The sequence below is a fragment of the Aquirufa sp. OSTEICH-129A genome, from assembly GCF_054558355.1.
Map to the genome: position 1 here is coordinate 288,357 of NZ_JBPXKC010000003.1, position 57,671 is coordinate 346,027.

Sequence of the window (57,671 nt, forward strand, 5' to 3'; positions counted from 1 at the left end):
ATTTAATATCTGCTGTCACCCCAAAAAAATTGGTCTTGGGGGTTGCTTTATCTAGAATTCTTGAAAATCCCGTATTCACAGGATCTACATAAACAATGTCCGCAACATCTAATAAAGACTGCGGATTATCCTCAAAACCATAAGGTTGAATGGGATATCCTTCGTCATCTATTTTTAATTTTTTGGGCCCTGTATAACCTAAATGCATCCAAACACTAGCAGTACCAGGTCCCCCATTAAATGAAATGACTAAAGGTCTGGTTTCTTTATTGGTGACATTGATTCTTTCATAATAAACGTAGAATAATCCTGCTATAACCTTTCCATCCTCATCCCAGACAGGTTGGGTGCTAGCAGTAACTTTATAAGGCACCTTCTGCCCTTTGATGATCACCTCATCTATTTTTTCGACTTTCTGCTCTAAGCTCAATGCTCTATTCAATGCATTTGGCTTAGCTAAACCCTCTTCTGCTACTTTTTGTGCCAAGGTACTCCAAGAACACATCAGCAAAAAATAAATAAAAAATTGCTTTTGCATAAAAAACTATTGGTTGAATTATAGGAATTTTTCCTCTTTAAATATACAAGGTATTTACTACTTCTAATTGAATTTTTTGTGATGACAAACTCTTTTTAATTAAAGCTGATACTCTTTTTGTTAAAGGTATTCTAATAAATACGTAACGATTATATGAATACCCACCCTAATAAGACATAAAGTACCCTATTTAAAGAGAATTGATAGGAAATTGACACACAAACCCCAAAAAACAAGCGCTTAAATCCTATAAAGGATACTTTAATTGCTTTTTGGAAGCCTACAACAAATCCGATGATCTTATCAAAATATAAGAACAAAAATTGAACCATTTTCTTTTGGAAAATGACTCCCCCCTCCGCCAACGCTGTCAAGGTTTAAAACCTTGCCAGCGTTAGGTGCAAACCTAACATTTTTCAAGCAAAAAAAGGCTTGATTTCTGCAGATAATCAGTAGTTTGATATATGGAAGCTCCTTTGAAGATGGATGGATTATTCCTATCTTTAATACCTTAAACCATGACTATGAAATCATTTTTTCCATTCGCTTTCTTGGCAATGATTGGCTTTTTTACTCAGGCTCAAGTAAGTAAAGCTCCTGCCTATCCGCTCATTACCCATGACCCATATTTCAGTGTATGGTCGTTTTCCGATCAATTGAATCAATCGGTGACTCGGCATTGGACAGGTTCAGAACAATCATTAGTAGGTTTAGTCGAAGTGGATGGTAAAACCTACCAATTTTTAGGTGCCTTGCAATACCCCTCTACCAATATCGTGGCTCATGCTGAAAACAATGAAGCCATTGAGGTGCAATACACTGAGACTAAACCGGCGGAAGATTGGATGGTCCCTCATTTTAACGACGTTTATTGGAATAAAGGTAAATTACCCTTTGGAAAAGGTTGGGGAAATAAATGGAATACGGCCTGGAATAGCAAACATATTTGGGTTCGTAGGGCCTTTGATCTACAAGATTTAGATATTGACCAATTAGTGCTTCAGTTACGCCACGATGATGACGTGGAAGTCTATTTAAATGGTTATCCCATCTATTCCTGTGAAAATTGCCACGTGAAGCAATTAAAAGAATATCCACTCCATGATTTGATAAAAAGTAAACTCAAAAAAGGGAAAAATATCTTGGCCATACATTGCATGAATCCCGCAGGGAATTCTTGGGTAGATGCCGGCTTTGCCAAACAAACCCGCGCCTCACAATCTAATTTAGCCATTCAAAACTCCGTTCAAATTACGGCCACGCAAACGACTTATCAATTTACTTGTGGACCCATCAAACTGCAGTTGAATTTCCTTTCTCCCCTTTTAGCTTCCAATTTAGACTTACTTTCAAGACCTGTTTCCTATATAAATTTTGACATACAATCACTTGATAATAAAGCACATAAGACAAAAATTACCTTTGGTGTATCTACTGATTTGGCCAAAAATGAAAAACAACAAATAGTGACCGTAAGTGCAGGAAAAAAAGGGAACATGCGCTATTTGAAAACTGGGCTAAGCCAACAAAAGGTGTTGAATAAAGTGGGTGATGATGTAAGAATCGATTGGGGGTATGCCTATTTGGCTACGAATCAGGCCAAACATCAATTAAAAACGATTTCTCAATCCCAATTGATGAGTTTGACCGAAGGCAAAAAGCCTTCCAATGAATCTGGAAATCCGGATTTTATGAGTGCATCGTGGGAAATGAATGCGACGAAAACGAATCAAAGTTCCACGCTTATGTTGGCTTACGATGATTTGTACTCCATCCAATATTTCCAGAAAAATTTACAAGCTTGGTGGAAAAAGAACTTTGCCAGCATGGATGATTTATTAGTTCGTTCAGCTCAAGAGTATCCGAGTATTTTCAGTCAATGTAAAAACTTTGACAAGCAATTATATCAAGAAGCACTTCAAGCCGGTGGTAAAGAATATGCTGAACTCTGTGTGGTAGCCTACCGACAGTCGCTGGCGGCACATAAATTAGTGAGGGGAGAAAAAAATGAAGTATTATTCCCGCAAAAAGAAAACTTTAGCAATGGTTCTATTTGGACGGTAGATGTGACCTATCCCTCCGCTCCATTAAGCCTCATGTATAATACCAAATTACTAAGAGGAATGGTCGAGCCGTTGATGTATTATAGTGAGAGTGGCCAATGGAAAAAACCTTTCCCAGCCCATGATATAGGCACCTATCCCTTGGCCAATGGCCAAACTTACCCAGAGGACATGCCGGTAGAAGAAGCTGGTAATATGATTCTGTTAACTGCCGCCATTTGCAAAGAAGAAAATAGCAATCAAATTGCCAAAGCACATTGGCCTACGCTCACCCGATGGGTGGATTTTCTGGTCAAAGATGGACTAGATCCTGCCAATCAATTGTGCACAGATGATTTTGCTGGACATTTAGACCGTAACGCGAACCTTTCTATCAAAGCTATTGCAGGAATTGGAGCTTATGCCCAAATGGCCCGCCAAATGGGTTTAAAAAGTACGGCTGATTCCATGCAAAGCATTGCCAAAAAATATGCTTTAAAATGGATGGAAATGGCTGATGAAGGCGATCATTATGCCTTGACTTTCAACAAAAATAATACCTGGAGTCAAAAATATAACTTGGTTTGGGACAAATTACTTGGATTAAATTTATTCCCAAGGTATGTATACGAAAAGGAAATGGCCTATTATTTAGGTAAACAAAACACCTATGGATTACCTTTAGATAGTCGAAAAACTTATACCAAGAGCGATTGGATAATTTGGACTGCTACCCTGTCGGATAAAGCCTCAGATTTCAAAGCTTTGGTACATCCTGTTTACCAATTTATGCAGGAAAGTCCTTCTCGTGTCCCTTTAAGCGACTGGCATGAAACAACTAACGGAAAGCAAGTAGGGTTTCAAGCAAGAAGTGTGGTGGGAGGGTATTTTATCAAAATGCTAGAAAAACGTTGGGCTAAATCCAAAATGAAATAAAATGATGCAAGAGCTTGTCTGCGTAACCCCTTTTGAATGGAAATACCAAGAATCCCCAAAGCCTATTTTACAGGAGGGCATGGCCATTCTTAAAATAAAGCAAGTAGGAATATGCGGTACCGATTTACATGCATTTGAAGGAACACAGCCATTTTTCTCCTATCCACGAATCTTGGGGCATGAATTTGTAGGAGAAATTGTAGAAATAAGCGCTGGTTCAAGCTATCCTTTAGGTGCCTTAGTTAGTGTGATTCCCTATTTTTCCTGTGGAAAATGTGTGGCTTGCCGACAAGGTAAGACCAATTGTTGTCAGCAATTAAGTGTCTTAGGCGTTCATGAGGATGGTGCCATGCGTGATTATTTACAAGTTCCCATTGATTCCCTCATTTACGATAAAGATCTCAGCATAGACGAATATACCTTATTGGAACCTTTGTCGATCGGGGCGCATGGTGTTAGAAGGGCTGAAATAAAACAGCATGATTGGGTCTTGGTTGTAGGGGCTGGCCCTATTGGTTTGGGAGTCATGGAAATGGCTAGGATAGCGGGTGGACAAGTCATAGCATTGGATATGAATGCGGGGCGTTTGGCATTTAGTCAACAAATACTTGGTATACAGCATGTTATACAAGTTGGTCAAGAAGATGTTTTAGAACGATTGAAAGAAATTACTCAAGGTGACATGCCTCACGTTGTCATTGATGCCACCGGTAGTAAAAAAGCGATTGATCAAAGTTTTCAATACATGGCACATGGCGGCAAATACGTTTTAGTTGGATTACAATTAGACCATGTTCAGTTCTCTCATCCAGAATTCCATAAGCGAGAAGGGACTTTGATGAGTAGTAGAAATGCAACACGAGGTGATTTTGAATGGGTGATTGATTGCATGAAAAAGGGCCTTATTCATACCCAAGCCTTTATTACCCACCGAACCCATTTTAAGGATGTCGCTGCTCGCTTTGAATCTTTCCTTGATCCAACTCAAGCGGTCATCAAGGCGGTTGTTGAATTTGATTCTTAAAACAATATAAAGGGAATGCTGGTTAGAAAGGCATATACCAACATTCATGCCTAAGTCCATCATATCCATACAACACCTATCCAAAAGCTTTGGCTCCTTTCAAGCAGTCAAAGATGTGAGTTTTCAGGTTTTTCAGGGAGATGTATTTGGGTTTTTAGGCCCCAATGGTGCAGGAAAAAGTACCAGCATGCGTTGTATGCTTTCATTAATCAAAGCAGATGCGGGGGAAATCCGATTATTTGATTTACCAATTCAAAAACATCGTGAAGACATTTTGAGAAGAACTGGTAGCATCATTGAAAAACCTGATTTTTATAAATACCTATCTGCCTATCGAAATCTAGATATTTTTGCTCGAATTTCGGGAACCTATTCCAGCAAAAAAGAAATTTATGCCATGTTGGATTTTGTAGGATTAAATGGCCGGGAGCACGATAAAGTAGGGAGTTTTTCTCATGGAATGAAACAGCGTTTAGGTATAGCTCAAACGCTTTTACATAATCCTGATTTGATTGTTTTGGATGAACCTACCACGGGATTAGACCCTCAAGGTATCATTGATATTAGAAACTTGATTTTGAGACTAAAAGAAGAACATCAAAAAACCATCATTCTTTCCTCTCATGATTTAAGTGAAATCGAAATGATTGCCAACCGCATGGTAATTATCAACCAAGGAAAATCCATTGTAGAGGGTTCTGTGAAGGATTTAATGTCGTCAGAAAACCTCTTTATTCGCTTAGAAGCAGAACCAGTGGAAAAAGCCGTAGAAATTCTTAAAAATGCTTTTCCAGATATTAATATTCAACTGAATGCTGAAAATTTGCTGGAATTCCATTTGAGTAGAAACTTGGTTCCAAGTATAAGTCAACTATTAATTTCTCATGAAGTTGCCATTTATTCCTTAGAGTCTAAACGTAGTTTGGAAGATTACTTCATTAAAATTGTTCAACAAGATGCTATTTAAAAGCGTATATAATGAGTTCATTAAGATTGCAGCTAAACCCAGAAGTTATTTGGGTATTGGAGCCATCACGCTATTGGTGGGTGTCATTTTATTTGCCTTAAAATCAGATGGTTTATCCATTTTATCATTTGTAACCTCTTCTTTTGAGCAAACTTTAAGTTTTGAAGGAAACCTTTTAAATGGAAATCTGATAGCCTTCATCATTTTACAAATGCTTTTGGTTCAAATTCCATTATTGGTTGCCCTGGTCACAGGGGATTTAATTTCAGGAGAATTTGCCATGGGCACCATTCGAATGGTCATGACGAAGCCTATATCTAGGACAACACTTTTATTATCCAAATTTATTGCCGGAGCTGTCTATACCGCTTGCATTATATTATGGTTGGGAATAATGGCTTTGGTATTTGGACAATTATTTTTTGGAACAGGGGATTTGATCGTTTTAAACACGGACGGACTCGTTATTTTACAAGAACAAGATGTATTGTGGCGCTACCTCAGTGGTTTTGCTGTGGCTTTTTTAGCCCTTTTGACGGTCGCATCCTTGTCCATTTGTTTATCCTGCTTCTCGGAAAACTCCATTGGTCCCATAGTGGCTACCATGTCCATCATTATCCTATTTACCATCATAGGCACATTAGAAGTTTCGGTATTTGACTCCATTCGTCCTTATTTGTTCACCACACACATGGCCTCTTGGAGAAACTTTTTTGAAGTACCTTTACTACAAACTGAAATAGTAAAATCAGTTATTATTTTAATTGCCCACATCTTGATATTCTTGGGAATTTCCATTTATACATTCAACAAAAAAGACATCAGCGCTTAATGAGAATCAATTTAACACTCGGTCTTTTATTCTGCTCATTAGCTCAAATATTGGGTCAAGATGCACAAAAAACCATTCAGGCACTTCAACAAAAATGGAGCTTGGTCAAGGATTATTCGGTAGATTTAAATATAAAGTCAAATATCCCATTAATTAAAATCCTTCCGGTAAATGCTACTTTGTTTTTCAAGCAAAAAGATCAATTTCATTTAAAATCTAAGGGAATTGCCATTTTACCTAAAAAGGGCTTTGGTGATTTGGCACAATTATTGGCCCATCAAGATCAATTTAACGCTATTAGTACAGGAAAGGAGACGATAAAAAACAAGGAAACCGAAATTGTAACCTTATTGCCCAATGGAGATAATGGAGATGTTATTTTAGCCAAATTATGGGTAGATAAAACCAATAATTTAGTTTTGAAATCGCAGATTACATCGAGAAGCAATGGCACTGTAAGTACCGAATACAGTTATGGCCAAGATTCCAAATGGGGTTTGCCAGAGCAATTAATTTTCACGGTGGATGTTAAAAAATTCAAAGTGCCCAAAGGGGTAGTTGTAGACATCAATAAAACCCAAACGGTAGATAGCCAAAAACAAGTAGCCAAAACAGGAGATATCACTGTTAAATTTTCCAATTATAAAATCAATCAAGGAATAGCCTCCTCCATTTTCAAAAACTAACTGCATGATAGCTCAGACATTCGACATTGAATCGATGGAGAAATCGTTTCGTACGAATTTAATCAATCATTTATCTGGAGGAAAGGCGGTACATTTAATTGGAACTTTCAATGAACAAGGTCAATCTAATTTGGCCATTTTTAGCAATGTCATCCATGTGGGAGCTAATCCCGCGATGATGGGTATTTTGTTTAGGCCGGTGGGAGCTGATAGTCATACCTACAAAAACATTCAAGCAAATAAAAGATTTACCCTAAATCATATTCCTTTTTCCTTGGCCCAGCAGGCCCACCAGACCTCCGCTCGATACCCTTTGAGTACCTCTGAATTTGAAGCCTGTGGAATCGAAGAAGAGCGTATTCCTGAGTTTGACGCACCTTTTGTCAAGCAAAGTTTAGTTAAAATAGGTTTGATATGGGAAGAGGAACATCTGATTAAATCAAACCAAACCATTTTATTAGTCGGCAAAATCCAATATATTTCCGTCGAAGATTCCATACTTCTGCCAAATGGGAATATAGATTTGGACTTAGCTCAGAGTTTAAGTGCAGGAGGATTGGACAGCTATTACCAATTAAAGAAAGTAGCCCAATTCCCTTATGCCAAGGTTTCGGCAGACCCATCCCATGAACCTAGAAGAAATTCGTGATTTTGCTTTAAGTCTCCCAGAGACGGAAGAAAGTCTTCCTTTTGGTCCGGACAATTTGGTTTTCAAAGTACACCAAAAGATATTTTTGTTACTATCACTAGACGAAATACCCATTCGATTCAATGTCAAATGTGAACCAAATAGGGCCATCGAATTAAGAGAAGAATTTCCCGATAGTGTATTACCTGGATACCACATGAATAAGAAACATTGGAACACCATTGTGGTCAATGGGCAGCTACCTTTTCTGACAATCAAGCAGATGATTGAGGATTCTTATGCCTTAGTGGCTAAAAAATAATCATTCGCTCCGGCCTAACGCTGGCAAGGTTTGGAACCTTGACAGCGTTGCGCGTCACAGAGCGAACGATTTAAAAATTAATTTGTTGTCCAACAATCTGGTAATTATCCCAGTGCTTTTCTAATCAATTCAACACTTTTTCTAACTCCTGAATACGCATTTTCCTTCCCTTCAAATTCAATGGAAATATAGCCTTGGTAATTGACCTTTTTCAAGATATTGATAATCCGTTTATAATCTAAATCCAAAGAATACCATTCTCCTCCACCGTAATAGGTTTTCGCTTGAACAAAACTAGCTTTGGGGGCTATCTTCTCTAATTTATCATAAGGATCTTCTAAGAAATTTCCTGTATCCATCAGTAATCCCAACCAAGGTGAGTTCACCGTATCATGAATACGCAGCATTCCCTCCGGGGTTGAACCCAGTCCCCAGTGATTTTCAAGGGCCAATAAAACGCCACATTCCTCTGCCTTGGCCAAGCACCTTTGTATACCCTCAACGCACCATTTATATCCATCATCTTCGGTATAACCTGGAAGGATGGGCTCTATACCCCTATTTTTCATCAAATCATCAAATGATTTAATAGTATTCCACCTTCCTGTGTTTAAACGCAAACATGGAATTCCCATTTTATAGGCCAATTCAATACAATGTAAGGTATGATCCACATGCTTTTTCAACTCTTCTTTGTCTGGAGTAACAAAACCCTGATGAATGGATAAGCAAGTCAAGGCAATGCCATTCAAAAAGGCATGTTTCTTGATTTTTTGTAAATAAGCATTATCCTCACTTTCCATTTGTCGATGCAAAACATCAATCCCTTCTAATCCTAATGCTGCAGCATCATCTATTACCTTTTCTATAGGAAATTTATCGCCCTTAAAGTGCCAATAAGAATAACTGGAAACACTTAATTTAATTTTCGGCTGTAATTTAGGGCCAGCTATTTTCTCCTGAATTTGGGGAATTCCCCCTACTAAGCCCGTCATTAAGGAGGATTGTAAAAAGTCTCTTCTTTCCATTTATCTTTTAAGGTATGTTTCCCCAATTTAAAATTTTCCTTTGATCAAATGATTGATTTTGTAGGAAATTTATAACAATGGTTATTTGATAGGTCTGCTTAGACACGACCATTCGGTAATAATTTGCCGAAAATTACCTTTTAATATACGTTTCAACTGGCATTTTAGTAAATTTAAATTCTCACAAGTCTACATGAATCTACTCCATAAAATCCCTGCTTTCCTTTTTGCAAGCTCATTTCTTCTTTGCTCACTCATTTCATTGGGGCAAAACAAAAATGTTGAGACCTGGCAAATAAAAAATTTCAGAAAGCTAGATGCCCATAATCCTATCTTAATTCCAGATCTAAGCCAGAAGTTTTTATGCCCCATTCAAGGGAAAAATATTGGTTGGGAAAATAAAAATGTGCTCAATCCTACTGCTTTAATAAAAAATGGTAAAGTCCATTTACTTTATCGTGCCCAAGATTCATTAGGCACTTCTCGCATCGGCTTGGCAATCAGCGAGGATGGAATTCATTTCAAAAAAATGCCGCAGCCCATTCTTTTTCCAGATCAAGATGAATATAAAAAATACGAATGGCCTGGGGGAATAGAAGATCCGCGCATTGTTCAAACTGAAGATGGTAGCTATTTCATTACTTATACCTCCTATAATGGAAAAACAGCCAGATTATGCTCTGCTACCTCCACCGATTTAATACATTGGAATAAAATGGGACCTATGTTGAAAGATCCTAAATACATCAATCTTTGGTCAAAATCCGGCGCTTTGGTTGTTCAACAAGTTGGCACCCAAATGATTGCCAAAAAAATAAAAGGATATTACTGGATGTATTTTGGGGATACTGATTTATTTATGGCTCAATCCCAAGATCTGATTCATTGGACTGTATTGGAAGATGCTGAAAATAAACAAAAGATTTCTGTTTTACAGCCTAGAAAAGGCTATTTTGATAGTAGGTTGGTAGAACCTGGTCCATTTGCTTTGATTCGTAAATCTGGAATTTTACTACTATACAACAGTAGTAATGCCGCCAATTTCAATGATACAAATTATCCCAAATTCACCTACAGCGCAGCGCAGGCTTTATTTAACATCGATAAGCCATTTCAAGTTTTACAGCGTTCCAAGCAACCATTCATTTGGCCCAATAAAGAATATGAAAAAATTGGGGAGGTGAATGAAGTTTGCTTTGTAGAAGGATTAGTACCTTTTAAATCTCGATGGTATTTGTATTACGGTACCGCTGATTCCAAAATTGCTGTAGCAACAAGCCCCCAATAAAAATGCTGAACAAAATTCCACTCATAGGCATTCACCATGTGGCCATCATCTGTTCGGACTATGCTAAGTCCAAACAATTTTATACTGAAATTCTCGGATTTGAAATTATCAGAGAAGTATATCGTCAAGAACGAGATTCCTATAAATTAGATTTAAGCTTTCAAGGAATATATTTTATTGAGTTGTTTTCTTTCCCTGAAACCCCAGCTCGAGTATCAAGACCGGAAGCATGCGGACTGAGGCATATAGCATTTGAAGTATCTAATTTAGATGAAACAGTTCAAATTTTACAGCAAAAAGGACTTACTTGTGAAGCTATCCGTATCGATGAATTTACGGATAAGCGATTTATTTTCACGAGCGACCCTGATTACTTACCCATTGAATTTTACGAGAGATGAATCGAATAGAAAAGAAACCCATTGCGCAGTTAGGCTTCGAATTTGTCCATAAAACCTATTTAAAAGAGGGAGAAAGTGAATTCGACTTACGTAATAAAAATATCCGACTGACGGATTATAGGCCTTTGGCAACTAGGGAAATTGAAATTTTAGAAGCCAATTTCAATGAAGCTGAAAACTGGAAAGACATTCAGGTAAAGCCAGGCTTTAACCCTTATCTCATTAAAAATTGCCGATTTTTTGGCATCATTCGAATCGGAATTCTAGAGCATGTCTACCTAGAATTTAAGAACTTACGAATGCCCGTTGGAATATACAATAGTACTATCATCAGTAGTGATATTGGTGACAATGTCAGTATTGACCGGGTAAATCTATTATCCAATTATCAAATTGGAAATGAGGTCATGATATTGCAGGTAAATGAATTAGCCACTACACCTACCGCCAAATTTGGAAATGGTATGGTGAAGGAAGGTGAAGAGGAACGAATTCGAATCTGGCTTGAACTAGGAAATGAAAATGGGGGCAGAAAAGTCATTCCTTTTGTTGGCATGCGTCCAGCAGATGCCTATTTATGGACTCAAGATCGAGACGATGAAGTACTTCAAGCCCAATATAAAGCGCTGACTCAAGCAGAATTTTCCACTAAAAGAGGTTATTACGGTCAAATTGGGGACCGAACGGTGATTAAAAACACAGGGATCATTAAAGATGTCAATATGGGTTCAGATACCTATATCAAAGGCGCCAATAAATTAAAAAACTTAACTATAATCTCTTTCCCAGAAGCCAACACCCAAATTGGCGAAGGTTGTGAACTCGTCAATGGAATTATCCACGAAGGCTGTCGTATATTTTATGGTGTTAAAGCTGTACGTTTTATATTGGCCTCCCATTCTCAATTGAAATACGGTGCTCGATTAATCAACTCCTTTCTTGGAAGTAATTCAACCATTTCTTGCTGTGAGGTATTGAATGCCCTTATATTTCCTGCGCATGAACAGCACCACAATAATTCTTTCCTATGTGCCGCGATCATTAAAGGCCAAAGTAACATGGCAGCTGGTGCAACTTTAGGTTCCAATCATAATAGTAGAGGTGCCGATGGAGAATTACAAGCGGGTAGAGGATTTTGGCCTGGACTTTCCATTAGCTTAAAGCATAATTCTAAATTTGCCAGTTTCAACCTGATTTCAAAGGGAAATTATCCAGCAGAAATTCACAATCCCCTACCTTTTTCATTGATTGGGAACGATGATGCTTCAGGTGGATTATTAATCATTGCTGCCTATTGGTTTCAATACAATCTGTATGCTTTAGCAAGAAATGCCTGGAAATTTGCCAATCGCGACCAGAGAATAAATAAAAACATGCTCTTGGAATACGATTTTTTAGCGCCAGACACCATAGATGAAATATTAAAAGCCTTAAGCTTATTAGAAACTTGGGTTGGGGATTCGCTTCCAGAAAAGACGCAAGAAGCAGGTAAAAAATGGCTTGAAAATGCAGACAATGAGCATAGCACTTTGGATGTTTGGGCCAGTGGAATAGAGAATTCTAAACGCAAAAGTAAAATCGCTAAGAGTTATAAAGCATACCACATATTTAAAGATTTAATTTATTACCATGCTTTCCAAGAATGGGTTTTAGCCTATGAAAGAAACCAAAAAATTTTAGCCATAGATTTATTAAAAAACAGTTCTAACCATGGAATTGCGTCTTGGGAAAATTTGGGTGGACAATTAGTTCCTACTGAAGCAGTGGAAGGGCTAAAAAAGAATATTAGAAGTGGTAAGATTACCTCTTGGCATCAAGTACATCAGTTTTATCAGGACCAAGCAGATGTATACCCAGAACTTAAATTTCAACATGCTTTGGCCGCTTTGCAAAATATTCAACAAGTGGATTTACAAGATGAAACATTCATCCGTCTTTGGAAAAATAAAGCCATCTATGTATCGGAATTTATCGCCAAAGGAATAGAACGTTCTAGGGCTAAAGATTTCCAAGATCCATTCCGACAAGCCATGTACCACAATCAAAAGGAAATGGAAACGGTAATTGGTGATTGGAAAGAAAATGATTTCATTCTTCAAGCACAAAAAAACCATGAAGTGTTTGTCCAAAGAATTGAAAATTTGAAAATTTAGATCTTGGTATTTTTTCATACAACAAACAAAAAGAGCCTCGAAATTTCGAGGCTCTTTTTGTAGGTACTGAAATAAAAGCAATTAAGGCTTGTTGGAATCAACCAGTAATCGTTGCTCTCTATTGGAGATTTCCCATGCCATGTAGAATACCAAACGACCTACTTTTTGGATTTGGTCAAACTCAATTTTTTCTACATCATCGCCAGGTTGGTGATAATCTTCATGAACGCCATTGAAGAAAAATGCTACTGGGATTTTATGCTTAGCAAAGTTGTAGTGATCTGAACGATAATAGAAACGATTAGGATCATTAGGATCATTGTATTTATAATCCAATTCTAAACCAATATGCTTCTTATTTTGCTCTTCCAACACAGCGCGTAATTGAGACGACAATTTATCCGATCCAATTTCATAGATATAATCTGGCTTACCAATGTGATCATCGTCATAGCGACCCACCATATCAATATTCAAATCACATACCGTATTTTCCAATGGAAATAAGGGGTGATTCGAATAATACTCAGAACCCAATAATCCCTTTTCCTCGCCGGTCACCGTCATAAATAAAATACTTCTACGCGGACGATTTCCTGCGGCTGCCGCTTTACCAAAAGCCTCTGCTAATTCCATCACAGTTACTGTTCCTGAACCATCATCATTAGCTCCATTATTGATGCGACCATCAGCAGATACTCCGATGTGATCGTAGTGGGCGGTGATAACTACAACTTCAGATTTCTTGTCTGTACCTTCCAAATATCCTACTACATTATAGGTATCAACTGGGGATTCTGTATTTTCTATTTTCAGTTCAATGGTACCTGCTTTAAATTTACTTGAGACAGATTTTTTATCTGATGAAACTTTGGCTTTAAAGGCTTCCAAAGCAGCAAGATCCGTTCCAAGTAATTGAGCGGCCATAGCTGACGAGATCAATAAGACAGGAAATTCAGCTTCTTTGTTTTGAGTATCCTCCTTGAAAACCATACGCTCATTTCCGAAACGCTTCATCATTACTTGACGTTGGTTTAATTGAGAACTAAACGTTTTCTCATCTTTGTCGGTAATTACGATCAAACCAGTCGCACCAGCGGCCTTGGCTAATTTCATTTTTTCTCTCCAGCCAGTAGCTTTACCAAATGCGGAAGGATCTTTCGAGCCAGAAAGCACATAATTTCCTGAGGCATCTTTGGCCTCTCCATCAATAACCACCACCATGGATCCTTTGGCTTTCAATTTATCGAAATCCGTAAAGGCTCCTTGTTGTACACCATATCCAGCAAAAACGGTGGAAGCTTTTGTTCCAGCAGCTACCGGAGCTAATGCATAAGCCATAAAATCGGTTAAATACCCATAGGATTTACCTTTGATTTGAACAGCTACATTGGTCCAAGCCCGATTAACCAGATCTACTTTTTGAAAGTAACTTCCTTGAACAGGAGCTAAGCCAACGGCCTTAAAATGGTTAGCTATGTAGTTGGCAGCCACTTTTTGTTCTGGCGAACCCGTGTTTCTACCTTTCAAACTATCAGATGCAATAAAAGTCAAATGTTTTTTCAAATCTTCGGCCTTAATCGTATAGGCATAAGGGACCGGATTTGATTGAGCTAAAAGGCTCAAGGGAAGAAGTTTTGCGACTAAAAAAAGTGCTAAAACCGAATAGTAAGTCTTTTTCATTTTGTTGAGGAAAAAATTGAGTTCGCAAGATAAGAATTGAAAAATAAATCCCATAAAAAGATTAATTTTACAACGTTTTTTCACACTAATTTCGCCTTCATCCTATGATCCCCAATTTCAAATACAGGGAAGATTTTTCATTGCGTCACAACAATTCTAATCCAACTGATATCGCGTCCATGTTAAAAACCATTGGCGTGGATAGTCTGACTACTTTAATTCAACAAACTGTTCCTCAACCTATACGATTAGCACAAGGTTTACGACTGCCAAATCCCAAAACAGAGTTTGAATTCTTACGTGATTTCAAACAAATAATGGGGCAAAATAAAATATTTAAAAGCCATATAGGTTTAGGATATTACGATACAATTGTGCCTTCGGTTATCTTAAGAAATATTCTAGAAAACCCATCTTGGTATACCGCTTACACTCCCTATCAAGCAGAAATTGCTCAAGGTCGTTTGGAAATGTTATTGAATTACCAAACTATGATCATTGATTTGACAGGAATGGAATTAGCCAACGCCTCCCTTCTAGATGAAGGAACGGCAGCAGCGGAGGCCATGACTATGTTGCATGGACAAAGACCTGCAGAAAGAAATCAAGCAGAGGCCATCTTTGTATCTGAACTTTGTTTACCTCAAACCATTGATGTACTCAAAACTAGAGCAGAACCTTTAGGTATCGAAGTGGTAGTAGGTAATCATCAAAATTTTGATGTTACTGATGCTCAATATTATGCGATTGTTTTACAATATCCAGCTAGCAATGGTGAGGTTTTTGATTATTCAGCACTGATTGAATCAGCCAAAGAAAACGGACTTCAAGTTGTGGTAGCTGCTGATTTATTGGCACTTACCATCTTAACCCCTCCGGGTGAAATGGGTGCAGATGTAGTTGTGGGATGTTCACAACGATTTGGTGTACCGATGGGATTTGGTGGACCACATGCTGCCTTTTTTGCTACGAAAGAAAAATACAAAAGAAATATCCCTGGACGTATCATTGGTGTTTCCATCGATGCAGAAGGAAATAGAGCCTTGCGCATGGCGCTTCAAACCCGCGAACAACACATTCGTAGAGAAAAGGCAACTTCCAATATTTGTACCGCTCAAGTTCTTTTGTCTATCATGGCAGCAGCGTATGCCATTTATCACGGACCAGAAGAGCTAAAAAATAAAGCAACCAAGATTTATGGTTTAACGGAGCTGTTGGCTGCGGGACTTCAAAAATTAGGATTCAGCTTAGAAAATACACACCACTTTGATACCCTAACGGTTATTACGGGTGAGTATACCGAAGAAATTAGGGAATTGGCAGAAGCTTCTGAGCGTAATTTCCGCTATTTCAGAAATGATACTAGCAAATTAAGCATTGCCTTGGATGAAACAACGCAAGAGGAAGATGTTGTTGAAATACTAGGTTTCTTCCAACGAGTTAAAATGGAAGGAATTGGAGGAGAGGAGATGAGTATTACGTGGAGAATACCTGCCAAATTAACACGTCAATCTACTTTTTTAAGTCATGATGTTTTTAATCGCTATCATTCCGAACATGGTATGTTGCGTTATTTAAAATCATTGGAATCCAAAGATTTATCCATGGTGCATTCCATGATTTCTTTGGGCTCTTGTACCATGAAATTAAATGCCACGACTGAAATGATCCCTGTAACTTGGCCGGAGCTTGGAAAAATGCATCCATTTGCACCAGCTAGTCAAACACGTGGTTACCAGCGATTAATCATGGAATTAAATGATTGGTTATGTGAAATCACGGGATTTGCAGCTATGTCCATGCAACCCAATTCTGGAGCGCAAGGCGAATATGCAGGTTTAATGGTGATTCGTGCTTACCACGCTTCTCGTGGAGATTCCCATCGTAATGTGGCCTTAATTCCTTCCTCAGCACATGGTACGAATCCTGCCTCAGCAGTCATGGCAGGTATGAAAGTGATTGTGACGGGTTGTGATGCCAATGGAAATATTGATGTGGAAGAATTACGTGCTAAAGCCATTGAGCATAAAGATAATTTAGCTTGCTTAATGGTCACTTACCCAAGTACCCACGGAGTTTTCGAAGAGTCGATCAAGGAAATTTGTAGCATTATTCATGAAAATGGAGGACAAGTCTACATGGATGGTGCCAATATGAACGCTCAAGTGGGTCTAACTTCTCCTGCTACCATTGGTGCAGATGTTTGTCACTTGAATTTACATAAAACCTTCTGTATCCCTCACGGAGGTGGTGGCCCAGGCATGGGACCTATTGGTGTTGCTAAGCAATTAGTGCCATTTTTACCTGGTCACGTGATGACAGATTCTGTAGAGGCAAACAGCCATGGTGCTGTTTCTGCAGCTCCGGTTGGATCGGCTAGTATCTTGGCTATTTCCTATGCCTACATTGCTATGATGGGTGGAGAAGGATTAACTAGGGCAACGGAAACAGCCATTTTAAACGCCAATTACATTAAAGCTCGTTTAGAGACCAAATTCCCTATTCTTTATACGGGTTCACATGGCCGTTGTGCACACGAAATGATTGTGGATTGCCGACCTTTCAAAGCAAGCGTAGGAATAGAAGCTGAAGATATTGCTAAAAGATTAATGGATTACGGTTTTCACGCTCCTACCCTATCTTTCCCGGTTGCTGGAACATTGATGATTGAACCAACCGAATCTGAAAATAAGGAAGAGTTAGACCGTTTCTGTGATGCTTTGTTGAGTATTCGTGCTGAAATCCAAGAAATTGAAGATGGTTTAGCCGATAAGAGCAATAATGTTTTGAAAAATGCACCACATACCCAACATGTGGTTTTGATTGGCGAGTGGAATCGTCCTTACAGTAGAGAAAAGGCTGTTTTCCCATTATCTTACGTTAAAGCAAATAAATTTTGGCCTAGCGTGTCACGCATTGATTCGGCCTATGGTGATCGCAACCTAGTCTGTGCTTGCGAGCCAATTAGCAGTTATATGGAGCAATAATTCTTATTTTTTTCGTTAACCTTGACAGCGTTTTAAACGCTGTCAAGGTTTAGCGGAGAAGTGGAATATTTTATCAAAAAAAATTAGTATGCTTGCATAACATTTCAAAATTTAATTAACTTTACGCGCTTACGTTTTTTAATTAAAAACATAATTCAAATGAATCGTTCGATCAAAAAAGTTGCCATTCTAGGTTCTGGCATCATGGGTTCAAGAATTGCATGTCACTTTGCCAATATCGGAGTGGATGTATTGCTTTTGGACATTGCCCCTAAGGAACTAACGGCTGAAGAAACAGCCAAAGGACTGAGCTTGACACATCCATTGGTAAAAAATAGGATTGTCAATCTAGCATTTCAACAAACGCTTAAGTCAAAGCCAGCTTCTTTATATGTTAGTGATTTTGCCAAACGTATTAAGCTAGGAAACTTTGATGATAACTTACAGGATATCGCTTCGGCAGATTGGATCATGGAGGTTATTGTGGAGAATCTGGACATTAAAAAATCCTTATTTGAAAAAGTAGATGCTATTCGAACTAAGGGTACTTTGATCAGCTCTAATACCTCAGGTATTCCAATTCATTTAATGGCTGAAGGAAGAAGTGAAGATTTTCAAAAACATTTCTGCGGAACACACTTTTTTAACCCGCCGCGGTATTTACGCTTGTTGGAAATCATTCCTACACCGCAAACTTCAGCAGATGTCATTCAATTCCTTTTAGGATTTGGTCAAACTAACTTAGGAAAAACCACTGTTCTTTGTAAAGATACACCTGCCTTCATCGCCAATCGTATCGGGGTTTATTCCATGATGCAAACCATGAAGGTTGTGGAAGAATTAGGTTTAACCGTGGAGCAAGTAGATAAACTAACTTCTAAAGTAGTTGGAAGACCCAAGTCTGGAACCTTCCGTTTGTCTGATGTAGTTGGATTGGATACTACTGTTCATGTAGCCAACAACTTATATAAAGCGGTATCGAACGATGAAAGTAAGGACATTTTCATCTTACCTAAGATGCTCCAAAAACTTATGGAAAATAAGTGGTTAGGAGATAAAACGGGACAAGGTTTTTACAAAAAGACAAAAAATGCACAAGGTAAAACCGAAATTCTAAGTCTTGATTTACAAACCTTTGAATATAGAGCGGCTCAAAAAGTTTCCTTCGAAACCTTAGACCGTTCTAAAGCAATTGATGCTTTACCGAAACGGTTTGAAGTATTATTGGCTGGTAAAGATTTAGCAGGAGAATTTTATCGCAGAACCATTTTGGATGGATTCCGTTATGCTTCTCACCGTATTCCTGAAATTGCCGATGATTTGGTAAAAATAGATCAAGCTATTTGTGCTGGATTTGGCTGGGAAATGGGAATATTTGAAACCTGGGATGCATTAGGTGTTCAGAAAGGGCTAGATTTAATGCATGAAAATGGCATGGAGGCAGCAAGTTGGGTATTAGAAATGCTTCAAAACGGTTTCACCAGTTTTTATAAAAATGAAGGCGGGAAACGACTTTATTATGATTTAACTTCTAAAAATTATCGGGCCATCGAAGGAATTGAAAATCAAATTTTCCTTTCCAGCTTGAAACCAGATAAAATAGTATACCAAAACGATGATGCTAGCATCTTGGATTTAGGGGATGATATCATTTGCCTGGAATTTCATTCGAAAATGAATACCATGGGCCAAGGCGTTCTAGAAGGAATTCAAAAGGCCATCGATTTAGCCGAAAAGAATTACCGTGGACTAGTGATTGGTAATGAGGGAGTAGAAGCTTTCTCAGCAGGTGCCAACTTAGGAATGCTTTTCATGTTTGCGGCCAATCAAGAGTTTGATGAAGTCAATAATATGATTGCGGTATTCCAAAATACCATGATGCGCGTTCGTTATTCATCTATACCGGTGGTTGTAGCCCCTCATACACTTGCCTTGGGTGGAGGCTGTGAAATCAGCTTACATGCAGACAAGTTAGTGGCACATGCAGAAACGTATATGGGCCTAGTAGAAGTTGGTGTTGGATTAATTCCAGCTGGAGGAGGAACGAAAGAAATGGCTATGCGTATGGGAGATTCTCGCCAATCGGGCGATGTGGAGTTAAATCGACTTCAACAAGCATTCATGAATATTGCTACAGCCAAGGTGAGTACTTCGGCATATGAGGCCAAAGAAATGAATTACATTCGTCCATTTGACCGAATCGTTTTGAACCGCAGCCAACTTATTGCTGAGGCAAAAAGAGAAGCTTTAGCTTTGGCGGATGCAGGATATGTTCAGAAACAGCAGCGTTCTGATGTTTGGGTAGAAGGAAAACAAGGATTAGCACTGTTTAAAGCCGGAATTTTCAGTATGAAAATGGGTAATTATATCTCAGAACACGATTCTTTGATTGCTAATAAGCTGGCTTATGCTATTTGTGGAGGAGATTTAGACAGTCCTCAAATGGTAACCGAGCAATACCTATTAGACCTAGAAAGAGAAGCATTTTTATCTCTTTCTGGAGAGAAAAAAACATTGGAACGTATCAGTAGTCTATTAAATGGTGGCAAACCACCAAGAAATTAATCCATTCAAAATCAATTGATTATGAACGCATATATCATTGCTGGTTACAGAACTGCTGTAGCCAAGGCCAATAGAGGAGGTTTTCGTACGGTTCGCCCTGATACCTTAGCTGCCGAAGTTATTAAACATTTGGTCGCTCAAGTTCCTAACTTAGATCCAAGTCGAGTAGACGATTTAATCGTGGGAAATGCTATTCCTGAAGCAGAGCAAGGCATGCAAATGGCGAGATATATTTCACTACTTTCCTTGCCTAAAAACGTCCCAGGTTTTATCATTAACCGCTATTGTGGATCGGGTTTAGAAGCGATTGCACTAGCATCCGCTAAGGTGAGTTCGGGAATGGCAGATTGTGTCATAGCAGGAGGAACCGAATCCATGACCATGTTACCGATGTTAGGACACAAGACGGTCTTGAATTATGACCTAGCATCCGAACATCCAGACTATTATATTGGTATGGGATTAACAGCGGAGGCAGTGAGTAAAAAGTATGAAGTTACTCGTGAGGAACAAGACAACTTCGCTTATCAATCACATTTAAAGGCTCTAAGTGCCATTAAGGAAGGAAAATTTGCTTCTGAAATTGTACCTATATCGGTGACAGAAAATTATTTTGATGCCAAAGAAGGTAAGAAAAAAACACGCACTTCAATCGTCAGTCAAGATGAAGGACCACGTGCAGATACTACACTTGAGGCTTTAGCCAAATTAAAGCCCGTATTTGCAATGGGCGGTACTGTAACAGCAGGTAATGCTTCTCAAACATCGGATGGGGCAGCTTTTGTCATAGTGGTATCAGAGAAATTTTTAAAAGAATTGAATGTTCAGCCAATTGCTCGAATGGTCAGTTATGCCACCGCTGGAGTAGAGCCAAGCCTAATGGGAATTGGGCCAGTGGAAGCTATTCCAATCGCTTTGAAAAAAGCTGGTTTAGTATTAAACAATATTGACCAAATAGAGCTAAATGAGGCTTTTGCTGCTCAATCACTAGCTGTCATTAAAACCTTAGGAATCGACCCTAGTGGGGTAAATGTCAATGGTGGAGCCATAGCATTAGGACATCCGCTAGGTTGTTCGGGCGCTAAATTATCCATTCAATTATTCAATGAAATGCGTCGTAGAAATCAAAAATACGGAATGGTAACTGCCTGTGTGGGCGGTGGTCAAGGCGTAGCTGGAATCTACGAGCTGCTATAATATCAAGGAATTGATTAAGATTATCAAGTATTAGGTTCCATTTTAGCAGATAAAATGGAACCTTTGTTTTTGAAGGGAACAGATTTGAAAGAGATTTGACAACTTTTGAAATAGATTTGACAACTTTTGAAAAGTTGTCAAATCTAAAAGTCCAAGGCCCAAAGCCTTAAGACCAAAGCCCAAAGTCAAAAGCTTAAAACCCAAAGCCTAAAGCCCAAAAACAAAAAAAGTCCAAATACAAACACCATCGTCCAATACCATTGTACATTATGACATCCCAAGAATACATCGACTTAGAATCAACATACGGGGCACATAATTATCATCCCTTGCCTGTAGTTTTAGAAAAAGGCAAAGGTTCTATCGTTTGGGATGTGGAAGGAAATGAATATCTGGATTTTTTATCTGCTTATAGTGCGGTTAATCAAGGCCACTGCCATCCAAGATTAATCGGCGCCATGATGAAACAAGCAGAAAAATTAACTTTGAGTTCAAGAGCTTTCCACAATAATCAATTAGGTTTGGCCGAAAAAAAACTTGCTGAAAAATTTGGTTACGACAAGGTTTTATTCATGAATACGGGCGTAGAGGCCGGAGAATCTGCTCTTAAATTGACAAGAAAATGGGGCTATGAAATAAAAGGGATTCCCATAAATCAAGCTCAAATAATAGTAGCAGAAGGAAATTTTTGGGGTAGAACAATAGCTGCCATCTCTTCCTCCAATGACCCTCAAAGCTATACCAACTTTGGCCCATTTTTACCTGGATTCATTAAAATCCCCTATAATGATATTAATGCCTTAGAAAAAGCCCTAATAAATCCGAATGTTGCAGGGTTTATGATTGAACCTATCCAAGGTGAGGCAGGAGTAATTTTACCGGAAACTAGCTACTTAAAAAAGGCCAAAGAATTGTGTCAAGCAGCTCAAGTACTATTCATTGCTGATGAAATTCAAACCGGTTTAGGAAGAACAGGTGCTTGGTTAGCATGTGATCACGAAGGTGTAAAACCTGATTTATTATTACTAGGCAAAGCTCTTTCCGGCGGATTCATGCCTGTATCCGCTGTGCTATCTTCCAACGAAATCATGCTAACTCTGAGACCGGGTGAACATGGTTCAACCTTTGGCGGAAATCCACTCGCCTGTGCTATTGCTTCAGAAGCCATTGATATTTTAGAGGATGAAAATTTGATAGAAAACGCCCAAATCAGGGGGAATCAGTTAATGAATTTCTTACAATCCTTAAGCCAAAAAAGCCCACTTATTAGAGAAGTTAGGGGCAAAGGCCTCCTCTGTGCCATTGAAATTAATACTGACGAAGATAGCCCTATTGCCTGGAACATTTGTCTTTCCATGATGAAATCAGGTTTATTAGCCAAACCTACGCATGGCAATAAAATACGATTAGCACCTCCTTTATGTATTTCAGAAAATGACATAAAAAAAGCCTGCCAAATCATTGAGCAGACCATATTATCCTATCAATAAATTGATTATTTTATTTCAAAACAACGCATAGAAATACCACCATACACTAATTCATCATAAGTAAAATGAACTTCTTCTCCTTTTCTAGCCAAAGCTAACGAATACAACATAGGAATGTAGTGATCGGGAGTAGGAACTGATTCCATCCCGCCTGGTGCTCCGTCGTAATGAATCAAAGCGCTTAAATCTTTGTCTTGTATTTTTTGACTTGACCAGGCATCAAATTCTTGAGCCCAATCATAAGCAAATGCCTCTCGTCCATTTCCTAAATTAGCTACACTGGCACGCAGATTATGAACAATATTTCCACTTCCTAAAATCAATACCCCTCTTTCACGTAAAAATTGTAATTCTTGAGCTAAGCTTACATGGTATTCCAAAGCTTGTCCATAATCAATAGATACCTCAAAACAAGGAATATTAGCCTTAGGAAATAAATGGCATAAGACTGTCCATGCCCCATGATCTAAGCCCCACTCAGTGGTGGAATGTATCTTGGCACTATGACTGGCTAAAAAATTAGCCTCTGCAGCATCTCCCTTTACTGGGTATTGATATTGATGTAATGCTGGCGGAAATCCTCCAAAATCATAAATAATTTTAGGTTGCTCACTTGCCTGCACAAATGTTCCTCTAGTTAGCCAATGTGCAGATATAATTAAGACCGCTTTGGGCGTGTTTTGCTCCAAAGCGGTCTGTCCTAATACTTGTAAATGCTGCGTAAATGGATTATCGGCTAAGGCATTCATGGGACTCCCATGGCCCACAAACCAAACCGGTTGTAGGTTCGCTGTTTTTTCCAATGAAAATAGCTCCTTAGGAAGAATAGTCATCTATCGATTCATAGATACCAAGAACTCTTCATTCGTCCTTGTACCTTTCATTTGCTGTTGTAAAAACTCCATGGCCTCTACAGAGTTCATGTCGGACATGTGTTTACGTAATATCCAAACTCGCTGTAATACAGCCGGATCCATTAATAAATCCTCGCGACGAGTACCCGATGCCGTTACGTCAATAGAAGGATAAATACGACGGTTAGACAATTTACGATCTAACTGCAATTCCATATTACCCGTTCCTTTGAACTCTTCAAAAATAACCTCATCCATCTTAGAACCTGTCTCGATTAAGGCTGTAGCAATGATGGTCAAAGAACCGCCATTCTCCACATTACGAGCTGCTCCAAAGAAACGCTTGGGTTTATGCAATGCATTCGCATCCACACCACCAGATAAAATTTTACCAGATGAAGGAACTACCGTATTATATGCACGGGCTAGACGTGTGATGGAATCCAATAGAATAACCACATCATGACCACATTCAACCATACGTTTTGCCTTTTCCAAGACAATACTTGCCACTTTTACATGGCGCTCCGCTTGTTCATCAAAGGTCGAAGATATCACCTCCGCACGTACAGAACGTTGCATATCAGTTACTTCTTCAGGACGCTCATCGATCAATAATATAATCAAATATACTTCTGGATGATTACGCGAAATGGCATTGGCAATATCCTTTAATAAAACCGTCTTACCAGTCTTAGGCTGCGCCACAATCATTCCACGCTGGCCTTTACCTATAGGGGCAAAAAGATCCAAAATACGCGTAGAATAATTATCTGCCGATGTAGATAGATTCAACTTTTCCTCTGGAAATAAAGGAGTTAAATATTCAAAGTTGATTCGGTCACGAATCTCGTCGGTAGTTTTACCATTTACCGTCTCAATCTTCAACAGGGCAAAATACTTTTCGCCTTCTTTCGGAGGACGAATCGTACCCTTGATTGTATCCCCCGTTTTCAAACCAAACATTTTGATTTGTGATGGGGAAACATAAATATCATCAGGTGATGCTAAATAATTGTAATCCGAAGAACGCATGAATCCATATCCTCCCTCTTGCATGATTTCCAATACACCTTCATTTTCAATCAGGCCATCCAATTCCTTAATTACTTGATTGTAATTTGAACGTTTGAAATGCGGTTGAGGGGTAACTGCTGCTTCCTCTTTGGGTAATTTCTTCAAATCTTCCGGACTTCCTTGTGTGGAACGAGCTTCCGCACCGTTCTCTTCACCAGTAACAAAAGAAGTATCAACCATAAAATCATCGGCAGGGATGATGGCATCATATTCAATTGGCTCTTCCGTAGTGGCGACAGTATCCGCTGAAGATTGATTAGGCTGAGTATTCACAACAGGTGCTGCATCATCTAGTTGGAAACTAGGTGTTGAAGCATCTTGATCTTCGCCAGTTTTTTTAATTCTTTGCCTTTTGGGGCGCTCAGTAGCAGGTAAATCTTCTTGTACTTTTTTTACTCTCCTGATCGGTTTCTCTTCCATAAAATGGGAAATGATGAATCTTAAATGAATAACAGTCCCGATTCCTTTTCAAAAGGATTTTGTGATATGCAAAAAAGCAGATTATCTACAAAATTTTGAAACAAACAATAGATGGAATGGAATCTGGAATATTGAATAGAGCGCTTACGATATTGAAGCGCAGTGCAATACTACGTCACAACACTGAATTTGTCAAGCCTTTTCTAAGTTTTTTATACGTTTAATCAATATTTTGGATAAAATTGGGGGATAAGCATATTATTTACCCGCTACGGCTCATTATTTTTGTACTTTTATTGCCTGAATATCATGAGCAAGAACCTACCGTTTTTAGTCGATCAATTAGAAATCCGTCAAAAAAATGGCTTATTAAGGAGCCTTCAATTTGTAGATCAATTTATTGATTTTTGCTCCAACGATTACTTGGGCCTAGCCAGAAATCAAGAATTAAATGCATTGATTCGCCAAGATTTTGAACGTTGGTTAGCTGAGAACAAGGGGCTAATTCCAATCAATGGAGCCACAGGTTCTCGATTAATTTCAGGAAATAATTCCTTGACAGAAAATTTTGAAATGGCTTGTGCCCTCATGCACCAAGCAGAATCTGCCTTACTTTTTGGATCAGGATTTGAAGCGAATCTTGGCTTGCTTTCTTCCCTTTGTCAGGAAGATCATGTTATTTTTTGTGATCAACTCCTCCATGCTAGCATCATTGATGGCCTACGCTTGAGTAAAGGTAAAAAGGTGATTTTCAAGCACAACGACTGGCAAAACTTGGACATGGAGCTGGCCAAATACCCTAATCAAATAAAATGGGTCGTGGTAGAATCAGTCTATTCCATGGATGGGGACCTAGCTCCTCTTCAAAAAATAGTTGAACTTAAGCAGATCCACGATTTTGAATTAATTGTAGATGAGGCTCATGCTGGTGGTGTCTATGAACCTCACGGGGCTGGTTTAGTAGCTGAGTTGGACTTGATAGATCATGTATTTGCTCGTGTGATCACCTTTGGAAAAGCTTGGGGAAATGCAGGAGCCGTCGTATTAGGATCACAAACATTGAGACAATACTTAATTAATTTCGCGCGATCCTTTATTTATTCAACCGCCCCCTCCCCTGCCCACGTATCAGCATTATTGACTACCCTTCATTTCATAAAAGGTTGCGATAAGCTCCGAGAAAAATTAAAAGAAAACATCTCCTTCTTTCAAGAACATACGCAACATGCCCATTGGGGAAAAAGCCAAAGTGCCATACAGACCTTACTGGTACCAGGAAATCAAGAAGTCAGACGAATCGCTCAGATAGCACAAGAAAAAGGTTTTGGACTAAAACCAATTGTTTATCCAACAGTTCCTAAAGGAGAAGAACGTATTCGAATCACCTTAAATGCCTTAACCAAACAGCAAGATATCCTTGATTTAATTCAATTATTAGAATCAAACATATGAGTCAGACTTACATAGTAGCAGGAATCGGAACTGAAATTGGGAAAACCGTCATTTCCGCTATTCTTACAAAAGCCTTAAAGGCCGATTATTGGAAACCCATTCAATCGGGTGATTTAGACCAAGGAGATGCTTATTGGATTCAGCAATGGGTCAAGCACCCCGAGCTGACTATTTGGCCTTCTACCTTTCGACTTACTCAACCCTTGTCGCCACATACTGCAGCTGAAATAGATGGGGTTAGCATAAGCTTACATCAATTTCAAAAACCAGCAAGCTCTAAAAACTTGGTGATTGAATTAGCTGGTGGTTTGATGGTTCCTATCAATGATCATGAAACAAATTTAGATCTAATAAAACAGCTTGATGCTCCAGTCATTCTTGTCAGTAAAAACTACCTGGGAAGTATCAACCATACCTTAATGAGCTTTGAAATACTTCAAAAAAGAGGAATCCCTGTTTTGGGCATCATTTTTAATGGGCCTGAAAATCCATCAGGAGAAAAATTCATTCTGAATTATACTCAATTGCCCCTACTTTTACGGGTGCTTGAAGAGCAAAAAATAGATGAAAATGTGATAAATCATTATGCCGAACAAGTCCAATTATAATTCTTACGTTCAAAGGGATGCTGACGTTATATGGCATCCTTTCACTCAGCACCAAATTGAACCTTTCTCTATCCCAATCATAAGGGGGGAAGGTTGCTGGCTTTATGGTGAAAATGATGAGAAATACTTGGATGCCATCAGTTCTTGGTGGGTCAATATTCATGGTCATGGCCACCCCTATTTGGCACAAAAAATTTACGAACAAGCGCTTAAAATTGAGCAAGTGATTTTTGCTGGCTTTACCCATGAACCTGCCATCACATTATCAGAAAGACTATTAAGTCATTTACCTACACACTTTCAGAAAGTCTTTTTCTCTGACAACGGTAGCACCGCGGTGGAGGTCGGCATAAAAATGGCTCTCCAATTTTTCCATAATCAAGGAAATACGAAAAAGAGAAAAATCCTGGCCTTGCAAGGTGCTTATCATGGAGACACCTTTGGTACCATGAGCTTGGGGGCACCTAGTTCATTCAATGCACCATTTCAAGATATGCTTTTTGAGGTGGAATTCATCGCACAGCCTACTAATTCAGAGGCCTGTTTGAATGATATGAAAACCAAATTAGCAACTGCTCCCGAAGAGTATGCTGCCTTTATTTTTGAACCCTTAGTTCAAGGTGCAGGTGGAATGCTCATGTATGAAGCTAGCACTTTGGATGCTTTAATTCAACTCGCACATGAACATGGTTTGTTATGTATTGCAGATGAAATCATGACTGGATTTGGTAGAACCGGAAAATGGTTTGCCATTGATTATCTACAGGAAAAGCCGGATATCGTTTGTTTATCTAAAGGACTTACAGGAGGTATGATGGCTATGGGAGTAACCTGCTGTTCCAATGAAATGTTTGAGCATTTTTTATCCAATGACCGTAAAAAAACCTTATTCCATTCCCATTCTTTTACAGCCAACCCACTAGCCTGTGCAGCCGCCAATGCCAGTATGGATTTAATGGAAAAAGAAGAAACTTGGAGCAACATTGAACGAATTAAACAAGCTCATCAAGAATGGGCTGCATCACAACAAAATCATCCTATTTTACAGAATATCCGTCAACAAGGGACCATTTTAGCTTTGGATTTACAAGTAGGTGAAGCAACGGGCTACATGCATCCCTTACGAGATATCGCCTATCAATATTTCATAAAAAAAGGGATCTTGTTAAGACCCCTTGGAAATACCTTGTACATTTTAGCTCCCTATTGCATCAAAAATGAGGAACTAAAACTCATTTATGAGGCTCTAGAAGCATTTGCAGAAGAGTTACGGCTTACTTATTAATCTTTAAAGACTGCCAAGAAAGCATTTGCCAACGACCATTTTCGAAGATATAAATGTCCGTAAACTTTAAGCGATTGACAGGCATCAAAGCTCCATCCTTTTTGTTGGTGACATTGACAATACCAGTATTGATTCCAATATTACCATATACACGCTGACTGAATTCTTCAGGCTCAATGATGGCATAAATGGTCTTCTGCGAAACGATGGATTCAATGTAGGAAGCCTTGGTATCTTGGGTACCCGATGAGTGAATGTAGACCAAATCTTTGTGCAAAACTTTGTCCAATCCTGCTCCGTCTTGAGCAACCATGATTTTAAATCGATTTAATTCCGCCTCTCTAAGCGTGTTCACATCAGCTTTCTGTGCCATAAGGTAAAATGTTGTGCACATGCACGCAATGGTTAATAATAGGTTTTTCATAATTCGTTTTTTAAACATAAAAACAATATACATCAAATTCTTACTCAAAATCGAAATCCAAAATTAAATCTGCGGCTTTTTCTGCGATTGCCATCACGGCCGCATTGGTATTTCCTGCCACTAAATCAGGCATAACAGATGCATCTGCAACTCGCAAACCCTCTAAACCACGGACTTTCATCGTGCTAGGATCCACCACTGCCTCTTGATCTACTCCCATCTTACAAGTCCCCACAGGATGATAAACACATTCCAAAGCATCTTGAATATGCTGTAAAATAAATTCATCTGACCAATCCTTACCAGGTGGATAATTGACCTCATCCTGGAGACGTAAAGGTTCAAAAGCTGAGGATAACATGATTTCTTTGGCCAACTTTACTCCTCGAACCAATGTAGCCAAATCTTCTCCACCTTCATCCGTTAAAAATTGTGGATCAATCAAAGGCGCATCCCAAGGATTTGAAGAATGTAAGCCCACATATCCTCTACTTTTAGGTTTTAATAAGGTGGGTAATACCGTAAAACCATCTGATAAGGGCAAGTGATGCTTATCATATAAATCATATGCCCAAGCCGAAGAAAAATGAAATTGTAAGTCGGGGCGATCTGATTGTTGCAAGGAATCAAAAAATGCACATGCTTCTAGTGGACTCGATGACAATGGTCCTTGATGACTCATTAGGTAGGTTCCAAAATTCTTCAAATTCAAGGCCATATTATAGGATTCTCCATCTGTATTGGCTCTGGTATTCATATTAATAAATACATGGTCGGATAGATTTTGACCCACCATAGGTAAATCATGCCGAGAGGCTATCCCAAAATTTTTCAAATACGAAGCATCTCCAATCCCGGATAAAAGCATAATTTGAGGACTTTGAAAAGAGCCTGCCGACAAAATAACATCTTTCTGTGCTCGATATTCCGTTAATTTTTTTGATCCTCGGTAGTACCCATTTATTCCCAACACCTTCTCTCCCTGCATGATCAAAGAAGCTACGTGAAATTGACTGATTATTTTTAAATTACTCCGCTTCCATGCAGGCTCAATAAATCCTTTGGCAGCAGAACAGCGAACGCCATCTTGTATAGTAAATTGAAAATAGCCTGACCCCACCTGATTTTCTCCATTAAAATCTTCGTTCGTAGGTATGCCAATCTCTTGACATGCTGCCACAAAAGCCTTTCCAAACGGACTAATATGTACCGCATTACTGACTGTAATAGGACCATCTTGTCCATGGTAAGCATCTGAGAAATAGGTATTTCTCTCCGATTTTTTAAAATAGGGCAACAAGTCTTGATATCCCCAACCCTTACACCCCTTTGCTTCCCATTCATCGAAATCAGCGGAATTTCCTCGAATATATGCCATGCAATTGATTGCACTGCTACCTCCTATGGTTTTACCTCTAGGTTGGTAAATTTTACGGCCATTCAGCTTTGGCTGAGGCTCCGTATAAAAGTTCCAGTCCAAATGGCTCTTTTGCAATAAAGAATAAGCAGAGGGCATTTCCACTCGAGGATCTTGATTATGGATTCCCGCCTCCACCAACAAAACAGAATTTTGAGGGTTAGCCGATAATCGGTTAGCTAAAACACAGCCAGCCGTACCCGCACCCACAATGATGTAGTCAAAACTAGACATAATTAAAAAGGTCGATTTGCATTATTTTCCTGAATTTCAATAATTTTACACAAAAACCACCTAATAATGACCTATTTTAATACCTATTTAACGCTAGGATTACAACATATTTTAAATATTCAGGCCTTAGATCATTTACTATTTATTTTATCTCTGACCTGCATTTACCGCTTTTCTGATAGTAAGAACCTCTTCTTCTTAATTACAGCCTTTACCTTGGGGCATTCCATGACTTTAGCTTTAGCCACACTTGGATGGATTCAAGTATCCATGCATTGGATCGAATTTTTAATTCCTTGCACCATCCTACTTTCCGCAATCGGTAATTTCACCTTTATGGAAGCAGGCACAAAAAAACAAGAAAACTCGATCATCAAATATGCATTAGTAGGGGTATTTGGTTTGATTCATGGCCTGGGTTTTTCCAATTACCTTCAAAGTCTCTTAGGTAAAGAAAGTTCCATCATAGGTCCCTTGTTTGCCTTTAACATAGGTTTGGAATTAGGTCAAATCGTCGTGGTCATTAGCATTTTAATCATTTCCAGCCTTTTAATGCGATTAACCAAAATCAAAATGACATCTTGGGTTCTTGTGATTTCAGGTATCGTGATTGGCTTGGTCATCCCCATGATTTTGGAAAGATGGTAAAAAAAATGCCCCTCATTTCTGAGAGGCATTTGAATGAATATTTTTTATCTACTAAAAATCTTCGTCTAAGCTAAAGGACATGGTGTCTTTATCGGACATAACACCCGATTTTTGATACTCAGCCACCCGCTTTTCAAAGAAATTGGTTTTTCCCTGTAAAGAAATCATTTCCATGAAGTCGAAAGGATTTGTTGCGTTGTAATACTTTTTGCAACCTAGAGAAACCAATAAACGGTCAGCTACAAATTCAATATATTGACACATCAAATCAGCATTCATACCAATCAAAGAAACCGGTAGAGCTACTGTTACGAATTCCTTTTCAATCTCAACGGCATTGGTGATAATCTCATAAACACGCTCTTGAGATACTTTACCTTTAATGTGATCCATGTAAAGTAAACATGCAAAATCACAGTGTAATCCTTCATCGCGAGATATCAACTCATTGGAGAAAGATAAACCTGGCATTAAGCCACGTTTCTTTAACCAGAAAATAGAACAGAATGACCCGGAGAAAAAGATACCTTCTACTGCTGCAAATGAAATCAATCGCTCCACAAAGCTGTCGCTCTCAATCCATCTCAATGCCCAATCTGCTTTTTTCTTAACACAATCGATGGTCTCAATGGCTCTCAACAAACGATCTTTTTCTTTTGGATCTTGAATGTAAGTATCAATCAACAAGGAATATGTTTCAGAGTGAATATTTTCCATCATGATTTGAAAACCATAGAAACATTTAGCCTCCGCATATTGAACCTCTTTCAAAAAGTTATTGGCTAGATTTTCATTGACAATCCCATCTGAAGCGGCAAAAAATGCCAAAACATGAGAAATAAAATGACGTTCTCCGTCATTCATTTTCTTCCAATCAGCTAAATCTTGTTGTAAGTCAATTTCCTCTGCAGTCCAAAAAGAAGCTTCCGCTTGTTTATAAAACTTCCAAATATCGTTGTGTTTAATAGGGAAAAGTACGAATCGGTTGGGGTCTTCCACCAAAAGAGGTTCAGTCATTGTTAGGTTAGATAATTAGGGTAAAACATTAATTCGAAATTAAGCATTTATGCGAGAAAAAAACTGAGATTGATCATTAAAAAAATGAAAAATCTTAGAATCTAAAAGCAATGCCTCTTTCTAGCATGTATACCCTAAAATCAATAAAATGTTTTGAAAATTAAAAGAAAAATCCTCCCACTTGTACAACCAAAGCTGAGCCATAAGGAGAAACCTTACCTGAAGAAGAACCATAATTTAGGTCATACATGACAGACAAGTTAATCCCAAGCTTTGAACCGATTCCTATTCCCACTAATACGGGATTTGAATAACCAAAATAATTACTCACATTGTTGTCAGACAAATTAGAATAATTTTCCACTTGACCCACTAAATAACTTTGTCCTAATAAGGCGGTCAGGGTTGGAATATATTGACGAATGAACAGTCGCTCTCCTAATAAATTACTCGTCAGCTTTCCAATATTTCCACCATAATTAACCGAATAATATTGGTAAGTCAATCCCACTCCAACAATCGTATTATTAGCTAATTGATAGCCCAGCATGGGTGAAACACCAATACTCGTTGGATTTCCAAAGCTCAATCCGGACAATCCACCACCAAAATGTAGTCTTTGACGAAAGCTTAATTCACTAACATCTGGCTCTACATCCAAATCCCCTTTGGCTCCATCTTCTTTGATAACTACGGGTTCTTGCGCTTTGGAATCAAAAACCACACCGCAACTGAATAAAAAACAAAGTAAGAATAGGTGTTTCATAAATATTTTTTTGAGTAAAAACGAAAAAAATGCTGGATTATGATTTTGAAAATACGATTAACAAAATTAAAGGATAATTTTGTTATATGAATCATCCGAATTCGAGTTTGGTAAACACCGAGGGTATTGAAAATTTAGACCCTAGAACACACATCATCATTAAAGGTGCTCGTGTACACAATTTAAAAAATTTGGATGTCGCGATTCCTCGTAACCAACTTGTCGTCATTACAGGATTGTCTGGCTCCGGAAAATCTTCCCTTGCATTCGATACCCTTTTTGCTGAAGGCCAACGCATGTATGTTGAAAGCTTAAACAGTTATGCTAGGCAATTTTTGGGCCGTATGGAAAAACCCGCGGTGGATTATATTCGAGGTGTATCTCCTGCCATTGCCATTGAACAAAAAGTCAATACCAAAAACCCAAGATCTACAGTAGGGACAACTACCGAAATATACGATTACCTCAAATTGCTGTTTGCCCGAATTGGAAAAACATATTCTCCTGTTTCTGGACTGGAAGTAAAAAAAGATTCTGTTTCAGTCATCGTAGACTGGATTATGCAATTTCCTCAAAAGAAAGTCATTATCCTGGCACCTCTACTTCGCCATGAAGGACGAGGTCTTAAAAATGAATGCCAACTTTTAATCCAAAAAGGTTACACTCGTTTAAAACTTGGGGATGAAATTCTAAATTTGGAGGAATTGGTTGAAGACGATGACCAACTAAAAAAAATAGATAAAAATTCGGCCGACTTGGCCATATTGATAGATCGACTCATCAGTAAAGCAGATGATGAAGAAACGCAGTTTCGATTGGGTGATTCTGTCCAAACAGCCTATTTTGAAGGAGAAGGGATTTGCTGGGTTGAATTAGAGGGTCATCCAAGAAAAATATTCTCTGATAAATTTGAGTTAGATGGTATCTCATTTGAAGAACCTAGCCTCAATCTTTTTTCCTTCAATAATCCTTACGGTGCATGTAAAAATTGTGAAGGCTATGGTAAAGTATTGGGCTTAGACCCTGATTTGGTATTTCCTGATACTGAATTATCCATCTATGAAGGGGCCATTGCACCTTGGAGAAGTGAACGAATGAGCGAATGGCTATATCCACTCATTCGAAATGGCGTGAGTTTTGATTTCCCGATTCATCGACCTTATAAAGATCTGACAGATAAGGAAAAACAATTACTTTGGACGGGCAATAAATACTTTGCAGGATTAACCCAATTCTTTGACCATTTAGAAAAAGAAACCTATAAAATTCAATACCGGGTTTTACTTTCTCGCTACCGTGGCAAAACGAATTGCCCTGAATGCCTTGGTTCCAGACTACGAAAGGATGCCGCTTATGTCAAAATTCAAGGGCATTCCATCATTGATATGGTACTTTGGCCTATTTCCAAGGTCAAAAACTTTTTTGATGAATTGGAATTGGAGGAAGCAGACCAACAGGTAGCCCGTCGTATTTTAATAGAAATCAAAAATAGATTGGATTATATGAATCGAGTAGGTTTGGGCTATTTGACCTTAAACCGACTTAGTTCTACCTTATCAGGAGGAGAATTCCAACGCATAAAACTTGCTACATCTTTAGGCAGCGCATTGGTGGGATCTATGTACATTTTAGATGAACCCAGTATTGGCTTACACCCTAGAGATACGGAAAGACTAATTTCAGTCCTATTGATGCTCAAACAAATGGGCAATACCGTTATCGTGGTGGAACATGAAGAAGATATCATGCGAGCTGCTGATCAAATCATAGATATTGGCCCAGAGGCTGGTAGGCATGGAGGTGAGCTCATGTTCCAAGGAAACTTAGAGGAAGCGCTAACAAGACATGATTTAAGCAGTCATACCATGCAATTTTTGCAAGGAAAGGATCGTATCGAGATTCCAAGCTTCCGAAGAAAGAGTTTGGCCCACATTGAAATCATTGGAGCTAGTGAAAATAATTTACGCAATGTCTCCGTAAAAATCCCACTGGGAATATTGACTGTGGTAACGGGTGTTAGTGGTTCTGGCAAATCAACTTTAATACGGAAAATATTATATCCTGCATTGCTTCGGCAATTGCAATTAGGCACGGAAGAAACGGGTAAATTCAAAGAGTTGAAGGGCAGTATATCCCAAATTGCTGGGGTAGAAATGGTCGATCAACAGCCCATTGGCAAATCTTCTAGGTCGAATCCTGTAACTTATATCAAAGCCTACGATGCTATACGTGCTTTATATTCAGAATTACCTTTAGCAAAAACCAGGGGGTATAAACCTTCCCATTTCTCTTTTAATGTTGAAGGCGGCCGATGTGAAACCTGTCAAGGAGAGGGCGAGATTACCATTGAAATGCAATTCATGGCAGATATTAAATTGGTATGCGAATCTTGTCAAGGTAGCCGATTCAAGCAAGAGATTTTGGATGTCAAATTTCAGGACAAAAATATCGCAGAAATTCTTGACATGACCGTGGAAGAGGGTGTGGAATTCTTCAAAAGTAAAACTCCGAAAATTGCTGAAAAAATAGATCCATTATTTCAAGTAGGCCTAGGATATATCAAATTGGGCCAATCTTCTAATTCCCTATCGGGAGGTGAAGCTCAACGTGTGAAACTAGCGAGCTTTTTGGGTAAAGGAAATCCAAATAAAGGAAAAACCTTGTTTATATTTGATGAGCCCACTACTGGTCTTCACTTTCATGATATCAAAAAATTATTGAAAGCATTAAATGATTTAGTGGAACAGGGTGATAGTGTCATCATCATTGAGCACAACATGGAGGTTATAAAATGTGCTGATCATATCATAGATTTAGGACCAGATGGAGGAGAAGCAGGAGGACAAATCTGTTTTGAAGGTAGTCCTGAAGAAATGGTCCAATTGGAGAATAATCCCACTGCCTATTATTTAAGTCAAAAAATACTTGGCAAAAAACTGTAAGTTTACACTATGTTTTCTCCTGAAATACTGCAATCCATACCACAGAAGCTCCATGGAATTAGTCAAGGACTTTCCTTGATGATACCTGAAATACTCTTGTGCATTTGGATTTTGGTGGGAATATTTGCCGAATTATTTTTACATGGTAGGTCTAGTAAATTCTCTAGCTCATGGCGATATTTCATCACTCAAATAGGTTTATTACTCGCATTTGTGTTAGCCATTCAGCGAATGATTTCAGGAATGACAGGCTTCGCATCTTTTTCGATTTTTTGGATTAATGCGGGAAGCAATTCGATCAATGCCTTGCTTCTGTTCTTAGCGATTATTCTAATTTTAGTCAATCAAGCCCAACAAAAAAGTTTTCAATTTGAAGAAAAAATGGGCTTTTTATCCGTACTAGGTGGAGCCATGTTGGTTTCTATCAGTAGCCATTGGCTAAGTATATTTTTAAGTATCGAATGGATGTCATTAGGTACTTATTTATTAGTGGGCATTCGTAAGGATACTGAGGGAGCAAGGGCTATTTTGCCCTATGTTTTATTTGGCTTGGCTAGTACAGCGCTATTATTGTATGGAATCTCCTTCGTATACGGTATTACGGGGAGCATGCATATTACCAGTCCTGAATTTAGTCGCGGACTGTCCAATGCAGATCCCTATTTGGTTGGACTTGCACTTACCTTAGTTTCAAGTTCATTGTTATTTAAATTAGCCTGGGCACCCTTTCATCCTTGGAGTCCAGATGTAATAGAAAGCTTACCTGCCTCTTGGATGACATGGATTTCAACCGCACCTAAAATAGCTATTACATTTTTAGGCATACGATTACTCCATTTTATTCCTTTGTCGCTGGAGGTGCCTATTGCATTTTTAGCCATCTTAACCTTATTAGTTGGGAATTTAGGTGCATTGGGACAACAAAATAGCAAAAGACTGCTTGCCTATTCAGGAATTGCCCATGGTGGATTCATGGCCATGGCTTGGTTATTTCCTAGTCAACAAGCCACGGAGGCATTATTATTTTATGCTTTAATCTATGGTCTAAGCACCCTTTTGGTCTTTTACTTGATTGATGAAGCGCCTGTAAGTTCATATAAATCAAATGATTTAGAAAAATGGAGTGGCTTAGCCAAAACACGCCCATTAGCCTCCTTATTTTTGTTGGTGGGAATGGTGGCTTTAGCTGGTTTACCTCCTGCTGGAAGCTTTATTGCCAAGGTTACTTATTTTTCATTTTTATGGGAAAAATATCAAAATAATTCCCAAATTTTGACCTTAATATTGCTTCTGACAGCAATTTTAACCACAGCACTTGGAATTTTCTATTATTTGAAGATTCCATACCACTTATATTTCAAGAAAAAAACGCAGGAGCTTGGTCTTAGCGTTTGGAATGAAAATGGCAATATGTGGGTTTATGCGGTATTGGTGGGATTAATTTTAGGAAGTTTCTTAGCTCCAACGATGCTTTGGGAATTCTTAAAATAAGGAAATAATTAATGGACATTTCCGTTGAGCCATCATTTTTATTACTTAGTTTTGTATTCGATTTTGAGTAAAAACCTCTTCTGAAACGCATACCAAATGTCTGATTCAATAAAGCACGAATGTGGAATTGCCCTTATTCGATTGCGCAAGCCTTTTCAGTATTATCTGGATAAGTACAAGACGCCTACTTATGGCCTCAGTAAATTGTACTTGATGATGGAAAAACAAGTCAATCGAGGTCAAGATGGTGCCGGAGTCGCCAATATCAAAATCAACGTTAATCCAGGTAACCGATATATCAGTCGGTACCGCTCAGTAGAGCCTCAAGCAGTAGCCGATATCTTCGGAAAAATCAATAAGAAATTCAGGAAAGCACAAAAATTAGCCAAAGATGTCAAGCGTGAAACGGGCATTGATCCGAGTCATGATGCCACTTGGTGGCAAGAAAATGTAGCTTTTACTGGTGAGGTATTATTAGGTCACTTGCGTTATGGTACCCATGGCCAAAATGAAATTGAAAATTGTCATCCCATGTTACGGCAGAGCAATTGGAGAAGTCGGAATTTGGTGATGGCAGGAAATTTCAACATGACCAATGTGGATGATTTGTTTGACAAATTAGTATCCTTGGGACAGCATCCGAAGGAGAAAGTAGATACCGTTACCGTGATGGAGAAAATTGGTCACTTTTTAGATGAAGAAAACCAAAGACAATTTTTGAAATACCGTGACAAATATGAGAATCCAGAGCTTTCCGATATTTTGGCAGAACAGATTGATTTAGTTCGCGTATTGGAGCGTTCTTGTAAGGACTTTGATGGTGGTTATGCCATGGTGGGCCTAACAGGATATGGTGCTTCCTTTGTAGCTAGAGACCCTGCTGGTATTCGTCCGGCTTATTATTATATGGATGATGAAGTAGTGGTGGTGGCATCTGAAAAGCAGGCTATTAAAACTAGTTTTAATTGTGCCTATGACCAAATTCAGGAGATTACTCCTGGTTCTGCTTTAGTAATTGACATGGATGGCTCGGTCAAAGAAGCTCCTTTCATTGATCGCCTAGAACAAAAATCTTGTTCCTTTGAGCGTATATATTTCTCCAGAGGTTCTGATCCAGATATTTATTCTGAACGTAAAAAATTAGGTAGGTTATTAATTCCTCAAATTTTGGAAGAAGTAAATAATGACCTAAAAAATACGGTATTCTCCTATATCCCAAATACTGCCGAAACGGCCTTTTTAGGGATGATTGATGGCTTAGAAGACCATTTAGCTAAAGAGAGAAAGCAGGCTATTATGGGCGGTATTCTTTTTGAAAAAGAATTGGAAGAAATGTTAACATTCCGCCCAAGAGTAGAAAAATTGATTTCGAAAGATGTGAAAGTCCGCACCTTCATCACTAGCGATGAGCAAAGAGATGACATGGTTTCTCATGTGTATGACACAACTTACGAAGTAATTAACAAAGGCGTTGATTCCGTGGTACTAATTGATGATTCCATTGTACGTGGAACAACCTTAGAAAAGAGTATTCTGAGTTTATTAGATAAATTAGCCCCTAAAAAAATTGTCATTGTTTCCTCTGCTCCTCAGATTCGATATCCTGATTGCTATGGTATTGACATGTCAAAAATGAAGGAGTTCGTTGCCTTTAGAGCCGCTTTAGCACTCTTAAAAGAAAGAGGATTAGAAAGTGTTTTAGACGAAGTAAACCTAAAATGTTTAGTGGCCTTAGAAAATGGGACAGCACATACAGAAAATTTTGTAAAGGCCATTTATGCCCCATTTACTGACCAAGAAATCTCTAATAAGGTAGCTGAAATTGTCCGCCCAAAACATATAAAAGCAGAGGTGTCTGTCATTTATCAGACAGTTGAAAATCTAAACGTGGCTTGTCCAAATCATTTAGGAGATTGGTATTTTACGGGCAACTTCCCTACTCCAGGAGGAAATCAAGTAGTTAATAAAGCGTTTGTGAATTTCATGAAAGGAATTGAAGTTCGGGCATATTAATTTTTTAAAAAAATCCTTAACGCTGTCAAGGTTTAAAACCTTGACAGCGTTGTTTTTTTTGAGCATTTTTCAAAAGAAACGAATGAGATTCTTCTCTTATTGCTTAGCTACAATCTTTATCAATTTATTGATTTAATAAGCCACTACGACAGCCCCCCGCAATGTCATAATTCCTTTTTCAGGGAAATTTTCAGGAGTTGATTGATATTGAATAACCCAAGCATAGGTATCAGGAGGGACTAGGTGTCCATTGAATTTACCATCCCAGGATAATTCGGCGGAATTGGAACCTTGCTTAGAAAATAGCATTTCACCCCAACGATTAAATATTTGGACATTCACAATCTGAGTTCTGGCTGGATTCTTTGGAATTGGATTAAATGTGTCATTTTTGCCATCCCCATTGGGAGTAAAAATAGATGGAGCAAAAATTAAGGGTTCACATTTATCCGGTACGGTATAATTACTTGACGTCACACAACCATCTGCATCTTTTATTTCTACTTGATAGGATCCATTACGGTTAATCTTGGCATAATTCAAATTCAAGGCAGAAGTTATGGCTGAATTGGGAGTCCAAGAAAAGGTAAAGTCCCGACTATTTCCTGCTATTTGTAGGATAGTTTGAGGATTTACCTCATCCATACAAATAAAATAGTCCTTTTTAGGGAAGAAATACTCATTTGTCAAAAAATTCACTTGAGTTTTCTTGGTAATTGAACAACCAGTAGCGGTGTCAGTTACAATTACTTCATAGGATCCTCCAGGCTTTGGTACTACAATTGCAGGTGTTTTATCTTGTGAGCTCCATTCAAAAGTCAATGTTTTTTGTGGAGGTAATTTGTCTAACTGAACTTTGGCATTATCCTTACAAATACTATTATACTCTTCCTTTAAACTTAAAGGTTCCATGATTTGAATATCAAATTCTTGGGCATCCAAAAGGTAGTCTTTAACACATACGTTAGAAATTGCGGCGGTAATGACATATTTGCCCGCCTGTTTAAACTTATGCTTCATAACATCACCTTCATAAGAATAATACAGGGTTCCAGCAGGGTCCAGTGGTACCGTTAAACCGGTACTGGTTGGAAAAGGATTTAAACTTGTTTTATAGATCTTCCACACAATTTTGTCATTGTTCATAGGGTCACATAATTTCTTATCGACCTTATAGCTAAAGGTAGTTCCCTCGCAAGTTTGCTTAATACTTGGTGGGCTACTTGGGTTTGGTGGAGAGGGTATAGATGGTGGAAGTCCTAATTGACTGGTCACATTAGAAGGAAAAGTAACAGCATTAGGTTCATATTTAGCGCGTTTGAGCGAGTCTGTATTACTTAACAAATCATTGGTTTGCGTAATTTTCCCTAAAGTTGAGCTCCCTTCAATGGCCACAAAGATGATGGTATTATAAACAGGATCTATTTGTAAAGCTCCAATTTTAGCTAAAGTATCTAATAAAACCCGCTTGGAAGCCAAAATCGTATCTGCATTATTCTTGGCTATATTGAACTGTAAGATTTGAGACCGAATGGTCTTCCCATCACCTTGCATAGAAACATACAATACTTTTTTATCTTGAGAGTATTCCACACCATATATGGTAGGTGGAGAAGCGCCTAAATCCAATGTGGTTAAGTAAGTTGGTTTCCCTTCACCCGTTGCATCATAATCGAATAAATCCAATTTATTGATTGGAGGCCCTGGTACCACGACCGCCATTTTACTCCAATCCGTTGAAATTTTGGTATAACCCGCAGAACTGGTTAAGCTGGTAGAACCAGAAGGACTTGTAATAATTGGAGCTGAAATACCTGCATCAGAAACTTTAAAGGTCCTAATCGTATTACTATTGGCATCTTGAGAAATTAACCAATAAAATCCAGAACCTCCTTGAGATGCTACTAATCGTTCAGTACTAGGAACAGGACTTAATAATTGATTTATTACAGACAGGCCTCCTTTCCCTTTATTCAGCTTCATATCCACGATGCTGTAATAAATCTGATTCTCATTCGCGGCATTTTTCTTCAAGGTGAAGATATAATATTCCGATTGACAACCCTTACATGATGTTTTAGGCATGGTAGTCACCCCTTGCGAATTAGTAATATCCCCATTTATCAGAGCACTAGGATCTTTGCTAAAAGTGATTGGGTTATTGTCACGATCAAATACTTTTTGGCCATCCGTATAATAAATAATACTATTGGTTGGGTCCGCCATTACAGCTACCCCATTGGGTACATTTAAACGACCTGTGGTTGGAGTTGGGTTATCTGGGTTTTCAAATTTCACACCAGCACTACTTCCAAAATACCATGCAGGAGGCGCTTTTAATAGCACTTGATTGGGATCAGTTTCTCCACAAATTTCAATTTGCATTTTTGCTTCTGCAGAACATCCAGAAAGAGGTTCTGTGATCTTTACAGAATAACAACCCGATTCTCGTACCTTAATGGTATCAGTAGTTTGGCCCTTGGGATACCATAAGACTTCAATTGGATAGGATGGTCGACCTACTTTTTGAAAGGCATTTAATACCAATTCCTGACCTAAGCAAATTGTTTTTTTAACTTCAGACGTGTCTTTCCCCAAATAGATTTCTGGCAATTTCCCTATGATAACTCGTTCTGTTAAAACGATTGGAGGAGTGCCGGCCAAGGGTCTTTGAATGGTAACTTTAACATTATAAGTACCTGGACTACAATACTGGTGTACGCCAGTAGCCGAATTTTTTTTATCATTGGGAGCAGCTGGCTCACCAAAATCCCACGAAAAAGTTGTACCGGTGGGGAAATTTTCAGTCAACTCAAAAACGGTAGCTAAATTAGGGTCAACTCCCTTTTCACAACTTGCGCACTGGGTTAGGCAATTATTACGAAAAACGATTTTGGGATCCGAAAAAGCACGGAAAGAAACAAGCCAAACCAGAAAAAGAAATAGAAACTTTTTAATCATTTAAAAGTTAGGCAAGTACATGATTTGAACACAAAATAAGGCAAAATATTGGTTTTTGAAAAGCTAAGTACTAAATTGCTGGGCTATGCGACGTAAACTCGGATCATACCGTATTGTTTTTATATTTTTAGGCGCATTCTTTATGTGCACTGGGAAAACATTGGCACAAGATCCGCAGCTTTCTCAGTTCTATTCGGCACCACTTTTGATATCTCCTGCATTTGCAGGTATAAATAATACATCCAAGGTCAATTTCAACCATAGAAATCAATGGCCAAATCTTAGTTCTAGTTATCAATTTTCTTCATTTACGGCTGATATTAATTTCTCCCACATAAATAGCGGTGTGGGAATAGTGATGACCACGGATAAACAATTTTCAAATTTACAAACGACATCATTTGGATTACAGTATGCTTATCACATCAATTTAGCTGAGGAAAGCTCGATTTCTTTAGGAATACAAAGTTCTTATGTAAATCGGGGATTAGACTTTTCTAATCTGATTTTCGGAGATCAATTTGTCAACGGTAGTATTAGTCAGAAAAGTGATGACCCCATTTTGAAAAATTGGGAAAAAAATGGTGCCTCTACAAATTACATGGACTTTTCAACTGGGGCTATGCTCAATCTTAGAAATTCATGGGTCGGCCTATCGGTACACCATTTAAATACCCCAAATCAGTCATTGTCTAGCAGAACATCAACCATTAATTCTCCTGTAGCAATGAAATTCAGCATACAATTAGGTACTAAAATCATGCTGGAAGATAGTTATTTTGAACAAAACTCCTATCGAGCACGAAACACCGAAAAAAGTATAAGTCCTGTTTTAAATTACAAACACCAAGGTACATTTGATCAATTAGATTTAGGGGCCTACCTAACCCTTTCTCCCATTGTTTTAGGAGCTTGGTATCGAGGAGTTCCTATTAAGAAAGATAATAATGGCATTATGAATAGCCGAGAATCCATTGTGGCATTAGTAGGATATCGTCAAGACAATTTCTCGGTAGGATATTCCTATGATTTAACCATTTCAAAGCTTGGTCTACCCTCTGGAGGCGCCCATGAAATTTCGGTAGCCTATTTATTTGATTGGGATATTTCATTAAAAAAACCTTACCTGAAGTTAAAAAGGACCTTGGCTTGTCCCAAATTTTAAAGATTTGCCCATTGGGTAAATTCTGATTAGAATATCCAAATGACAAGTAAAAAAGGTTTAAATTTGTAGATTGTTAATTATTCTTCCCGATTTATGATGAGATTTTTCCAGAAAATCCAGGTTTTCCCCATACTGACAACATTTGCATTCGTATTCTTTTTAAGTTTTTTATCAGTTGCCCAAACTGCTCAACAAGGGAAAAAAAATGTAGATGAATTAACGGAAGATCAAATTACCCAATTTTATCAAAAAGCTCAAGCTAGTGGCATGAGCGAGGCTCAAATAGAAAAAGCGGCCAAAGCACAGGGTTACACTGCCTCTGATATTGCTAAAATGAGGGAGAAGATTAGTAATCTTCCGGCCAGTGTAAACACCAAAACCACAACCAAATCAGAAACAGAAGGGAATAACCGGGTTACTAATGGGACACTTAGCAATCAAAAAAAGACAGAAATAAATCCAACAGGAGCCCAAGCTAACCCAAATCAAAAAAAGAGTATTGAAGAACAAATTTTCACATTGGAAGAACGTATTTTTCTTTCTCAACCGCTAAATGTTTATAGTGATAGTTTAGTAAAAGTTTATAAAGCACTTCAATTGAAAAGATCTTTGGCACTTGAAAAAGAAATTTTTGGATCTAGTTTGTTTGATATAGAAAAACTAAATTTTGAACCTGATTTAAAGATAGCTACTCCTCTGAATTATACCCTTGGGCCTGAGGACGAATTAAACATCGATATTTTTGGGGATGTCTTGGATAATTTCCGAGTTAAGGTTAGTCCAGAAGGAACTGTCAAAATACTGAACCTAAGTCCGATTTATGTCAATGGTTTAAGTGTAGATGCCGCAGCAAATAGAATTATCGGTAGACTTCGCCAATTATACCAAGGTTTAAATAAACCTGGAAGCGGGTCTTCAGCCCAAGTAACCCTAGGTAATGTTAAAAGCATTAAAGTAACCTTAACGGGTGAGGTTAAATTCCCTGGAACATATACCGTTTCTTCCCTAGCCACGGTATTTAACGCTTTGTATTTAGCTGGTGGACCTAGTTCCAATGGATCATTTAGAAATATCAAAGTAATAAGAGCTAATAAGGTCATTAGAACTTTAGATCTCTATGATTTTTTATTAAGAGCTGATCAGAAAGATAATATACACCTGCAAGATCAAGATGTTATTCGAATTTCAGATTATGAAACACGGGTAGAACTTATTGGAGAAGTAAAAAGAGCCATGATTTTTGAAACTATCAAGGGAGAAACCCTAAAAGATGTTTTAAAATTTGCCGGTGGATTTACCAACAAAGCATATACTTATTCTATTCCTGTAACTAGAAATACCTCCAGGGAATTAAAATTAATGAATATCACTCAAGATGAGGTGAATTCATTTATTCCTCAAAATGGCGATAAATTTGTCATTGGAGCTATTATTGAACGATTTGAAAATCGGGTAGAAATTGAAGGGGCTGTGTTTAGGCCTGGCATGTATGCTTTAGAAAACGGACTAAGCACCGTAAAAGAATTAGTAAAAAGAGCTGAAGGTACCCGAGAAGATGCCTTTTTAAGCAGAGCCACCATTACAAGAAAATTAGAAAATTTCGAACCTTCCATTATTTCGATTGATTTAGGAAAAATTTTAAGGGGAGAAATTGCGGATTTCCCATTACAAAGGGAAGATATCGTTAAAGTATTTACGGTTTCTGGATTAAAAGAAAAACGAACTGTAAGTGTTTTTGGTGAGGTCAACCAAGAAGGCACCTTTGAATATAAAGAAGGAATGAAAGTTGGTGATTTAATATTACTTGCCAAAGGATTTAAAGACGGAGCAAGTTTTTCAAAATTAGAATTAGCCAGAAGAGTTGTCACCCATGGCGCAGGTTCAATCTCAGAGGATAAAATCGAAATTAAAACCTTTAATATTGATGGAAATCTTCAGATTTCAAATGAAGGAAGTCAATTTACATTGACACCATTCGACATATTATCCATTCGTCGAGCTCCTGATTACGAAGATCAGCGCTACATCAATATCCAAGGGATGGTTAATTATCCAGGGGTTTATGCACTTAAAAATAATAGTAAAAGATTATCCGATTTCATCGAATTAGCAGGAGGATTAAAGGATGGAGCTTTTTTAGAAGGGGCTGAGTTCTATAGAAATTCAGAAATTGTTGGAATAGATTTAAAAGAGGTTATTGATAATCCGAACTCCAAAAATAACCTGTATTTAATGGCCATGGATTCTTTGGTTATACCTAGAATTAATCAAACAGTAAAACTATCAGGTGCAGTACAAAATCCTATCTCAGTGACTTACAAGGATGGTTATAGCCTAGATGATTATATTTCAGAGGCAGGTGGATTTGCTTCAGATGCGATAAAAAAGCTGGTCTACGTTAAAAATCCAAACGGCGTATCTAGTAGAACAAAAAGGTTCTTATTTTTCAAGGTTTACCCTAAAGTTCTCCCTGGGTCTGAAATCATAGTAAATAGTATTCCTCCAGGTAGCAAAAAAGGTTTGACAACCGCTGAGGTAATTGGTTTAACATCAAGTTTAGCTTCTTTTACCTTTACGATTATCACATTGGTCAATCAATTATCAAAATAATTATCTAATGGAAAACGAGAATATCAAAAATTCATTTGATAATGAAGATGAAATCTCCATAAATCTTGGAGAAATTTTAAAGGCAATTAAAGCAAACATTCTATTAATTGGAATTACCACAACTTTATTCACCATTGTTGGAGTTTTATACTCGTTAAGTCAAGCCAATGAATATGTTTCAACCGTTAAATTATTACCCGAAATAGATTCCAAATCAGGGGGGAATAATTTAGGTGGCCTTAAATCATTAGCAGGTTTGGCAGGGGTAGACATTGGTGGAGGAGCTGGAGTGGATGTTATAAGACCTGAAATTTACCCAAGTGTGTTACAAAGTACACCGTTTCTCCAGGAAGCCTTGAAAAGTAAAGTTTTTGTTCAAAAAAGAAAAAAATGGCTTACTGTTTATGATTATATCATAACCTCGCCTGAACAAGCTCCACTACAAATTTTTCCTAATGATAAATCTACCATGGATGTAGAGGAATCAAATATCACAATCCCTAAAGAGGGTTTATCTTCTGAACTAATAAATTTAACCCGATCAGAATTAATAGGAATTACCAATTTGAAAAGTAGAATATCCGCAGAAACAGATAAAAAAAATGGGATGGTGACCATTTCTGTTAAATTAACAGACCCCGTAGCAGCTGCCATGCTAATTGAATTTACACAGGATTATCTAACTAAATATGTTTCAAATTATCGAACTGAAAAGGCGAGAAAAGAACTAAAATTCCTACAAGAACGACATGCTGAATCGCGAAAAACATATGATAATGCCTTAAGTAGATTATCCACCTATAAAGACCAGCATCGCAATACATTCTTACAGGTAGCTAAAGATCAAGAAAAGAAACTTCAATATGAGGTTGATTTAGCTTTCAATATTTATTCCAGCATTAGTACTCAAATGGCTGATGCAGCTGTAAAAATTCAACGGGAAACTCCAGTATTTAAAGTATTAGAACCCGCACAAATTGCTTTACAAAAATCAGAACCAAAGAGAAGTATAATAACCATTGGATTCTTATTCTTCGGATTATTTATTTCATTGGTCATTGTATTTTTCAAAACTGCAAATCTTAAACAGATATTTTCTTAAAAAAGGTGTTTTTAATTCAAAATAAAAGGCCAGTTCTCTCGAACTGGCCTTTTTGATATAAGCATACTTGAGTTATTATTTCAAGGTACGTTTTACTTCTTTCATTTCGTAACATTCAATCGTATCTCCTACTTCTAGGTCATTGAAGTTCTTTACTGACAATCCACACTCATAGCCAAACTTGACTTCAGCTACATCATCTTTGAAACGCTTCAAAGCTGATATTTCTCCTTCATGAACAACCACAAAGTCGCGAATCACACGGATTTTATTGGCACGCTTCACCGTTCCATCTAATACATAGCATCCAGCTACGGTACCAATTTTTGAAATTTTGAATACATCGCGCACTTCGATATTTGAAGTAATAACTTCTTCAAAAGTGGGTGCCAACATACCTTCCATAGCAGCTTTGATTTCATCAATTGCTTGGTAGATAATGGAGTAGTTTCTAATTTCTATTTGCTCAGCTTCAGCCAATTTACGTGCATTCACGGATGGTCGAACTTGGAATGCAATAATTACCGCATCGGATGTAGATGCTAAAGCCACATCTGATTCAGACACTTGACCTACACCTTTGTGAATAATTCTTACTTGAACTTCTTCAGTTGAAAGCTTCAACAAGGAATCTGATAGAGCTTCTACTGAACCATCCACGTCACCTTTTACAATTACATTCAATTCACGGAAAGTACCAATAGCCTTACGACGACCAATTTCTTCCAATGTAATGTGTTTCCTAGTACGTAAAGACTGTTCACGTAAAATTTGCTCACGCTTGTTCGCAATTTCACGAGCTTCACGCTCATTCTCTAAGCAGAGCAATTTATCACCTGCTTGTGGAGCTCCATTTAATCCTAAAACCTGAACAGGTGTAGATGGCCCCGCTTTTTTAATTTTATTTCCGTGGTGATCAAACATGGCCTTTACACGACCATAATTATCTCCAGCCAACATCATGTCACCGATATTCAAAGTTCCTGCTTGGATTAACAGGGTCGTTACGTAACCACGTCCTTTATCCAATTCTGCTTCAATAACAGAACCTACAGCTTTCTTATTAGGATTTGCTTTTAGATCTAATAATTCAGCCTCTAACAACACTTTTTCCAATAAATCATCGATACCTAATCCTGATTTGGAAGAAATTTCTTGACATTGGTATTTACCACCCCAATCTTCCACTAACATATTCATGGCAGCTAGCTCCTCACGAACTTTATCTGGATTTGCTCCATCCTTATCCACTTTAGAGAAAGCAAATACGATGGGTACTCCCGCTACCATTGCATGGTTAATTGCTTCTTTTGTTTGTGGCATAACAGAATCATCTGCCGCAATCACAATAATAACCACGTCGGTGATTTTAGCACCCCTAGCACGCATCGCAGTAAAGGCTTCGTGACCGGGAGTATCTAGGAAAGTAACTTTTTTTCCTGATTCAGTTTGTACTGAATAAGCACCAATATGTTGTGTAATACCACCTGCTTCACCAGCAGCTACTTTGGCCCGACGAATATAATCCAATAAGGATGTTTTACCGTGGTCAACGTGACCCATGATGGTTACGATGGGAGCTCTTGGAACTAAATCAGCTGGATCATCTTCAATTTCTACCTCAACAGCATCAATTTCTTCTTCCGCTGAAATAAAACTCACTTCAAACCCAAACTCATCTGCTATAATGGTAATTGCTTCGGCGTCCAATCGTTGATTGATCGAAACGAACATACCCAAACTCATACAAGTAGAAATTACTTCATTGACGGAAACATCCATCAAAGAGGCTAAATCACTAGCTGAAATAAATTCTGTTACTTTTAAGATTTTTGATTCTTCATCTTCAGCTAATTGACGTGCTTCATCCGCTTCTGCCCGCTCTCTACGTTTAACACGGCGCTTATCAGCACCAAAGCTCTGCTTGTTCGTTGCACCTTGCAAACGAGCCATGGTTGCCTTAATCTGTTCTTGAATATCTTTATCGGAAAGCTCTTCTTTAGGCCCTCCTGGCTTTGCACCCGGAGCAGCTGGTTTCTTTCCAAAATCCTTTTTCTTGAAATCGCCTCCTCCTGCTGGTGCCGGACGATTGGCTGTTTCGTTAGAAACAGGCCGTTTTTCTTCTTTAATGATACGCTTTCTCTTGTGCTTTTTGTCACCCGAGCGATCACTAGGAGTAGGTAATTCAATTTTACCTAAAACAGTTAATCCTTTTAAAGTTTCACCCTTTGCTTCAATTAACTCAATATCAGGAATAGTTGACTCCACAACTGGAGTAACAACGGGTACTTCTGGTACAGCAGTTTTAGGTTCCTCCTTTAGGGGTTCAACCACTTCTTGTACTGGCTCTACCTTTGCTTCAGGCACCAATGGTGCCACTGGTTCCACCACTTTTTCCTCTACTTTTGGGGCCTCCACTGGTTTCTCAACGGGTTTTGGCGCAACAGGATGACCTTTTTTGTCTAAATCGATTCTACCCACCACTTTTAAACCCATAGGTCTTGGTTCCTCCTCTTTCACAGGTTCAGGTTTGGCAACCTCTACCACAGGAACTTCAACAACTTTTTCTGGTTCAGGAGCTGGGGCAACAACCTCTTCAACAGGGGCTGGCTCAGGTTTTTTCACCTCGACAACCACAGGTTCTGGCACAACTACTTCTTCAACAGCTTTTTTGGGAGCTTCTGATGCTTCCAAAATATGATTCGCATCATATTCTCTAGCCAATAAGCTAAGCTGCTCAAAATTTAATTTGGCATTTGGGTTATTATCAATTTTGTGACCCTTAGCAGAAAGAAACTGAAGGATCGTAGACGTCCCCACGTTTATTTGTTTTGCTACAAGGCTCAATCGCATTGTCTTTTCTTCTGCCATAAAAATTACAAAATACTATAAATCATTCAATGTGTTACAACTTACTCAAATTCAGCACGAAGAATCGATAAGATATCTTCGATCGTCTCCTCTTCCAACTCCGTTCTACGCTCTAATTCTTCTTTAGATAAAGCTAAAACCTGCTTGGCTGTATCCAAACCAATCTTGTGTAGCTCATCCAAAATCCAAGCGTCAATGTCGTCAGAGAATTCATTCAATTCTACATCTTCCTCGTCCAATTCATCTTTAGGCACATCACGGAAGACATCAATTTCATATCCGACTAACTTACCAGCTAATTTAATGTTTTGACCTCCACGACCAATGGCCATAGATACTTGATCTGAGTTTAAAAATACCGAAATACGTTTACGCTCTTTATCAATCGTCATCGAGTTTAACTTCGCAGGACTCAAGGTTCTAGCAACTAATAACTCTAAATTATCTGTGAAGTTAATCACGTCAATATTTTCATTCTGTAATTCACGAACAATACCATGAATACGGGATCCTTTCATACCTACGCAAGCCCCTACTGGATCAATACGATCATCATATGATTCTACAGCTACCTTAGCGCGCTCACCTGGTTCACGAACAATCTTACGGATAGTAATAGTGCCGTCATAAATTTCTGGAATCTCTTGTTCAAATAAGCGCTCCAAAAATACAGGTGAAATACGTGATAAAATGATACGTGGCGTACCATTAGCCATCTCAACCTTGTGAATGATTGCTTTAATTGTCTCTCCCTTTTTAAAACGATCCTTTGGAATCATTTCAGTTTTAGGTAGAATCAATTCATTGTCTTCACTGTCTAGCAAGATCAACTCTCTACCCAAAATTTGGTATACTTCGGAACTAACTAATTCACCCACTAAATCTTTATACTTATCATAAAGACTTTCTTTTTCAATGTCCTTTATTTTTTGAATCAAGGTTTGACGAGCTGTTTGAACTACGCGACGACCGAAATCCTCTAACTTGATCAATTCAGCTACCTCTTCACCAATTTCAAAATCGGGCTCGATTAATTTCGCCTCTGACAAAGGAATTTTATCAAAATCCCAAATATCTTCCGAATTATCGTCCACGATTTCACGTGTACGCCACATCTCTAAATCGCCACTCTCGGGATTGATAATCACATTGAAGTTTTCATCGGAACCAAATTTCTTACGAATCATGGTACGAAATACATCTTCTAAAACCGATATCATCGACGGCTTATCAATGTTCTTTTCCCGAGCAAACTCTGCAAATGACGAAATTAATTCAACACTGTTCATTGCTATCTCTCTTTTTTTATTGAAATGACACTTGTACTTTAATTTTATCTATTTCTGCTAAGGAAATCCAAGTAGACTCCTTAGCCACTATTACTCGATGTTTCAGCGTTTTTTCAGTTAAAACCTCGATCGAATCCTCATTGTAAGCGAGTAAAACTCCTTCAAATTGCCCCTCTTTCTTCATCCAAACTTTAACCTTTCGACCTATATTTTTTTGAAACTGCCATCCTTGCGTTAATGGAAAATCCAAACCAGGAGAAGAAACTTCTAAATTGTAAGCCTCCTCAATCCACAAATTTTCTTCAATATGATGTGCCAACTTACGGCTCAACAAAGCACATTCATCAATGGAAATCCCTTCTAATGTATCGACTAAAATCGTTACGAGACTGCGTTTAGCTCCTTGTGAAACCTGCAAATCCACTAAAAAAATAGGACCATCTCCCACATAAGCCAACAACCACTCCCTAATTTTTTCTGATAAATCACCCATGCTTTTCCAATTGAAAACAAAAAGAGGGATTAAAAACCCCTCTTCATTTCTTAAATTTCCTTCGCAATTTACGCATATTTTTCTAAATAACAACCTATTCAGCAAATAGAATGGTATTTGAGATAGATAAATCCATTCTATTCTGAGAAAAAATTCGTTACTTTGGAGGCAAAATCACAAAAATTCAATCGATCTAGATCGCTTCATATGGCATATCAATTACTTAAAGGAAAAAGAGGTATTATTTCTGGCGCATTAAACGAAGATTCCATCGCCTGGAAAATTGCAGAAAGAGCTCACGAGGAAGGAGCAACTTTCACCTTGACCAATGCTCCACTCGCTATGCGCATGGGAGAAATCAATCACCTAGCTGAAAAATGCGGAGCCAAAGTTATCGGTGCTGATGCCACTTCGATTGAAGATTTAGAAAAACTTTACGATGAGTCCATCGAATTTTTAGGCGGGCCAATCGACTTTGTATTGCATTCCATTGGAATGAGCACGAACATCCGCAAAGGACGTGAATATGGAGATTTAAATTATGAATGGTTTTTAAAATCATTGGATGTATCTGCTCTTTCCTTCCACAAAATGCTTCAGGTAGCTCAGAAAAAAGATGCTATCGCTCAAGGAGGGTCTGTTGTAGCTTTATCATACATCGCTGCTCAACGTTCTTTCCCTGATTATACGGACATGGCTCAAGCGAAAGCCATGTTGGAATCCATCGCGAGATCCTATGGTTATCACTATGGTAAAGCTAAAGGAGTACGTATTAATACAGTTTCTCAATCTCCAACCAAAACAACAGCTGGAACAGGGATAAGTGGTTTCAATGCATTCTATGAATATGCCAACCAAATGTCTCCATTAGGCAATGCTACTGCTGATGATTGTGCAGATTATGTTATTACCTTATTTTCTGATTTAACTCGTAAAGTAACTATGCAAAACTTATTCCATGATGGAGGTTTCTCTTGTGTAGGTATTTCAGAGGAAATTGTTGAAAAGATGGAAAAACAATAATCATTTTCGTATTTCAGCTAAGCTTTACCTTGAGATTACTTTCAACTTTTATTCGGATTTTTTTGTGGCTAATGGTAGGTACTTTCCCGGCATTGGCCACTTACGAAGTTTTTCCTAATCCCCCAGAAAGTGCTATTAGGTTATTCTACATTCAACGTAGTTCTAATTCGAATGTGGTGGTCTATGACGCTAATTTAACAAGTTCTAAAGCCTTAAATTCCAAAAATCCGGTACATACTTATTGGATTAGGTATGCAGAAAAAGGCCAACAAGAAGAATTGTCTTCCATTCAGAAAACCTTAGCATACGGCTTATATACCAACAAAATTCCAAGTGAAATTGAACCTGCTTATGAAGCCTATTTTTTGGCATACAGGAAAAGGAAATTTGTTGTCAAACTAGACCCCAAAGGTCTACCCATTGCCTTATTCCCAATCAACGGAAAGCTTCAAGTCCTAAAAAGAGTCTTTGTGAGCGTAGACGAAAGTAAATTTATGCCTTCGGTCAATTACATTGAATTATTTGGTAAAGACCCCATATCAGGCAAAGAAGTCTACGAGCGCTTTAAACCATGATTTCTTAACGCTGTCAAGGTTTAAAACCTTGACAGCGTTGGTAAAATTGGCATTTTTATTTTTAAAAACCCTCCAGTTTTTTGATAAATTAAATTAAAATCAATCTGTTGATTTTATTAGAAAAATATCAATTTTTAAAAACAGATGTAAGCAAAGAAAGAATAGCTTTGCCTAACGCTGTCAAGGTTTAAAACCTTGACAGCGTTGAAAAAAAATCCCAAAACTTACCACTGATACTTCAAGGCAAGCAATAGATTCCATGGCTGAGTTGAATATCCATACGATTCAACAAATGTTTGATTGTACAAATTTTTAATCAAAAGATTGAATTGCAACTGCTTACTTATCTGATAACTACTTTGTAACTCCGACCAGACGTAGGGTTTCAATTGCTTAGAAACCACGCTGAATGATGCCTCATCATAAACAAAATCAGTTCTTTTAGCTTGCCAATGATGCATCCATGACACTTGCCATTTCGCATTAATTTGGTAACTCAAATTTAATACCACAGAATGCGCAGGCCGCCTTATTAAGGAAGAATAAGTACTATCCTTCCCTGCGATTTTATTTGTCAGATTTCCATCAAGAAAAGTGTAGTTCAGGGACGAATTAAATCGCCCTGTTTTATAGTTACCCTCCAATTCAAGCCCTCGAGTATTTTGTTTGGAAACATTGACATATTCTCCATAAGGATCTACGCTTTTCGATTGAAAAACAATCCCATCTTTTACTGTGTTTTGAAAACCGACTATCCTAGCCGACCAAGCTGCCTGTGCGACTGACAATCCAAGTTCTAAAGTTGATCCTAATTCTGGCTTCAATGCACTATTTCCATAAGGAGAATATAATTGATACAAGGAAGGAACCTTGAATCCGGAATAAACATTAGAAAACAACTTCCAATCCTTCGTTAAAAATAAATAGGGATTAATGGTAAAGGTCGTGAAATCACCAAAATTGGAGGACTTATTCCATCGAGCACCTAACTCAATTCCTCCCCTTTCCCCATGCTTCTGCACCGTAACATAACTTGCCCAAATGGATTGATTGGCTTTTTCAGGTGCTAAAGCAGGCGAGTCATATCTTCCAAAATTACTAATCGAGTAATCTGTTTGTAAGGTATTTTGAAAACGATATTCAGTACCGGCTAATAGTATCAATTCTTTACCTAAAACCCATTTACCATACCATTCCAATCCTTGACTTTTACCTTCATAATTGGATTTAGAAAAATTGGTCCAAGCATTCGCAGTAATAAAACTGGAGTCGTTAGTAAATTCACGGTGAATAATTTCATGAAAAGCCCGAAAATACCAGGTTGTAACCTTTCCCTTATATTGATATTGCAAACGTATAGAGCTAGAATTCGCTTTAGCTGTATAATCTTTTTCATCGACATACGGACCTGCATCTAAATGACTCTTGTTGGCATTCCATTGGTAATAAACATCCAACCAAGACTTTTCCCCAATGGGTCTAGACCAAGCCAAATGTACCTGCTGTTGACGAAATCCGTCCTTTTCAAAATTCCCCAATGTATCCTTTGCAGCGGAATATCCTTGACTTATAAAATCTCGAACTTGAATATTCCACAAATTTCTGGCTAAGGATCCGCGAACTTGAGCACTTGTGTTTAATTCACCGATACTTCCACCTTGTACTTGAACTTTCCCTTGTATTTGCTTGGAACTAGGTTTTTGCGTCACCAAATTAATTACCCCTGCCATGGCATCTGAACCATACAGGGTAGATTGACCTCCTTTTAATATTTCAATTCTCTCCAATGAACTGATATCCAATAAATTCCAATCCATTACTTGAGAAATATGCGAGGGGTCATTTACAGGAAATCCATCTATCAATAATAATACATGTCCCGTGTTAGCCCCACGGACGTAAATTTCTTGATTTGACCCGGGTGCACTTCTTGCTCCATTGATGGAAATTCCGACCTGACTTTGTAGTACTTCGGCCAAACTTTTACCTGCCATTTGATCTAATTGAGTTCGACTGATCAAACTTACCACCTTCCCCGTTTGGCTTAATTTTTGGGGATACTTTGGGGCAGAAACTTGTACTTCGGACAATAATTGAGATTCAGCTGATTGCTGAGCAAAAGCCAAAGCGCTAGGGAACAAAATCGCCCCCAATGCTAAGCATTGCGATTTTAAATGAAACATGATGTGTAGCCTCTCGGCTATAAAATTGAAAAAATACTCGAACGCTCGATCTCGTCTCATCCTCCGTAATGCGACATCAAGAATCGAAAAAGGCAGGTCTCCTGACTCGTTTTCATCATCTATCTACCTTCCCAGAAAATCCAGTGGCTTTGATTTGATAAATGCTTTACAAAAACTTACAGTTGCGGGGACAGTTTTGGCTTTGACCAAATTCCCTATTAAGTGACAATCTTTAGGAAAGATTTACACACCTTCATCTAAGGTCAAAGGTAGAAATTTTTTTGAAAGAATTCAGTTCTAATGGCAAGAGGAAAACTTCATTTATGAATTTATCAGTTTTTAACAAGGCTATTCCCCATAAATTCACTTGATTGCAGGCTAATTGAATGATATGACGAATCAAACTCGATGTGCCTGGGTTTCTTCCGACCCTCTCTATATAGACTACCATGATCAAGAATGGGGAATACCTCAACATGATGAACAAAAACTGTTTGAACTTTTAATCTTAGAAGGATTTCAATCAGGATTGAGCTGGATTACCATTCTTAGAAAACGTGAAGACTTCAGAGAGGCCATTGATCAATTTAATTATCAAAAAATTGCTCAATGGGAGGACCATAGGTTTGAAGAATGCCTTTCAAACCCAAAAATTATCCGAAATCGATTAAAAATCAATGCCCTAAAAATGAATGCTCAAGCATTTATCAAAATTCAGGAAAAATTTGGTAGCTTTGACCGCTACATTTGGGAATTTGTAGGGTTTACGCCCATAAAAAGCCACTTCTTCAGTCATCAAGAATTACCTAGCAGTACGGAAATCTCATTAGCCATGAGCAAATCCCTGAAGAAACACGGTTTTAAATTCGTCGGTCCAACTATTTGCTATTCATTTATGCAAGCTGCGGGCCTGGTTAATGACCATATTACCGAATGTTTTTGCTATCAAAAAATATAAATTTATGAATTCGAGGATTGTCATCATCCCGACCTACAATGAAATTGAAAATATCCAAGCCATTATCGAAAAGGTAATGAGCCTAGATCCTTTATTTGATGTGTTAATTGTAGATGATGGTTCTCCAGACGGTACGGCACAAGCCGTAAAACAATTACAAGTCGATTTTCCCAAAAGAATTCATCTAATCGAACGCCAAGGAAAACTGGGATTAGGAACTGCCTATATTGCTGGTTTTAACTATTGTATCGAAAAGCAATACGATTTTATTTTTGAAATGGATGCGGACTTTTCTCACAATCCTGACGATTTAGTACGCTTATACCAGACCTGTGAACAAGATGCTGACATGGCTATTGGTTCTAGGTATATCAATGGCGTCAATGTAGTAAACTGGCCCATAGGACGCGTTTTAATGTCCTATTTTGCTGGCTTTTACGTACGCTTTATCACAGGGATGCCGATCCAAGATGCTACCGCCGGCTTTGTATGTTATCGTAGAAAAGTGCTAGAAACAATACCTCTTCACGAAATCAAATTCATTGGATACGCTTTCCAAGTAGAAATGAAATTTACTACGTGGAAATACGGATTTAAGATTGTTGAAGTGCCTATTATCTTTACTGACCGTACGAAAGGGGAAAGTAAAATGTCTGCCAATATTTTCAAAGAAGCTATCTTCGGGGTAATTCAACTAAAAGTAAATAGTTTTTTCAAACGGTACCAAAGATCATGATCTATCCAATATTAAAATCACTGCACATCATTTTTGTGGTAAGTTGGTTTGCTGGATTATTCTACTTACCTCGTTTATTGGTCTATCACGCAGAATCTCAAGATAAAGCAGAACCTGAGCGCAGCATTCTTTCCTCGCAATTCGAAAAAATGCAAAAGTTATTATTCAATGCCATCATGATACCAGCCATGTTTTTAACTTGGTTGACAGGGCTGAGTCTTATTTATCTTCAGTGGTGGGATGGTTTTGGGCAACATACATGGTTGCACCTAAAATTGGCCTTTGTGGTT

At 38.2% G+C, this 57,671-nt stretch carries 43 protein-coding genes and 1 riboswitch (2 of these 44 cut by a window edge); of the genes, 29 read left to right on the forward strand and 14 right to left on the reverse strand.

The genetic code is table 11. The annotated features are described in order from the left end of the window. On the reverse strand, positions 1-538 hold the 5' end (the start) of the coding sequence (locus SKC36_RS07730; protein WP_459465514.1) for a S10 family peptidase. 977 nt of this gene lie to the left of the window's left edge; the window shows 538 of its 1,515 coding nt (coding positions 1-538); its start codon is at positions 536-538; its stop codon lies off the left edge, out of view. 518 nt (positions 539-1,056) lie between these two features. On the opposite strand from SKC36_RS07730, the gene SKC36_RS07735 reads away from it, so the two are divergent. The 7 genes from SKC36_RS07735 to SKC36_RS07765 are packed head-to-tail and all read left to right on the forward strand — an operon-like array spanning position 1,057 to position 7,975. Further along, positions 1,057-3,516 carry a glutaminase family protein gene (locus SKC36_RS07735; protein WP_459465516.1) on the forward strand — a complete coding sequence of 820 codons (2,460 nt, stop codon included), beginning with the start codon at positions 1,057-1,059 and terminating at the stop codon, positions 3,514-3,516. A 1-nt stretch (position 3,517) separates the two neighbouring features. Further along, positions 3,518-4,540 (forward strand): zinc-binding alcohol dehydrogenase family protein, encoded by a 1,023-nt coding sequence (locus SKC36_RS07740; RefSeq protein WP_459453381.1) that lies wholly within the window; start codon positions 3,518-3,520, stop codon positions 4,538-4,540. 46 nt (positions 4,541-4,586) lie between these two features. Next, positions 4,587-5,507 (forward strand): ABC transporter ATP-binding protein, encoded by a 921-nt coding sequence (locus SKC36_RS07745; RefSeq protein WP_459453379.1) that lies wholly within the window; start codon positions 4,587-4,589, stop codon positions 5,505-5,507. Then, on the forward strand, positions 5,497-6,339 hold the full coding sequence (locus SKC36_RS07750; RefSeq protein WP_459453378.1) for an ABC transporter permease: 843 nt from the start codon (positions 5,497-5,499) through the stop codon (positions 6,337-6,339). The genes SKC36_RS07745 and SKC36_RS07750 overlap by 11 nt, the downstream gene beginning before the upstream one ends. Further along, positions 6,339-7,025, forward strand: coding sequence for a LolA-like protein (locus SKC36_RS07755; RefSeq protein WP_459453377.1), 687 nt, complete (start codon positions 6,339-6,341; stop codon positions 7,023-7,025). The genes SKC36_RS07750 and SKC36_RS07755 overlap by 1 nt, the downstream gene beginning before the upstream one ends. Positions 7,026-7,029: 4 nt before the next feature. Next, positions 7,030-7,674, forward strand: coding sequence for a flavin reductase family protein (locus SKC36_RS07760; RefSeq protein WP_459453376.1), 645 nt, complete (start codon positions 7,030-7,032; stop codon positions 7,672-7,674). After that, entirely contained in the window at positions 7,652-7,975 is a 324-nt protein-coding gene (locus tag SKC36_RS07765) for an MmcQ/YjbR family DNA-binding protein (RefSeq protein WP_459453374.1), read from the forward strand. Before SKC36_RS07760 ends, SKC36_RS07765 begins: the two co-directional genes overlap by 23 nt. A gap of 104 nt (positions 7,976-8,079) precedes the next feature. Here SKC36_RS07765 and SKC36_RS07770 read toward each other — a convergent pair whose 3' ends face one another. Beyond that, positions 8,080-9,003 carry a sugar phosphate isomerase/epimerase family protein gene (locus tag SKC36_RS07770; RefSeq protein WP_459465518.1) on the reverse strand — a complete coding sequence of 308 codons (924 nt, stop codon included), beginning with the start codon at positions 9,001-9,003 and terminating at the stop codon, positions 8,080-8,082. Positions 9,004-9,196: 193 nt separating this feature from the next. On the opposite strand from SKC36_RS07770, the gene SKC36_RS07775 reads away from it, so the two are divergent. From SKC36_RS07775 to SKC36_RS07785, 3 genes are read left to right on the forward strand one after another with little or no spacing between them, the layout of a single operon-like run. Continuing rightward, the gene (locus tag SKC36_RS07775; RefSeq protein WP_459453371.1) at positions 9,197-10,291 is read left to right on the forward strand and encodes a glycoside hydrolase family 130 protein; all 1,095 of its coding nucleotides are present in this window, start codon (positions 9,197-9,199) and stop codon (positions 10,289-10,291) included. Positions 10,292-10,293: 2 nt separating this feature from the next. After that, complete coding sequence (gene gloA2 / locus SKC36_RS07780) at positions 10,294-10,692, forward strand: SMU1112c/YaeR family gloxylase I-like metalloprotein (protein ID WP_459465520.1); 399 nt, start codon at positions 10,294-10,296, stop codon at positions 10,690-10,692. Further along, on the forward strand, positions 10,689-12,845 hold the full coding sequence (locus SKC36_RS07785; RefSeq protein ID WP_459465522.1) for a DUF4954 family protein: 2,157 nt from the start codon (positions 10,689-10,691) through the stop codon (positions 12,843-12,845). The genes gloA2 and SKC36_RS07785 overlap by 4 nt, the downstream gene beginning before the upstream one ends. A gap of 81 nt (positions 12,846-12,926) precedes the next feature. On the opposite strand, the gene SKC36_RS07790 is transcribed toward SKC36_RS07785, so the two are convergent. Further along, positions 12,927-14,528 carry a M28 family peptidase gene (locus SKC36_RS07790; protein WP_459453368.1) on the reverse strand — a complete coding sequence of 534 codons (1,602 nt, stop codon included), beginning with the start codon at positions 14,526-14,528 and terminating at the stop codon, positions 12,927-12,929. Positions 14,529-14,632: 104 nt separating this feature from the next. Here SKC36_RS07790 and gcvP point away from each other — a divergent pair, with 104 nt between their 5' ends. The 4 genes from gcvP to rocD all read left to right on the forward strand — a co-directional run bounded on the left by gcvP (position 14,633) and on the right by rocD (position 22,767). After that, positions 14,633-17,515, forward strand: a complete 2,883-nt coding sequence (gene gcvP / locus SKC36_RS07795; protein WP_459465524.1) for an aminomethyl-transferring glycine dehydrogenase — start codon at positions 14,633-14,635, stop codon at positions 17,513-17,515. Between the two features lie 159 nt (positions 17,516-17,674). Next, entirely contained in the window at positions 17,675-20,080 is a 2,406-nt protein-coding gene (locus SKC36_RS07800) for a 3-hydroxyacyl-CoA dehydrogenase/enoyl-CoA hydratase family protein (RefSeq protein ID WP_459465526.1), read from the forward strand. Positions 20,081-20,101: 21 nt separating this feature from the next. Then, positions 20,102-21,277, forward strand: coding sequence for an acetyl-CoA C-acyltransferase (locus SKC36_RS07805; RefSeq protein ID WP_459465528.1), 1,176 nt, complete (start codon positions 20,102-20,104; stop codon positions 21,275-21,277). A gap of 269 nt (positions 21,278-21,546) precedes the next feature. Next, entirely contained in the window at positions 21,547-22,767 is a 1,221-nt protein-coding gene (gene rocD / locus SKC36_RS07810; protein WP_459465530.1) for an ornithine--oxo-acid transaminase, read from the forward strand. 5 nt (positions 22,768-22,772) lie between these two features. On the opposite strand, the gene SKC36_RS07815 is transcribed toward rocD, so the two are convergent. Beyond that, entirely contained in the window at positions 22,773-23,600 is an 828-nt protein-coding gene (locus SKC36_RS07815) for a dioxygenase family protein (RefSeq protein ID WP_459453363.1), read from the reverse strand. Next, positions 23,601-25,118: a transcription termination factor Rho gene (gene rho, locus SKC36_RS07820; RefSeq protein WP_459465532.1), complete on the reverse strand. Its 1,518-nt coding sequence runs from the start codon at positions 25,116-25,118 to the stop codon at positions 23,601-23,603. Positions 25,119-25,427: 309 nt separating this feature from the next. Here rho and SKC36_RS07825 point away from each other — a divergent pair, with 309 nt between their 5' ends. The 3 genes from SKC36_RS07825 to bioA are packed head-to-tail and all read left to right on the forward strand — an operon-like array spanning position 25,428 to position 28,463. Then, positions 25,428-26,570 (forward strand): aminotransferase class I/II-fold pyridoxal phosphate-dependent enzyme, encoded by a 1,143-nt coding sequence (locus SKC36_RS07825; protein ID WP_459465534.1) that lies wholly within the window; start codon positions 25,428-25,430, stop codon positions 26,568-26,570. After that, positions 26,567-27,178 (forward strand): dethiobiotin synthase, encoded by a 612-nt coding sequence (gene bioD, locus SKC36_RS07830; RefSeq protein WP_459465536.1) that lies wholly within the window; start codon positions 26,567-26,569, stop codon positions 27,176-27,178. The genes SKC36_RS07825 and bioD overlap by 4 nt, the downstream gene beginning before the upstream one ends. Then, positions 27,156-28,463, forward strand: coding sequence for an adenosylmethionine--8-amino-7-oxononanoate transaminase (gene bioA, locus SKC36_RS07835; protein WP_459465538.1), 1,308 nt, complete (start codon positions 27,156-27,158; stop codon positions 28,461-28,463). Before bioD ends, bioA begins: the two co-directional genes overlap by 23 nt. On the opposite strand, the gene SKC36_RS07840 is transcribed toward bioA, so the two are convergent. Then, positions 28,453-28,887: a nuclear transport factor 2 family protein gene (locus SKC36_RS07840; protein WP_459453358.1), complete on the reverse strand. Its 435-nt coding sequence runs from the start codon at positions 28,885-28,887 to the stop codon at positions 28,453-28,455. The genes bioA and SKC36_RS07840 overlap by 11 nt on opposite strands. A 40-nt stretch (positions 28,888-28,927) precedes the next feature. Beyond that, positions 28,928-30,538 carry a GMC family oxidoreductase gene (locus tag SKC36_RS07845; RefSeq protein ID WP_459465540.1) on the reverse strand — a complete coding sequence of 537 codons (1,611 nt, stop codon included), beginning with the start codon at positions 30,536-30,538 and terminating at the stop codon, positions 28,928-28,930. Between the two features lie 66 nt (positions 30,539-30,604). On the opposite strand from SKC36_RS07845, the gene SKC36_RS07850 reads away from it, so the two are divergent. Continuing rightward, on the forward strand, positions 30,605-31,186 hold the full coding sequence (locus SKC36_RS07850; RefSeq protein ID WP_459465542.1) for a HupE/UreJ family protein: 582 nt from the start codon (positions 30,605-30,607) through the stop codon (positions 31,184-31,186). Between the two features lie 51 nt (positions 31,187-31,237). Here SKC36_RS07850 and SKC36_RS07855 read toward each other — a convergent pair whose 3' ends face one another. Both SKC36_RS07855 and SKC36_RS07860 read right to left on the reverse strand, forming a co-directional pair. Continuing rightward, complete coding sequence (locus tag SKC36_RS07855) at positions 31,238-32,203, reverse strand: ribonucleoside-diphosphate reductase small subunit (RefSeq protein WP_459453355.1); 966 nt, start codon at positions 32,201-32,203, stop codon at positions 31,238-31,240. A gap of 160 nt (positions 32,204-32,363) precedes the next feature. Next, complete coding sequence (locus SKC36_RS07860) at positions 32,364-32,969, reverse strand: hypothetical protein (protein WP_459453354.1); 606 nt, start codon at positions 32,967-32,969, stop codon at positions 32,364-32,366. 86 nt (positions 32,970-33,055) lie between these two features. Here SKC36_RS07860 and uvrA point away from each other — a divergent pair, with 86 nt between their 5' ends. From uvrA to SKC36_RS07875, 3 genes are all read left to right on the forward strand, one after another. Continuing rightward, positions 33,056-35,911 (forward strand): excinuclease ABC subunit UvrA, encoded by a 2,856-nt coding sequence (uvrA, locus tag SKC36_RS07865; RefSeq protein ID WP_459465544.1) that lies wholly within the window; start codon positions 33,056-33,058, stop codon positions 35,909-35,911. A 9-nt stretch (positions 35,912-35,920) separates the two neighbouring features. Next, complete coding sequence (locus tag SKC36_RS07870) at positions 35,921-37,402, forward strand: NADH-quinone oxidoreductase subunit N (protein WP_459465546.1); 1,482 nt, start codon at positions 35,921-35,923, stop codon at positions 37,400-37,402. A gap of 96 nt (positions 37,403-37,498) precedes the next feature. Beyond that, on the forward strand, positions 37,499-39,415 hold the full coding sequence (locus SKC36_RS07875; RefSeq protein WP_459465548.1) for an amidophosphoribosyltransferase: 1,917 nt from the start codon (positions 37,499-37,501) through the stop codon (positions 39,413-39,415). Between the two features lie 132 nt (positions 39,416-39,547). Here the strand turns inward: SKC36_RS07875 and SKC36_RS07880 are convergent, their stop codons facing one another. Further along, positions 39,548-42,376 (reverse strand): T9SS type B sorting domain-containing protein, encoded by a 2,829-nt coding sequence (locus SKC36_RS07880; RefSeq protein ID WP_459465550.1) that lies wholly within the window; start codon positions 42,374-42,376, stop codon positions 39,548-39,550. Positions 42,377-42,461: 85 nt separating this feature from the next. Between SKC36_RS07880 and SKC36_RS07885 the strand changes: the two genes are divergently transcribed. The 3 genes from SKC36_RS07885 (at position 42,462) to SKC36_RS07895 (ending at position 47,253) form a co-directional block, all read left to right on the forward strand. After that, positions 42,462-43,541, forward strand: coding sequence for a PorP/SprF family type IX secretion system membrane protein (locus SKC36_RS07885; RefSeq protein WP_459465552.1), 1,080 nt, complete (start codon positions 42,462-42,464; stop codon positions 43,539-43,541). Between the two features lie 93 nt (positions 43,542-43,634). Beyond that, positions 43,635-46,151 carry an SLBB domain-containing protein gene (locus SKC36_RS07890; RefSeq protein ID WP_459465553.1) on the forward strand — a complete coding sequence of 839 codons (2,517 nt, stop codon included), beginning with the start codon at positions 43,635-43,637 and terminating at the stop codon, positions 46,149-46,151. Between the two features lie 7 nt (positions 46,152-46,158). Continuing rightward, entirely contained in the window at positions 46,159-47,253 is a 1,095-nt protein-coding gene (locus tag SKC36_RS07895) for a Wzz/FepE/Etk N-terminal domain-containing protein (RefSeq protein WP_459453347.1), read from the forward strand. 75 nt (positions 47,254-47,328) lie between these two features. Here SKC36_RS07895 and infB read toward each other — a convergent pair whose 3' ends face one another. Genes infB through SKC36_RS07910 form a run of 3 tightly spaced genes read right to left on the reverse strand, consistent with a single transcriptional unit; the run spans position 47,329 to position 51,906 of the window. Beyond that, on the reverse strand, positions 47,329-50,124 hold the full coding sequence (gene infB, locus SKC36_RS07900) for a translation initiation factor IF-2 (RefSeq protein ID WP_459453346.1): 2,796 nt from the start codon (positions 50,122-50,124) through the stop codon (positions 47,329-47,331). A gap of 41 nt (positions 50,125-50,165) precedes the next feature. After that, positions 50,166-51,413 carry a transcription termination factor NusA gene (gene nusA / locus SKC36_RS07905; RefSeq protein WP_459453345.1) on the reverse strand — a complete coding sequence of 416 codons (1,248 nt, stop codon included), beginning with the start codon at positions 51,411-51,413 and terminating at the stop codon, positions 50,166-50,168. A 16-nt stretch (positions 51,414-51,429) separates the two neighbouring features. Then, positions 51,430-51,906, reverse strand: coding sequence for a ribosome maturation factor RimP (locus tag SKC36_RS07910; protein ID WP_459453344.1), 477 nt, complete (start codon positions 51,904-51,906; stop codon positions 51,430-51,432). 207 nt (positions 51,907-52,113) lie between these two features. On the opposite strand from SKC36_RS07910, the gene SKC36_RS07915 reads away from it, so the two are divergent. Together SKC36_RS07915 and SKC36_RS07920 are read left to right on the forward strand one after the other, a co-directional pair. After that, positions 52,114-52,929 carry an enoyl-ACP reductase FabI gene (locus SKC36_RS07915; protein ID WP_129026783.1) on the forward strand — a complete coding sequence of 272 codons (816 nt, stop codon included), beginning with the start codon at positions 52,114-52,116 and terminating at the stop codon, positions 52,927-52,929. Positions 52,930-53,000: 71 nt separating this feature from the next. After that, positions 53,001-53,504 carry a DUF4833 domain-containing protein gene (locus tag SKC36_RS07920; protein ID WP_459453645.1) on the forward strand — a complete coding sequence of 168 codons (504 nt, stop codon included), beginning with the start codon at positions 53,001-53,003 and terminating at the stop codon, positions 53,502-53,504. A 224-nt stretch (positions 53,505-53,728) separates the two neighbouring features. On the opposite strand, the gene SKC36_RS07925 is transcribed toward SKC36_RS07920, so the two are convergent. After that, positions 53,729-55,687 (reverse strand): TonB-dependent receptor plug domain-containing protein, encoded by a 1,959-nt coding sequence (locus tag SKC36_RS07925; RefSeq protein ID WP_459465554.1) that lies wholly within the window; start codon positions 55,685-55,687, stop codon positions 53,729-53,731. Between the two features lie 74 nt (positions 55,688-55,761). Next, positions 55,762-55,957, reverse strand: a riboswitch (cobalamin riboswitch). A 121-nt stretch (positions 55,958-56,078) separates the two neighbouring features. Here SKC36_RS07925 and SKC36_RS07930 point away from each other — a divergent pair. The 3 genes in view from SKC36_RS07930 to SKC36_RS07940 are tightly spaced (at most 4 nt apart) and all read left to right on the forward strand, a layout consistent with a single transcriptional unit that may run on beyond the window. Further along, positions 56,079-56,645: a DNA-3-methyladenine glycosylase I gene (locus SKC36_RS07930; RefSeq protein ID WP_459465555.1), complete on the forward strand. Its 567-nt coding sequence runs from the start codon at positions 56,079-56,081 to the stop codon at positions 56,643-56,645. 4 nt (positions 56,646-56,649) lie between these two features. Beyond that, positions 56,650-57,381: a polyprenol monophosphomannose synthase gene (locus tag SKC36_RS07935; protein ID WP_459453341.1), complete on the forward strand. Its 732-nt coding sequence runs from the start codon at positions 56,650-56,652 to the stop codon at positions 57,379-57,381. Next, positions 57,378-57,671: the 5' portion of a CopD family protein gene (locus SKC36_RS07940; RefSeq protein WP_459465556.1), read on the forward strand. It continues 249 nt past the right edge of the window; only the first 294 of its 543 coding nucleotides appear in the window; it begins with the start codon at positions 57,378-57,380; its stop codon lies off the right edge, out of view. The genes SKC36_RS07935 and SKC36_RS07940 overlap by 4 nt, the downstream gene beginning before the upstream one ends.

Bases quoted from the DNA above. Each gene is read 5' to 3' on its own strand.
- SKC36_RS07735 (WP_459465516.1), top strand. From the start codon at position 1,057: ATGACTATGAAATCATTTTTTCCATTCGCTTTCTTGGCAATGATTGGC.
- SKC36_RS07740 (WP_459453381.1), top strand. From the start codon at position 3,518: ATGATGCAAGAGCTTGTCTGCGTAACCCCTTTTGAATGGAAATACCAA.
- SKC36_RS07745 (WP_459453379.1), top strand. From the start codon at position 4,587: ATGCCTAAGTCCATCATATCCATACAACACCTATCCAAAAGCTTTGGC.
- SKC36_RS07750 (WP_459453378.1), top strand. From the start codon at position 5,497: ATGCTATTTAAAAGCGTATATAATGAGTTCATTAAGATTGCAGCTAAA.
- SKC36_RS07755 (WP_459453377.1), top strand. From the start codon at position 6,339: ATGAGAATCAATTTAACACTCGGTCTTTTATTCTGCTCATTAGCTCAA.
- SKC36_RS07760 (WP_459453376.1), top strand. From the start codon at position 7,030: ATGATAGCTCAGACATTCGACATTGAATCGATGGAGAAATCGTTTCGT.
- SKC36_RS07765 (WP_459453374.1), top strand. From the start codon at position 7,652: ATGAACCTAGAAGAAATTCGTGATTTTGCTTTAAGTCTCCCAGAGACG.
- SKC36_RS07770 (WP_459465518.1), bottom strand. From the start codon at position 9,003: ATGGAAAGAAGAGACTTTTTACAATCCTCCTTAATGACGGGCTTAGTA.
- SKC36_RS07775 (WP_459453371.1), top strand. From the start codon at position 9,197: ATGAATCTACTCCATAAAATCCCTGCTTTCCTTTTTGCAAGCTCATTT.
- gloA2 (WP_459465520.1), top strand. From the start codon at position 10,294: ATGCTGAACAAAATTCCACTCATAGGCATTCACCATGTGGCCATCATC.
- SKC36_RS07785 (WP_459465522.1), top strand. From the start codon at position 10,689: ATGAATCGAATAGAAAAGAAACCCATTGCGCAGTTAGGCTTCGAATTT.
- SKC36_RS07790 (WP_459453368.1), bottom strand. From the start codon at position 14,528: ATGAAAAAGACTTACTATTCGGTTTTAGCACTTTTTTTAGTCGCAAAA.
- gcvP (WP_459465524.1), top strand. From the start codon at position 14,633: ATGATCCCCAATTTCAAATACAGGGAAGATTTTTCATTGCGTCACAAC.
- SKC36_RS07800 (WP_459465526.1), top strand. From the start codon at position 17,675: ATGAATCGTTCGATCAAAAAAGTTGCCATTCTAGGTTCTGGCATCATG.
- SKC36_RS07805 (WP_459465528.1), top strand. From the start codon at position 20,102: ATGAACGCATATATCATTGCTGGTTACAGAACTGCTGTAGCCAAGGCC.
- rocD (WP_459465530.1), top strand. From the start codon at position 21,547: ATGACATCCCAAGAATACATCGACTTAGAATCAACATACGGGGCACAT.
- SKC36_RS07815 (WP_459453363.1), bottom strand. From the start codon at position 23,600: ATGACTATTCTTCCTAAGGAGCTATTTTCATTGGAAAAAACAGCGAAC.
- rho (WP_459465532.1), bottom strand. From the start codon at position 25,118: ATGGAAGAGAAACCGATCAGGAGAGTAAAAAAAGTACAAGAAGATTTA.
- SKC36_RS07825 (WP_459465534.1), top strand. From the start codon at position 25,428: ATGAGCAAGAACCTACCGTTTTTAGTCGATCAATTAGAAATCCGTCAA.
- bioD (WP_459465536.1), top strand. From the start codon at position 26,567: ATGAGTCAGACTTACATAGTAGCAGGAATCGGAACTGAAATTGGGAAA.
- bioA (WP_459465538.1), top strand. From the start codon at position 27,156: ATGCCGAACAAGTCCAATTATAATTCTTACGTTCAAAGGGATGCTGAC.
- SKC36_RS07840 (WP_459453358.1), bottom strand. From the start codon at position 28,887: ATGAAAAACCTATTATTAACCATTGCGTGCATGTGCACAACATTTTAC.
- SKC36_RS07845 (WP_459465540.1), bottom strand. From the start codon at position 30,538: ATGTCTAGTTTTGACTACATCATTGTGGGTGCGGGTACGGCTGGCTGT.
- SKC36_RS07850 (WP_459465542.1), top strand. From the start codon at position 30,605: ATGACCTATTTTAATACCTATTTAACGCTAGGATTACAACATATTTTA.
- SKC36_RS07855 (WP_459453355.1), bottom strand. From the start codon at position 32,203: ATGACTGAACCTCTTTTGGTGGAAGACCCCAACCGATTCGTACTTTTC.
- SKC36_RS07860 (WP_459453354.1), bottom strand. From the start codon at position 32,969: ATGAAACACCTATTCTTACTTTGTTTTTTATTCAGTTGCGGTGTGGTT.
- uvrA (WP_459465544.1), top strand. From the start codon at position 33,056: ATGAATCATCCGAATTCGAGTTTGGTAAACACCGAGGGTATTGAAAAT.
- SKC36_RS07870 (WP_459465546.1), top strand. From the start codon at position 35,921: ATGTTTTCTCCTGAAATACTGCAATCCATACCACAGAAGCTCCATGGA.
- SKC36_RS07875 (WP_459465548.1), top strand. From the start codon at position 37,499: ATGTCTGATTCAATAAAGCACGAATGTGGAATTGCCCTTATTCGATTG.
- SKC36_RS07880 (WP_459465550.1), bottom strand. From the start codon at position 42,376: ATGATTAAAAAGTTTCTATTTCTTTTTCTGGTTTGGCTTGTTTCTTTC.
- SKC36_RS07885 (WP_459465552.1), top strand. From the start codon at position 42,462: ATGCGACGTAAACTCGGATCATACCGTATTGTTTTTATATTTTTAGGC.
- SKC36_RS07890 (WP_459465553.1), top strand. From the start codon at position 43,635: ATGATGAGATTTTTCCAGAAAATCCAGGTTTTCCCCATACTGACAACA.
- SKC36_RS07895 (WP_459453347.1), top strand. From the start codon at position 46,159: ATGGAAAACGAGAATATCAAAAATTCATTTGATAATGAAGATGAAATC.
- infB (WP_459453346.1), bottom strand. From the start codon at position 50,124: ATGGCAGAAGAAAAGACAATGCGATTGAGCCTTGTAGCAAAACAAATA.
- nusA (WP_459453345.1), bottom strand. From the start codon at position 51,413: ATGAACAGTGTTGAATTAATTTCGTCATTTGCAGAGTTTGCTCGGGAA.
- SKC36_RS07910 (WP_459453344.1), bottom strand. From the start codon at position 51,906: ATGGGTGATTTATCAGAAAAAATTAGGGAGTGGTTGTTGGCTTATGTG.
- SKC36_RS07915 (WP_129026783.1), top strand. From the start codon at position 52,114: ATGGCATATCAATTACTTAAAGGAAAAAGAGGTATTATTTCTGGCGCA.
- SKC36_RS07920 (WP_459453645.1), top strand. From the start codon at position 53,001: ATGGTAGGTACTTTCCCGGCATTGGCCACTTACGAAGTTTTTCCTAAT.
- SKC36_RS07925 (WP_459465554.1), bottom strand. From the start codon at position 55,687: ATGTTTCATTTAAAATCGCAATGCTTAGCATTGGGGGCGATTTTGTTC.
- SKC36_RS07930 (WP_459465555.1), top strand. From the start codon at position 56,079: ATGACGAATCAAACTCGATGTGCCTGGGTTTCTTCCGACCCTCTCTAT.
- SKC36_RS07935 (WP_459453341.1), top strand. From the start codon at position 56,650: ATGAATTCGAGGATTGTCATCATCCCGACCTACAATGAAATTGAAAAT.